The organism is Streptococcus sp. 1621, from assembly GCF_013276615.1.
Classification (GTDB): domain Bacteria; phylum Bacillota; class Bacilli; order Lactobacillales; family Streptococcaceae; genus Streptococcus.
Window position 1 is genome coordinate 2,024 of record NZ_VMLJ01000004.1, and the last position, 45,062, is coordinate 47,085.

Sequence of the window (45,062 nt, forward strand, 5' to 3'; positions counted from 1 at the left end):
CTGACGAAGTCAGTAACATCTATACGGTAAGGTGAAGCTGACGTGGTTTGAAGAGATTTTCGAAGAGTATTAGCGACTAGTTAGCTAGGAAAGGAAGACATTTGTGACAAATAATAAACTGTACTCGTTGGTAGAATTTAGAAATAAAATATATGAAGAATTAGAACTCTCCAGAAGTGATTTAGCGATTTTGCTATGTGCCATGCTTATCGCCTCTATCGGATTAAATATGGATTCGACTCCCGTGATTATTGGAGCCATGTTAATCTCTCCTTTGATGACACCTATTCTGGGAGTAGGACTCTCTCTAGCTATATTTGATTTTAAATTGTTAAGAAAATCTTTTAAAATATTAGCTATTCAAATTCTTGCCAGTTTAATAGCTTCAACACTTTATTTTTATCTTTCTCCTATTTCGTATGCTAGTTCGGAGATTGTTGCTAGAACCTCTCCGACTATTTGGGATGTTCTCATTGCTTTTGTAGGAGGGATAGCAGGTATTATTGGTGCTAGGAAAAAAGAGACCAATAATATTGTCCCTGGTGTCGCGATTGCAACCGCCTTGATGCCTCCTCTTTGTACGGTAGGTTATGCTATTGCTTCTGCTAATCTAAAATTTATCATAGGCTCCTCTTACCTATTCCTCATCAATTGTAGCTTTATTGTCATTGCGACTTATATAGGTGTCAGGTTGATGATGGTTAAGAAGCACTATTTTAGAGATAATGAAGAAGACTCTAAAATGCGCAGGATTTTGCTTTTAGTTGCTGTTTTGCTGATGATTCCGAGTTTCATCTCTGCAACGACTTTAGTCAGAGAAACGTTGAAAAAAGAGTCCCTTAATAAATTTATATCAGAGCAGTTTCAGGGGCATAATATTTTGAAAAAAACATATTCTAAAAAGACTCATACCCTAAAGCTAACCATCTCAGGAAATTATTTGACAGAAGAAGAACTCGATATGATTTCAAGTAAGAGGGGGGACTATGGTTTAAGTGATGTTTCTGTTCAAGTTTCCCAATTGTCTGATTCAGAACAACTTAGCAAGGAAGAACTGGTGGAATATTTCTTCCAGTATATCAAGGATAAGGAAGCAAAAGAAAAGGAAAAGGCTAATAAATTTGATACAGAGTCCGAGGAGCAATAATTTCTTGAGAATAGCTGGTTTTTTTCGTGAGTCTTCTATGTATCTCAAAGGAAGATTGTGGTCTTAAGTATAAACTTTTCTTCTATTATAGTAGGTAAGTCTTGACAGGGTTCAAAAAATGGTTTACACTTTATAAAGTTTATTACTTTGAAAAGGTGTGATACTGTGGCTACGGCAACAAAAAAGAAAAAATCAACAGTTAAAAAAAATCTAGTAATCGTGGAGTCACCTGCTAAGGCCAAGACGATTGAAAAATACCTCGGCAGAAACTACAAGGTTTTAGCCAGTGTCGGGCATATCCGTGATTTGAAGAAATCCAGTATGTCAGTCGATATTGAAAATAATTATGAACCGCAATATATCAATATCCGAGGAAAAGGTCCTCTCATCAATGACTTGAAAAAAGAAGCTAAAAAAGCTAATAAAGTTTTTCTGGCGAGTGACCCGGACCGTGAAGGAGAAGCGATTTCTTGGCATTTGGCCCATATTCTCAACTTGGATGAAAATGATGCCAACCGTGTGGTCTTCAATGAAATCACCAAGGATGCTGTCAAAAATGCTTTTAAAGAACCTCGTAAGATTGATATGGACTTGGTTGATGCCCAACAGGCTCGTCGTGTCCTGGATCGCTTGGTAGGCTATTCGATTTCGCCTATTTTGTGGAAGAAGGTTAAGAAGGGCTTGTCAGCAGGGCGCGTACAGTCCATTGCGCTTAAGTTAATCATTGACCGTGAAAATGAAATCAATGCCTTCCAGCCAGAAGAATACTGGACAATTGATGGCGTCTTTAAAAAGGGAACCAAGCAATTTCAGGCTTCCTTCTATGGAGTAGATGGCAAAAAGCTGAAACTGACTAGCAATGATGAGGTTAAGGAAGTCTTGTCTCGTCTGACCAGTAAAGATTTTTCAGTAGATCAGGTGGATAAGAAAGAGCGCAAGCGCAATGCTCCATTACCTTATACCACTTCATCAATGCAGATGGATGCTGCCAATAAAATCAATTTCCGTACTCGAAAGACCATGATGGTTGCTCAACAGCTCTATGAAGGGATCAATATCGGTTCTGGTGTTCAAGGTTTGATTACCTATATGCGTACCGATTCGACCCGTATCAGTCCAGTAGCGCAAAATGAGGCGGCAAGTTTCATTACGGACCGTTTTGGTAGCACGTATTCTAAGCACGGTAGCAAGGTCAAAAATGCATCAGGTGCTCAGGATGCCCATGAGGCTATTCGTCCGTCTAGTGTTTTTAATACACCTGAAAGTATTGCTAAGTATCTGGATAAGGATCAGCTCAAGCTTTATACCCTTATCTGGAATCGTTTTGTGGCCAGCCAGATGACAGCTGCTGTCTTTGATACTATGGCTGTAAAATTATCGCAAAATGGGGTTCAATTTGCTGCTAATGGTAGTCAGGTTAAGTTTGATGGTTATCTGGCCATTTACAATGATTCTGACAAGAATAAGATGTTACCGGATATGGCTGTTGGAGATGTGGTCAAACAGGTCAATAGCAAACCAGAGCAACATTTCACCCAACCGCCTGCTCGTTATTCTGAAGCGACACTGATTAAGACCTTGGAGGAAAATGGGGTTGGACGTCCGTCAACCTACGCGCCAACCATTGAAACCATTCAGAAACGTTATTATGTTCGCCTTGCAGCCAAACGTTTTGAACCGACAGAGTTGGGAGAAATTGTTAACAAGCTCATCGTTGAATATTTCCCAGATATCGTAAACGTGACCTTTACAGCTGAAATGGAAGGCAAACTGGATGACGTCGAAGTCGGAAAAGAGCAGTGGCAACGGGTCATTGATGCCTTTTACAAACCATTCTCTAAAGAGGTTGCCAAGGCTGAAGAAGAAATGGAAAAAATCCAGATTAAGGATGAAGCAGCTGGATTTGACTGTGAAGTGTGTGGCAGTCCAATGGTCATTAAACTTGGTCGTTTTGGTAAGTTCTACGCTTGTAGCAATTTCCCAGATTGCCGTCATACCCAAGCAATCGTGAAAGAGATTGGTGTTGAGTGTCCAAGTTGTCATCAGGGACAAATCATTGAGCGTAAAACCAAACGCAATCGTCTCTTCTATGGTTGCAATCGCTATCCAGAATGTGAATTTACCTCTTGGGACAAGCCTGTTGGTCGTGATTGTCCAAAATGTGGCAACTTCCTCATGGAGAAAAAAGTCCGTGGTGGTGGCAAGCAGGTTGTTTGTAGCAAGGGTGACTACGAGGAAGAAAAGATTAAATAAGAGGAGGAGCCCGAAAGTGAATTTCAGGCTCTTTTTGGTTAGAACTTGACAAAATTCATCATTGTATGCGAAACTAGAAGAAGATTATTTTAATTAGGAGTAGTTATGCGTCTTATCTATCTGATAATTGGTTTTTTATCACTGGCCTTGGCAATTGTTGGGGTTGTTTTACCCTTGTTGCCTACAACGCCTTTTCTTTTGTTGTCTATTGCTTGTTTCTCCAGAAGTTCCAAGCGCTTCGAAGACTGGCTTTATCATACCAAGCTCTATCAAACATATGTAGCTGATTTTCGGGAAACAAAGTCAATTGCGCGTGAACGTAAGAAAAAAATCATCGTTTCTATCTACATCTTGATGGGAATTTCCATTTATTTTGCCCCTCTCTTACCAGTCAAAATCGGTCTGGGAGCCTTGACCACCTTTATCACTTATTATCTCTTCAAGGTCATTCCAGACAAAGAATAGTTAAAATAGTAGTTATTTGCCTTGATAAAAATGAAAGCATATTCACAACAATATGATATAATGAATTTAAAGTAATCTTCAAGGAGAATCAAATGATTTACGAATTTTGTGCTGAAAATGTGACCTTGCTTGAAAAAGCGATGCAGGCTGGAGCTCGTCGAATCGAACTTTGTGATAATCTAGCAGTGGGGGGAACAACACCAAGCTATGGAGTGACCAAGGCAGCGGTTGAATTGGCAGCTAACTACGATACGACCATCATGACTATGATTCGTCCACGTGGTGGCGACTTTGTCTACAATGACCTAGAAATTGCTATTATGCTAGAAGACATTCGCTTGACTGCTCAGGCTGGAAGTCAAGGGGTTGTATTTGGGGCTTTAACTGCTGAGAAGAAGTTGGATAAGCCTAATCTTGAAAAGTTAATTGCTGCATCAAAAGGAATGGAAATTGTCTTCCACATGGCCTTTGATGAATTGAGTGATGAAGAGCAGTTGGAGGCTATTGACTGGCTCAGCCAAGCCGGTGTCACTCGTATCCTAACTCGCGCTGGTGTGTCTGGAGATTCACTAGACAAACGTTTTGCTCACTATCACAGAATTTTGGAGCACGCTAAAGGTAAAATTGAAATTCTACCAGGTGGGGGGATTGACCTTGACAACCGTCAAACCTTTATTGACCAGCTGGGCGTGACACAATTGCACGGAACTAAGGTTGTCTTTTAAAAAATAGAAAGGAACTGCTAGCTTTGGGTAGCAGTTTTCACTTATGTTTGAAATTTTTAAATCCTATCAGTTTAATCACGAAAAGGCTAAAGCTTTTGGTTTTGTAGAAAATGGGGAAGTCTGGAATTATAGCAGCCAGATTTTGCAGGGCGACTTTGTCATGACTGTGTCCATCACTGCTGATAATGTGAGTTTTCAGGTCTTTGATCAGGAAACGGGTGACCTCTATCCTCAAGTTCATATGGAAAGTATGACAGGAAGTTTTGTTGCAAGTGTCCGTGAGGCTTGTCTGGAGATTCTCTACCAGATTCGGAAGGCTTGTTTTGATGTACAAGATTTTATCTGTCCTCAGACTAAGCGTATCATGGCTCAGATTCAGGAAAAGTATGGTAATCAGTTGGAGTATCTGTGGGAAAAATCACCTGATACGGCAGTCTTAAGACATGAAAGTAATAAAAAGTGGTATGCCGTCTTGATGAAAATCTCTTGGGATAAGCTGGAAAAAGGTAGAGAAGGTCTAGTCGAAGCAGTCAATCTCAAACACGACCAAGTAGCAGATTTGCTTTCAAAAAAGGGAATTTATCCAGCCTTTCATATGAACAAACGCTACTGGATTAGTGTGGCTTTTGATGATACGTTGTCAGATGAAATGGTACTGGAATTGATAGAAAAAAGTTGGAATTTAACTTCTAAAAAATGATACATTTCAAGATTTTTCAAGAACTTTCAATTAGCAAAATATTCTCTACTGAAGAAATTTTCAGAAAATATTTGATTTTTTCTTGACAAGTGCTTTTGCCTATGCTAAAATACTAAACAAGATATCAAACGAAGGAGAAAGTCAAACATGAAAACAGCTAAGTTTAATCAATTTGCTTTGTTGTTGAGGTACTCGGGCTAGTGCAAAAAGCATTAGTCCTGTTTGGCTTACCAAGCGGGAGTAAATCAACATCTCGCTTGGGTTTCTGAGCGAGATGTTTTTTTAAAAATCACATTTGGAAAAGGGGAAATCTTATGAGAACAGTTGAATTTCTAGATACCAGCCTTCGGGATGGAGAGCAGACACCCGGTGTTAACTTTTCAATCAAAGAAAAAATTGCCATAGCAAGGCAGCTGGAGAAATGGGGCATTTCAGCCATAGAAGCTGGTTTTCCAGCAGCTAGCCCAGACTCATTTACGGCAGTACAGGAGATTGCTAAGGCTTTGAAGAAAACGGCAGTGACTGGTTTGGCACGGTCTGTCAAGTCTGATATTGATGCTTGTTATGAGGCCCTCAAGGACGCCAAGTATCCACAGGTTCACGTCTTTATCGCTACCAGTCCGATTCACCGCAAGTATAAGCTCAATAAGAGCAAGGAAGAGATTTTGGAAGCTATTAAGGAGCATGTTTCTTATGCCCGTTCTAAGTTTGAAGTGGTCGAATTCTCTCCTGAGGATGCGACTAGAACGGAGTTGGACTTTCTCCTACAAGTCGTTCAAACAGCGGTAGACGCAGGGGCGTCTTATATCAATATTCCTGATACGGTAGGATTTACCACACCAGAGGAATACGGAGCTATCTTCAAATACTTGATTGAGAATGTCAAGGCGGAACGTCAGATTGTCTATTCGCCTCACTGTCATGATGACCTCGGAATGGCAGTAGCTAATAGCCTTGCTGCTGTCAAGAACGGAGCAGGACGTGTCGAAGGAACCATCAATGGTATCGGGGAGCGAGCTGGTAATGCTGCTTTGGAAGAAATTGCAGTTGCCCTCAATATTCGTCAAGATTACTATCAAGCAGAAACCAGTATTGTTCTAAATGAGACTATCAATACGTCAGAAATGGTTTCACGCTTCTCAGGAATTCCAGTTCCTAAAAACAAGGCTGTGGTTGGTGGTAATGCCTTTTCTCACGAGTCTGGTATTCACCAAGACGGAGTCCTTAAAAATCCTCTTACCTATGAAATCATTACACCTGAATTGGTTGGTGTCAAGAGTAACAGTCTTCCGCTTGGAAAATTGTCAGGTCGCCATGCCTTTATTGAGAAACTAAGAGAATTGGCCCTAGACTTTACAGAAGAGGACATCAAACCACTCTTCGCTAAGTTCAAGGCTCTGGCAGATAAGAAACAAGAAATCACAGATGCAGATATTCGTGCGCTGGTCGCTGGAACCATGGTTGAAAATCCAGAAGGATTCCATTTTGATGATTTACAACTTCAAACCCATGCAGATAATGATATTGAAGCGCTCGTAAGCCTAGCCAATATGGATGGTGAGAAAGTTGAATTTAATGCGACAGGGCAAGGTTCTGTTGAAGCAATCTTTAATGCTATCGACAAGTTCTTTAATCAATCTACTCGCTTGGTATCCTATACCATTGATGCGGTGACAGATGGAATTGATGCCCAGGCTCGGGTTTTGGTCACTGTTGAAAACAGAGATACAGAAACCATCTTTAATGCAGCAGGGCTTGATTTCGATGTGTTGAAGGCTTCGGCTATTGCCTATATAAACGCTAATACTTTTGTTCAAAAAGAGAATGCTGGTGAGATGGGACGCAGTGTTTCTTACCGCGATATGCCTAGTGTGTAAAGGAGAAGGCTATGACAAAGAAAATAGTAGCTCTAGCAGGGGACGGAATTGGCCCAGAAATCATGGAGGCTGGTTTAGAGATTCTGGAAGCTCTAGCTGAAAAAACAGGCTTTGACTATGAAATAGACAAACGACCTTTTGGAGGTGCAGGTATTGATGCTGCAGGGCATCCTTTACCTGATGAAACCCTCAATGTATGTCGTGAAGCAGATGCCATTCTCCTAGCGGCTATCGGTAGTCCCCAGTATGATGGAGCAGCGGTTCGCCCTGAACAAGGCCTGCTGACTCTCCGTAAGGAACTCAATCTCTATGCCAATATTCGCCCTGTAAAAATCTTTGATAGTCTCAAGCATTTGTCACCACTAAAACCAGAACGAATTTCTGGTGTAGATTTTGTCGTTGTGCGGGAGTTGACAGGCGGGATTTACTTTGGGGATCATATCCTTGAAGAGCGGAAAGCGCGTGATATCAACGACTACAGCTATGAAGAAGTAGAGCGGATTGTTCGTAAGGCATTTGAAATTGCAAGAAATCGCAGAAAAATCGTTACTAGTATCGATAAGCAAAATGTTCTAGCGACTTCAAAACTCTGGCGGAAAGTAGCTGAGAAGGTCTCACAGGATTTCCCAGATGTGACTTTGGAACACCAGTTAGTGGACTCAGCTGCCATGCTCATGATTACCAATCCTGCCAAGTTTGATGTCATCGTGACGGAGAATCTTTTTGGAGATATTCTCTCTGATGAATCAAGCGTCCTATCTGGCACACTTGGAGTTATGCCATCAGCCAGTCATTCTGAAAATGGACCAAGTCTCTATGAACCTATTCACGGTTCAGCACCTGATATTGCTGGTCAAGGAATTGCCAATCCTATCTCCATGATTTTATCAGTGGCCATGATGCTGAGAGACAGCTTTGGACGTTATGAGGATGCAGAGCGTATCGAGCATGCTGTTGAGACAAGTTTGGCAGCTGGTATTTTAACGAGAGATATAGGAGGTCAGGCTTCGACCAAGGAAATGACGGAAGCTATTATTGCAAGGTTATGAAGTTAGATGAAAAAATTACTCTTGCCCTCTTGATTTGGAATGTCATGATTTTCATCATTTATGGCATTGACAAATCTAAGGCAAGAAGAAGAGCGTGGCGCATCCCTGAGAAAATCTTACTCATTTTAGCCTTTACTTGTGGTGGTTTTGGGGCCTGGTTAGCAGGAATCATCTTTCATCACAAGACTCGAAAATGGTATTTTAAAACAGTTTGGTTTCTTGGTATGGTGTCCACACTAGTAGCCTTATATTTTATTTGGAGGTAATGGATGGCAGGAAAATCGATTTTTGATAAATTATGGGACCGTCATGTCATCACAGGAGAAGAGGGGCAACCCCAACTCATGTATGTGGACCAGCACTATATTCATGAAGTGACCAGCCCTCAGGCTTTTCAAGGACTACGAGATGCAGGTCGCAGATTGAGACGGCCAGACTTGACATTTGGAACCTTTGACCACAACGTCCCGACGGTCAATATCTACGATATTAGAGATGTCATTTCCAAGGCTCAAATTGATAAGCTGGCTGAAAATGTTGAGGAGTTTGGGATTGAACATGCGGCCCACGGTTCCGAAAAGCAAGGAATCGTTCATATGGTTGGTCCAGAGACAGGACGGACCCAACCAGGAAAATTCATTGTCTGTGGAGACAGTCACACAGCAACCCACGGAGCTTTCGGAGCAATCGCCTTTGGGATTGGGACCAGTGAAGTCGAGCATGTCTTTGCTACCCAGACACTCTGGCAGGTTAAACCAAAGAAAATGCTGGTGGAATTCACTGGCGTCCCTCAAAAAGGAGTTTATTCCAAGGATTACATTTTAGCCTTGATTGCCAAGTACGGTGTTGCCTGTGGAGTTGGCTATGTGGTGGAATATCGTGGGCAAGCGATTGATGCACTGAGTATGGAAGAGCGAATGACTATCTGCAATATGTCCATCGAGTTTGGATCCAAGATGGGAATCATGAATCCAGATCAAACCACCTATGATTATCTCAGGGGACGCGAGTGTGTTCCAAAGGACTTCGAAGAGGCTGTGGCGGATTGGAAAACAATTGTCAGTGATGAGGATGCCGTTTATGATAAGGTTATCCAGATGGATGTCTCAGGATTGGCTCCCATGGTGACTTGGGGCACCAATCCTGCTATGGGTGTTGACTTTGACAGTAGCTTCCCAGAAATTAAGGATATGAATGATGAGCGAGCCTACAATTACATGGACTTGGAGCCTGGTCAAAAGCCAGCTGATATTGAACTAGGCTATATCTTTATCGGTTCTTGTACCAATGCTCGTCTCAGTGACTTGCAACTGGCTGCGCGATTTGTCAAAGGAAAGAAAATAGCCCCCAACTTAACGGCTATCGTAGTCCCAGGTTCTCGTCCTGTCAAACGAGCTGCTGAGAAGTTGGGCTTGGACAAGGTATTTCTAGATGCTGGCTTTGAGTGGAGAGACCCTGGTTGCTCCATGTGTCTGGGGATGAATCCTGACAAGGTTCCAGATGGCGTTCACTGTGCCTCAACCAGCAACCGCAACTTTGAAGACAGACAGGGATTTGGTGCTAAGACTCACCTCTGCAGTCCAGCCATGGCAGCTGCAGCAGCTATCGCAGGGCGCTTTGTAGATGTTCGGAAAATGCCAGAAGCCCAGTAAGGAGAGGATATGGAGAAATTTACAGTTTATACGGGAACGACCGTTCCTCTCATGAATGATAACATCGACACCGACCAAATCCTTCCCAAGCAGTTTCTCAAGTTAATTGATAAAAAAGGCTTTGGTAAGTACCTCATGTATGCTTGGCGTTATTTGGATGACAAGTATACTGAGGACCCAGACTTTGTCTTTAACCGACCTGAATATCGTAAAGCTAGTATTCTCATTTCAGGGGATAACTTTGGGGCAGGGTCTTCGAGGGAACACGCAGCTTGGGCTCTAGCGGACTATGGTTTCAAGGTCGTAATTGCAGGATCTTTTGGTGATATTCATTACAATAATGAACTCAATAATGGCATGTTGCCTATTGTACAGCCCAGAGAGGTTAGAGAGAAACTAGCACAGCTAAAACCAAGTGACCAGATAACTGTGGACTTGGAACAACAAAAAATCATCTCACCAATTGGAGAATTCACTTTTGAAATCGATAGTGAGTGGAAACACAAACTCTTAAATGGTTTGGATGATATCGGTATTACCTTGCAGTATGAAGATTTGATTGCTGCTTATGAAAAACAACGACCAGCCTACTGGCAGGATTAGAAGAAAAATAGAAAAGGAAATAGAACTATGACAAAACACATTCAATGGAACGGAACACTTTCACAAGAAGGCTATGACATTTTAAAAGGTGAGGGCGGATGTATCGTTTGCCCTACAAAAGTTGGTTACATTATTATGACTAGTGACAAGGCAGGTCTTGAACGCAAGTTCGCAGCCAAAGAGCGTAATCGTAACAAACCAGGTGTTGTTCTCTGCGGTAGCATGGATGAGCTTCGTGCTTTAGCACAACTCAATCCAGAAATTGAAGCCTTCTACCAAAAACATTGGGATGAAGATATTCTTCTTGGTTGTATCCTTCCTTGGAAACCAGAAGCCTTTGAGAAATTGAAAGCTTATGGGGATGGCCGTGAAGAACTGATGACTGACGTTCGTGGTACTAGCTGTTTCGTTATCAAGTTTGGGAAAGCTGGTGAACAATTGGCTGCCAAACTTTGGGAAGAAGGCAAGATGGTCTATGCCTCATCTGCAAACCCATCTGGAAAAGGAAACCGTGGTAAGGTAGAAGGTATCGGAGAACGCATCGAAGGAGCAGTGGACCTTGTCATTGAAGCAGATGACTATGTGGCATCTATCCAACCTGACAAAACGATTGAAACACGCTACGAGCAAGGTGTGATGGTCTCTATGGTCGATAAAGACGGCAAACTCATTCCAGAACAAGGAGGAGCTCGCTCAACTTCACCAGCTCCAGTTGTAATCCGCAAAGGGCTTGACATTGATAAAATCATGATGCACCTGTCAGATACCTTTAACTCATGGGACTACCGCCAGGGAGAGTATTATTAGGATAGAGAAGAAGTCTAGCGTTAAGAGACATTAAAGCTCCTAACACTGGGCTTTTTGTTTAGAAATTCTTTTCATTTTTTGATAGATATGATATGCTAGAGGTGAACTATATATTAATAGAACTTACTTGTAAAAGTTAATTAAAGGAGTATTCAAATGAACAGTAAACAAAATAATTACTTTTTTGTTGGTACAAGATTTGGTGATGATGATTATCTTGAATATTTCAGGAAAGAAGGAAAGTGGGAATTAGGATGGCATAACAACGAGGAAAATAAACAGTATCAAAAAATGTTAAAGTTGTTTAATAAAATTAAACCAGGTGACATTTTATTTGCTAAATCCACATATGTCAAAAAGAAGAATTTACCTTGTGTAAAGAAAGATGATTTAAAGGTTTCTGTGATGAAAATTCGTGGAATGGCGACTGTTAAAGAGATTTTAGATGATGGGCATACCATTATTGTTGATTGGAATAAAGAGTATATAGAGAGGGAGTGGTTTTTCTTTACGGGGCAAGAAACAATATGGTTTCCATCAGATATTAAGTATCGAACTAAAGAGACTAACCAGTTAATAAAATTTGCTGCAAGTGATGAAATTATAATTCAAGACTATGACTATTTTTTGAATCATCCTAATTGGAAAAAGTATAAAAAATTAGAAAGCGAAACTATGTTAAGGAATGATTTTTTATTTGATTATAGTGGTATATTAAAAAAATCCAAAAACCTCATCCTTCGAGGTGCACCAGGTACGGGAAAAACTTATCTTGCTAAAGAAATTGCTAAAGAGTTAACGGAAGGCAACGAAGATCAAATCGGCTTTGTACAGTTTCATCCATCTTATGATTATACGGATTTTGTTGAGGGTTTAAGACCGGATTCAAATGAGGATGGCAGTATATTTTTTAAATTAAAAGAAGGTATTTTTAAGAAGTTTTGTCAGAATGCTATAGATTCTAAGAAGATTGGAGGTCAAGATAATTTTGAAGAAACGTGGGCTAAGCTAACGGATGCTATCAATGAAAAGCAAGGACAATACTTCTTCCCTCGTAGTTCGGTTCCAGCCAGTTTAAATAGTCAAGGGAATGTGAAGTTTGATTCTCCTGTTGCTACCAAAGAAAAAGTGTATCTTTTGTACAAGGGTGAGGAGACTAAGTTAAAGTACGAAACTTATCAAAAAATCGTTTTAGATCACATGAAAGAAAGTTATGGCTTATGTGATTATGTTTCTCCAACAGAGGTTGACACTGACAAAAAATTCGTCTTCATCATCGATGAAATTAACCGTGGGGAGATTTCTAAGATTTTTGGGGAACTCTTTTTCTCTATCGACCCTGGTTATCGTGGTGAAAAGGGGAGTGTTTCTACTCAGTATGCTAATTTACATGAGACTGATGAGAAATTTTATATCCCTGAGAATGTCTACATCATCGGAACCATGAATGATATTGACCGTTCAGTGGACACCTTTGATTTTGCTATGCGTCGTCGTTTCCGTTTTATTGAAGTTACTGCTGAAAGCCAATTAGGTATGCTCGATACTGCTCTTGGTGATAAAGCTGAAGAAGCGAAAAAACGTTTAAGAAACTTGAATGTTGCTATCGAAAACGTTCAGGAATTAAATAGTCATTATCATATCGGACCAAGTTATTTCCTTAAGTTGCAGGATGTAGACTTTGACTATGAATTACTCTGGTCTGATTATCTCAAACCACTTTTGGAAGATTATCTACGTGGTTCCTATGAGGAAGTTGAAAAACTAAAAATATTGAAAAAAGCGTTTGATTTAAAAGAAAATGAGCAAACTATTCAGAAACATACAGGTGACGAAGAAAACGATGAAAATAAAGATGAGGATAACTGATAATCATCATGAAATTGCTAAAGAAGACTTTGTCGCAGAATATCCCAAACTAAGTCAAGCACTTCTTGATAGAACACTGGATAACCTTTCTAAAGAGGACAATATCTTTATTTTTCCAAATGACCTACAATATTCTCCAGATTTGGATAAGAAACAAAAGATTTTGGAAACGGTCAATCAGGAAATCAAGACAGGAAATGTGATTGGTTTTCTGGGCTATGGTCAGGAGAGATTAACAATCTCCTCTCGTTTTTCGATTAAAGGTAATGACCATTTTTTGCATTATCTTTTACAAAAGGTTCTTCATATCAATCTCACTAGTTTAGATGTAGCTTTGTCACGTGAAGATAAGCTCTATCAACTTTTGATGTATCTCTTCCCCAAGTATCTACAAGCTGCTATTCGAAAAGGTCTTTATAAGGAATACCATCGATTTTCTCATAACGACAGTAATGTTAAGGGAGTGATTGATGTAAGAAAGCATCTCAAGAAAAACCTTCCTTTCACGGGAAATATTGCCTACACAACGAGAGAGTTCACCTATGATAATCCCCTCATGCAGTTGGTCCGTCACACTATTGAATACATTAAGAACCAGAAAAGCATTGGTCAAGGGGTACTAGATAATCTCTCAACTAGTCGTGAAAACGTAGCTGAAATCGTGCGTGTAACGCCTTCTTATAAACTAGCTGATCGTGCTAAGATTATTCGGGTAAATCAATCTAAACCTATACGTCATGCATACTTTCACGAGTACAGAAAGTTACAAGAACTTTGTCTGATGATCCTAAACCAAGAAAAGCACGGTTTGGGGTATCAAGATCAAAAAATTCATGGTATTCTTTTTGATGTTGCCTGGCTTTGGGAAGAGTATGTTCATACTTTGTTGCCAAAAGATTTCATCCATCCACGAAATAAAGATAAGACGGACGGAATTTCAGTATTTTCTAGTCGAGAACGAAAAGTTTATCCAGATTTTTATCATCAAGAGTTAAAAATCGTTTTAGATGCTAAGTATAAAAAACTGGAATTGACTGAAAAAGGAATAAACCGTGAGGACTTGTTCCAACTGATTTCCTATTCTTATATTTTAAAAGCTGAGAAGGCTGGTCTTGTTTTTCCGAGCGAGGACAAGGTTGTTGATAATGAGATAGGAAAGCTAGCAGGTTATGGAGCTTTGTTGAAGAAATGGTCTATCCAAATTCCTCAGAAGTCTTCATCCTATAGTGAATTTTGTGAAATGATGGAAAACTCCGAAGAAACTTTTAAAAGTAATATTACTAAAAAAGTGGGGAGAAAATAATTTCCCCTCTTTCTTTTATTTTTAACATAACTAAAACCCGAACGATATGTTTTTATTTATAAAAATATTTGACAAAAACTGTACTTTGGTTTATAATTAATTAAGGAAACGTCGGAAAAGGCGTAGTGATGCGAGAGCATAGGTAGGTCATTACAAAAGAAACGAGACATCGATATGTTAAATGAATTTCCAATTTTTGATTACGAAGATATTCAATTGATTCCAAATAAATGTGTGATTAAAAGCCGAGCAGAAGCGGATACAAGTGTCACTTTAGGAAATCACACCTTTAAACTACCTGTTGTGCCAGCTAATATGCAGACGATTTTGGATGAAAGTGTAGCAGAGCAATTGGCTAAAGGTGGGTACTTCTACATTATGCACCGTTTTGATGAGGCAGGACGTATTCCTTTTATTAAGCGCATGCATGAGCAAGGGCTCATTGCTTCTATCTCTGTCGGTGTTAAGGATTATGAGTATGATTTTGTCAGACAGCTCAAGGCTGATGCTCCTGAGTACATCACGATTGATATTGCCCATGGTCATGCGGATAGCGTGATTTCTATGATTCAACACATCAAGAAAGAATTGCCAGATACTTTTGTTATTGCTGGGAATGTGGGAACACCAGAAGCTGTGCGTGAATTGGAAAATGCTGGTGCGGATGCTACTAAGGTCGGAATTGGTCCTGGTAAGGTTTGTATCACCAAGGTTAAGACTGGTTTTGGTACAGGTGGTTGGCAGTTGGCTGCTCTACGCTGGTGTGCTAAGGCTGCACGTAAACCGATTATTGCTGATGGCGGAATTCGTACTCACGGCGATATTGCCAAGTCTATCCGATTCGGTGCCAGCATGGTTATGATTGGTTCCCTCTTTGCAGGACATATTGAAAGTCCAGGGAAAACGATTGAAGTCGATGGTGAACAGTTCAAAGAATATTATGGTTCAGCCTCACAATATCAAAAAGGTGCTTACAAAAATGTGGAAGGCAAACGCATCTTGCTTCCTGCCAAAGGTCATCTGCAAGACACTTTAACTGAGATGGAACAAGACCTTCAAAGTGCTATTTCATATGCAGGTGGACGTCAGGTTGCTGACCTTAAACACGTTGATTATGTTATCGTGAAAAACTCCATCTGGAATGGGGATGCTTCCCACTAAAACGGCCTATCTCACTAGAAAAAAACTTGTTATTAGAGCAAATTTCTGTTATAATAAAACAAGTTTCCACCCTTAGTGTAATGGATATCACGTAAGATTCCGGTTCTTGAGATGGGGGTTCGATTCCCTCAGGGTGGATGTAAATAGCTCAGGAGTCTGAGTACAAATAGAACAAATCATAAAACACATCATATCATGTCTAGTAAAAACCTTGATATGATGTGTTTTATTTTTTTATAATGCACAGATTTTCTAAATTCTTAACAATGCGATAAATGATTTAACAATCCTCTTTCTGATATTAGAAGTTAGTGGAAGTAATATACAGAAGAGATAAAATATTTTGTACGTCAAAGTTGTCTAATTATGAACAAAATGATATACTAAAATCAACAATTTAGATTTCTTTCTCAATAAGTTACTAGGTTGATATATATATATATATATATATGGAGGCTTGATATTTTGTCAAATAAAAAGGAAATTTTTTCCATTCGTAAATTAAAAAATGGTCGTTCAGACTCAGTAAAAATAGGTACTCTCGGACTCATTATGGGTGCTGCTATCGCTTTGTCTGTCAACACTCAGTCTGTAGAAGCTGCTATTATCGATAACGGAGATGGAACTACTACTATATCAAATAGTAAGGGTTCTATCACAGTAGATACAGCACATGTGAAATTTGAGAATACTGATTATGAGTATGATTATCCTTCAAAAGATTTTGATCCTAATCCAAAACCGAATGAAACAGGTATAGATAACATTACTAAAATAGGTAAGGTAGACTACAAATATGTATCAACTGATGGGACTGTTTTAGAAGAAGATAAAAATCAAGATGCAGGCTTTGAAAAACAAATTTCGGTAGATTATGAAGTATACGGACCATATGGAAAAGTCTTCAAATCATTAACAGGTAACGAAATTACCGATACTGATTTAACCAAGGCAAAAGAGCACGGTGCCGCAGGAAAAGATACTATTGAAAAAAATAATACTACCTATCATAAGATCGGGGATCCAGCTGTAGAAATTACAGGTGATGGAGGAGGGGTATACTCTGACTCTACTCTTGGAAATGTGACTGCAAAACTAACTTCTGAAGGTCTTGTTCAAAATGATGGGAAAATTAACCACAGTGGAGTTAAACCAGGAGGTCGTAGCTGGATTGTCGAAGAAACTGGCAAGGGGACTTACGGTAAATATGTATTAGCCGATACACCAGCCACTACATCTGATAAATGGCTAGAAGATACATTCAAGGCGGGAGAAGCCACAGCAAAAGATTATACTTCTACGAATATCGCTACAGATGGTGGTGTCAAGGAAGGTGATTATGTTTTCGTATTAGAAAAAAATACCTTTGTAACAGGTGAACGTAACAAACTGGGTTTTACCTATGTCGTGAATTTTCCTACAGCAAATAATATATCTACTCTTCATGAATTTTATGAGGCAATCAATGCTCACAAAGACAATCCCGATGACCTTAGTCATGAAGGAACTAGAACTTTTTTAAAAGGGTATTTAGCTTACATCAAAGAAAAAGGTTTGCAAAATACAGAAGGGAATATGAAAAGATACCTTGCGTTTTCATATCTCGGTCAACCTGGAGTCGAAGACTCAGACAAGGAAGATATCCTGGATTCCGAAAAGAGACCAGCTACTGCTACAATATTTGATCCCGATAAAGACATCATAGTTGGTAATGAATCTGGAGGTGACGAAGAAGATGGGTATGGACTCTACTTCAATCTAACCGTTAATGGCCCTGCTACTGAGAAGTATAACTATCGTACAGCCTATACACCCCTTCGTGCTTATCGTTTAGGTAGTGGTCATACTACTATCACCTACACCTATAGTCCTGAAGTAACGAGTAGATCTGAAAAGAAAGGCTCGGTTACCGTACATTATCAAACAGAAGATGGAACAACTCTTAAATCTTCATATAATGATACTGTTGATGCTGTAGTAGAAGTTGAAACAAAAACTTACTATCTTGATGCGAATAATCAAGAAGTAGTTGTCAGCACAAACAAAACTGCAGAGAACGTTCAATACAATACAAAAGAAAGCGATGCAGAAAAACCTCAAAGATTAGAAGCAAATGGTTCTGTTTATTATATAAAAGAGAGTGGAACAAAAACTACAGTAAATGGTGTAGCTACAACTTCAGCAATAGAAGAAGGAACTGTTGTAGAAGGAACAACAGAGGTCACTTATGTCTATGAAAAAGCAGGTTCAGTCATCGTTAACTACAAAACAGAAGATGGAACTCCACTTACAGGTACAGTAGTAGACGAAGATGGAGCTGGTAAAACTGTAGTTTCAGGTACGAAAGATGTTGATAATGGTAAACCAGGAGATCCGTACAACACTGCAGATAACGGAATGAAACCAACCCGTGTTAAAACTGCAGAAGGGAAAGTATACAAATTGGTTGAAGGTTCAACTGAAGGTGAAGAAACAGGTACAGTAGTAGCTGGAGAAACGAAAGAAGTAACATACGTTTATAAAGAAGTTACTGGCGACGTAGTCGTTCACTATGTTGACACAGAAGGTCACACAATCGCGGCTGATAAAGATGATCTTAAAGGTGCTTCTCTAAACGCTAAATACGACACAACTGACAACAAACCAGAAAAAATCACTGGAGAAGACGGAACTGTTTACTACATTACAAAAGCTGGTCTTAAAGACGGTTCTAAACCAGAAACTGGAGATATTGTTGAAGGTACAACAGAAGTCACTTATGTTTACGAAAAAGCTGGATCAGTCATCGTTAACTACGTTGATACAGAAGGCACTCCACTCCAAGGAACTAACGAAAATCAACAACCAGTGACTCAAACGGTTACGGATACTGATAATGCCAAAGCCGGTTCAGACTATGATACACAAGATCATAAACCAGCAAGCATTACTACAGCAGATGGTAAAGTTTATAAACTGGTTCCTCAACGTACGACAGGAAATGAAACAGGCAAGGTTGTTGCAGGGCAAACTCTTGAAGTAACTTATGTATATCAAGAAGCTAAAGGGAATGTAGTTGTTAAGTATGAAGATACTGAGGGTAATGTAATCGCTGCTGACGAACAAGATGAAACAGATGCTTCTCTAAACGTTAAATACGATACAGCTGACCACAAAAAAGATGAAATCACTAAAGATGGTGTTAAATATTACCTAACAGCTAAAGAATTGAAAGACGGTTCTAAACCAGCTACTGGAGACGTAGTAGAAGGAACAACTACAGTAACTTACGTTTACGAAAAAGCTGGATCAGTAATAGTTCATTATACAGATCAAGAAGGTAATCCAATATCAGGAACAGATCCAGAAGGAAATAATGTCCCTGAAACTAATAATGATACAACAGATGGCAGACCAGGAACTGACTATAACACTGCAGATAACGGAATGAAACCAGACCGTATTAAAACTGCAGAAGGAAAAGTATACGAACTAGTGCCTGATTCTACAATCGGAAATGAAACTGGTAAAGTAGTAGCCGGAGATACTGTAGAAGTAACATACGTTTATAAAGAAGTTAAAGGTAATGTTGTTGTTAAGTATGAAGATACTGAAGGTAACGTAATCGCTGAAAACGAAAAAGACGAAACAGATGCTTCTCTAAACGTTAAATACGATACAACTGACCACAAAAAAGCCGAAATCACTAAAGATGGTGTTAAATACTACCTAACAGCTAAAGCACTTAAAGACGGTTCTAAAGAAACTGGAGATGTTGTTGAAGGTACAACAGAAGTAACTTACGTTTACGAAAAAGCTGGATCAGTTCTTGTTCATTACGTTGATACAGAAGGCAATCCACTCCAAGGAACCAATGAAAATCAACAACCAGTGACTCAAACGGTTACGGATACTGATAGTGCCAAAGCAGGTTCAGACTATGATACACAAGATCATAAACCAACAAGTATTACTACAGCAGAAGGTAAAGTTTATAAACTGGTTCCTCAAAGTACTAGAGGAAATGAAACAGGCAAGGTTGTCGCAGGGCAAACTCTTGAAGTAACTTATGTATATCAAGAAGCTAAAGGAAATGTCATCGTTAAATTCCAAGATACAGAAGGCAATCCTATTGCGGATGATGAAAATGATGAAACAAACGCTTCTCTTAATACAAACTACAACACGTCAGAACATAAGAAAGCGACTATCGTAAAAGATGGTATCACTTACTATCTAACTGATAAAGCCCTAAAAGACGGCTCTAAACCAGAAGAAGGACCTGTTGTAGAAGGAACTACAGAAGTCACTTATGTTTATGAAAAAGCTGGATCAGTAATAGTTCATTACGTTGATACAGAAGGCAATCCACTCCAAGGAACCAATGAAAATCAACAACCAGTAACTCAAACAGTTACGGATACTGATAATGCCAAAGCCGGTTCAGACTACGATACACAAGATCATAAACCAACAAGTATTACTACAGCAGAAGGTAAAGTTTATAAACTGGTTCCTCAAAGTACTAGAGGAAATGAAACAGGCAAGGTTGTTGCAGGGCAAACTCTTGAAGTAACTTATGTATACATTCTGGAAAACGCCGTACCAGAGCCTAAGTCAGAGCCTAAACCAGAGCCTAAGCCGGAACCTAAGCCAGAGCCTAAGCCGGAACCTAAACCAGAGCCTAAGCCAGAACCTAATCCAGAGCCTAATCCAGAAAAATCAAATAGTATCCAGCCGGAATCAAAGAAATCAGAAGAAAAACTACCGAATACTGGTACAGAAAAAAATACGAACGTATCAACTATGGGATTACTAGCTATGGTAACAGGATTGGCATTAGGGTTATTTAAGAAAAAAGAAGAATCAGAATAACTCAATCTTTTGATTAGTTATTAGCTGAACTTATAATAACTAAATAGTGACTTCAATCAAATGTCTTAATTATTAAATTAAAATTGATGATTCTGAGCACTTCAAAAAACGCAATGTTAAAATTGAAAACATTGATTTACCAATCTTTTCCGGCTATGTATTTTGATGAACAGGTCGTTTTCAGAGGTGCTTTTGAATTATTGATTGATAAAAACTATTTTAGTGTCATTCTAGCTTCCACGATATGAGATGGAAAATCTTTTCTCCTTTTTGTGAGAGGAGATTTTTCAATTTTTATACTGAAAATAAGAGAGGGAAATATGTCAAGAATTATTACACTGCATTCTTTTACAAAAATACAGCGATATGGTTTTGAAAGTACCCAGTTTTATCGAGCGCGTATCGCAAGATATCTGGGAGTAGATTATCTCCATATTCTGACAAACCCACAAGTTAGACCTGACTGGAAGGTGGTTTTAAAAAAGCTAGGATTTTTAGAAAAAGAACTAATCTGTGTTCCTCATAGTTTTTCTGATATAGGACATGATTCCTTATCGGTTAAGCCTGAAACTCTCAATTTATCAGATAGTGATACGGTTGAACTCACTGCAGATGGTTTTGTCTCTTCTCTTACGTTAGGAGATGGCTCGGGTCGTTACTATTATACAAGTGGCCCTTTCCTTTTTGAAGATTTTAAGGCAAAAGAATTACGCTGGTTTCATAAAGATGGAAATCTAGCACTTGAAGGGCGTTTTATCAATCCATTCAAAGAACCTTCTCCTGTTTCTTTATTTTATCCTGAATATATTTTTCGAAAAGATGGAGTTATTTACTCTGAAGAAGATTTACTTGTCAAATTTTTGGTTGATATAGCTCAGGATACAGACTTAATTATTCGCGATCAACAAAGTATACCAAAGCCTAGTCTATGGAGATATATGGAAAACACGGGTAAGAATTACTATGAAGTGATTCATTCAAATGTTTTAATGAATATGTCACATGCTAATTTAAGGAAAAAAAATAAGTATCTTGTGGCTAGTGAGAAATTAACAGAATCATTACAAACAAAGGGCTATCATTCCACATTCTTAGCTCCTATGTTTTCAGAAAAGTTAGGAGAATTAAGACATATAGGCCCAATACGAGACTATTGCTTGGTGGGGCATATGGGGGAAATAAAAAATGTTGGACTAGTTATTGAAGCATTTATTGAGTTGTATAAAAAGGGTTCAAATGTTGAGATTACATTTTATGGTGGATCGGAAACAAGAATACAAGAACTTCGTAATCAGTATGATATCCCTCCCACAATTCATCTAAGAGGAGTGGTAGATAATGTTCCTTATAATCTACATCAATGCTATCTATCAGCCAGTTACACTGAATTGTTTGCAAATGCCTGTGTAGAAGCTTTGAGTCATGGCTTGCTAGCTTTGTTATCAGATGTGGACATTGCTCATCGTTTCTATGCAGAACAATCCAGTGCAATCACCTTATTTAGAACAAAGGAAGAGTTAATAGAAAAGATAGAAGAAATGGAACAAGTGGATTTTTGTAAATCAAATGCAGAAAATATCGCCCTAGCATCTCACTATTCACTAGAGACAGTAGCTCAAATATACCGAAAATTACTAGATAGGAATTTCTAGGATGTTGGGAATTCTAGCTATCCTATTGCTCTATTTCTGCTTGATTTCCTGGATTGCCTATCGGCAAAAAGGGAGTGAGGGGGACTATTATCAGGTTAAGAAAGCTGTTCCAGTGACAGTTTTGGGCTTCTCAGTCTTTGCCACCTTGCTCAGCCCCATTTCCTTTCTGACTCTGGTGGGGAATGCCTATACAGGTAGATCCTATCTCTGGTTTGCCCAGTGCGGGATTTTTCTAGCCATTCCACTAGCTCATCGCTATTTTCTGCCCCTCTATCAAAAGGGAAACTACGAGACAGCTTATCATCTTTTAGAGGACAAGTTTCAATCTCCTAGCATTCGTTCACTGGCTTCAGGACTCTTCATCCTCTATCAGTTGGGGCGAATAGCAGTGGTGACCTACTTGTTGTCTCAGGCCTTAGCGCCCTTTATCCCTCTCAATCAGCTGGTCTTGTCAGGTCTACTCCTTCTTTTGACGGTCTATTATCTGGCAAGGGGTGGTCTCTTGGTTGTGCTGTGGACGGACTTCTTTCAGGGCTTGGTCCTGCTGGCTATATTAGCTCTCTTTCTACCAAGAATTGCCCAATCTGGTTTAGTCATGAATAGCAGTCAACAGATATTTCACTTTGCAGAGACGCTGGATGGGAAGACGGTCTTGATCTTAGTTGTAGGAGCAGGTTTTAGTAGCTTGTTTTCCTACGTTTCCTCACAGGATATTGTCCAACGTTTTAATAGCAAAATGGGGCGCCAAAAGATTGGAAAAATCTTATGGCTACAGGGACTCTTGTCCTTTGGGATTGCCAGTTTACTGTATCTGATTGGTCGCTTGATTCGTCAGGAAAATTTTGCCACCACATCGCCCAATCCTGTTCTCATTGCCTATGTTCAGGAATGTCTATCACCTTGGTTTGGCAGTTTCATCATGCTAGCTCTCTTGACAGCAGGCCAATCCACAGTTTCATCCAGTATGAATGCAATTGTGACCTGCTTGAAGTTGGATTTTGCTTGGTCAAAGATTCGCTGGTCGCCAAGTATCCTATCCTTTGCCTTAGCAGGTTTGTCTTGGTTCCTCTGCCTCTTACTCATGAATGCAGAAATCTACTCCATCTACGAATGGATTAACGGCTTTATGGGGCTGACACTAGGCGTGATAGGTGGTTTGTATCTCTTGGTTTTACTCCTCAAAAGACCGAGTTTACAACTAGCCAAAATCTATCTGTTCTTTAGTTTAGGAGCCTTGTTTCTCTATTATTACAGTGGTTTATTTGCCAACCCCAATCCTTGGTTAAATAGCATCATCACTACCCTATCTGCCCTGTTTATCTCAATTCTAGGAAGACTATATGAAAGCACAATCTAAACCCATAGCCGTCATTTTGATCCGTTCGGGTTCACGCGGCTTAGTGGATAAAAATATCAAACCACTTGTAGGAAAACCTTTGGTTTTCTACACCATAGAAGTCGCTCTAGCCTCCAAGCTATTTAGTGATATCTGGGTTTCTTCAGACTCACTAGCCTATCTGGAACTTTGTCGTCAAGCCTATCCAGAGATTCGTTGTGTCCACAGACCAAAAGAATTGGCCTTGTCAACAACCTCTAGCTTAGAAAGCTTGCGAGACTTTTTACAGCCCTTTGAGGAAGAGCAGATCTTTGTGAATCTACAGGTGACCTCACCCTTGAGAGAGGTGGAGCACCTCGTCGAGTCCTATCACCTCTACTGTCAGTCTGGCGCCGACCATTTGATTTCCTGTGTTAAGGCGGACAAGAGTCGTAGTCTTTTCTTGCAGTTAGAGGAGTCACCTTTTATCCGTCCGCCTCAGGTGTCCAAGCACTATGCTCGGCAGAAAGAGCCTGTCTATTACTATCCCAACGGTAGTATCTGGATTTCTCGCAAGGATCGTTACCTACGAGATGAGACCTTTTACACAGATAAGACAGTAGCCTATGAAATGTCTAAACTCTATTCTTATGATATCGACGATGCCTTGGATTTTGAAGTCGTTGAGACCTTGCTACAACATCACCACCTAGGAGAATCAAAGAGATGAAACACCTCATCATTGCTACAACGCCCTTACAGGCTAAAATTGCCCATCATATCAAGGGATTTTATCCTGATCAGGACTTTGTCAGTCTTTATGTCAGTTCTGTCAAAAATGCCCGTCAGGAGCATTATGCTAAGGATTTTGACCATGTTTACTATCCTCAGAACGTAGAGGACTTGACTCAGATTTGTCAGGAACTGGCGGGAGACTATGACACTATCTTTTATGCTAGTTTTGACAATAGCTTGATTCTGGACTTGGTTGCTAGTTCCTCCTACCAGCATCTCATGAGTTTTGATGATGGCTATGCGGATATTTACCCCTTGGGCATGTATGCTTGCCCTCTCCATCCTAGTCAGGTAGGCTCTTTGGACTTGACCAGAGATGACTTGATTGAGCGGACGGAAAAGCACTATACCCTCTATCGCAGTGACTACCATATCGTAGCTAGAGAAAAGCTTGTTTATCTGGAGCATTTTTTTGACCTGCCACAAGCACCCGTCTCAAATGGTAAGACGGTCAAGGTCCTGCTGGGACAAAAGTTCTCTGAGGAGGATGACCAAATCTCCATCCGTTTTATCAGTACCTATGCTAAGGCTTTGGCAATTGACCTCTATCTCCCCCATCCCAAGGAAACCTTCCATATTCCAGATGTAACTTACTTGGCTACAGATTTAATCTTTGAAGATGTCCTAGCCCATCTTTTTCAAGAATACGAGTTTGTTCAGGTCTACCATTTTACTTCATCAGTCAGTCTCCACTTACAAGACCTGCCTCATGTGACTATCATAGGCATTTCCCTCCCCTACTATGAGGCCCGTCAAAATGAATTACGCCGATTGGGTTGTCAGTTTGAAACGATTCCACTTGGCTGGTAACTTAAAGTAAATAACTTGCACCCCTTATTCTAATATTTTCCCATTTTAATAGTAGTCGATAAGTTCCCTTGGGTCACTTGTTTTCTCCCGTTTTAGAGTGACTCAGGAGGCTTTTTTTGATATAATAAAAAGGACTGTTATCAGTTAGAAAGAGGTTGGTATGAAAGAATTACAAACTGTACTAAAGAACCATTTTGCAATCGAATTTGCAGACAAAAATTTACTGGAGACTGCCTTTACTCATACGAGTTATGCCAATGAGCACCGCCTCTTAAAAATTTCACACAATGAACGCTTGGAATTTTTAGGAGACGCTGTTCTACAGTTATTGATTTCAGAATATTTGTATAAAAAATATCCTAAAAAGCCTGAGGGGGATTTGTCCAAACTTCGTGCTATGATTGTCCGCGAGGAAAGTTTGGCTGGTTTTGCGCGTGATTGCCAGTTTGATCAGTTTATCAAACTTGGTAAAGGGGAAGAAAAGTCTGGTGGACGCAATCGTGACACCATTCTTGGTGATGCCTTCGAAGCCTTTCTTGGTGCTCTCCTTTTGGACAAGGATGTGGCCAAGGTCAAGGAATTTATCTACCAAGTCATGATTCCTAAGGTTGAAGCAGGCGAATTTGAGATGATTACAGATTACAAAACCCATCTCCAAGAGTTACTTCAGGTCAATGGCGATGTGGCTATTCGTTATCAGGTGATTTCTGAAACGGGTCCTGCCCACGATAAGGTCTTTGATGTAGAAGTTCTGGTTGAAGGTAAGAGTATTGGTCAAGGTCAAGGTCGTTCTAAGAAACTAGCAGAGCAGGAAGCTGCCAAAAATGCCGTTGAGAAAGGGCTGGATTCATGTATTTAAAGGAAATTGAAATTCAGGGATTCAAGTCTTTTGCTGACAAGACCAAGGTCGTCTTTGACCAAGGTGTGACGGCAGTCGTTGGACCCAATGGATCTGGAAAGTCCAATATTACAGAAAGTCTGCGTTGGGCCTTGGGGGAGTCTAGTGTCAAGAGTCTCCGTGGTGGCAAGATGCCAGATGTCATCTTTGCTGGTACCGAAAGTCGCAAACCGCTCAATTATGCTTCTGTAGTTGTGACTCTGGATAATCATGACGGATTTATCAAGGACGCAGGTCAAGAAATTAGGGTGGAACGCCATATCTATCGTAGTGGAGATAGCGAATACAAGATTGACGGCAAGAAAGTCCGTCTGCGTGATATTCATGACCTTTTCTTGGATACTGGTTTGGGACGAGATTCCTTCTCTATCATTTCCCAAGGGAAGGTTGAGGAGATTTTTAATTCCAAGCCTGAGGAACGTCGTGCCATTTTCGAAGAAGCTGCTGGAGTTTTGAAATACAAGACTCGCAGAAAAGAAACGGAGAGTAAACTGCAACAAACTCAGGATAATTTAGACCGCTTAGAGGACATTATCTACGAGTTGGATAATCAAATCAAACCTCTTGAGAAGCAAGCTGAAAATGCCCGTAAGTTTTTAAACTTGGAAGGCCAACGCAAGGCTATTTATTTAGACGTGCTGGTTGCTCAAATCAAGGAAAATAAGGCTGAACTAGATTCGACAGAAGAAGAGTTGACTCAGGTTCAGGAACTTTTGACAAGCTACTACCAAAAGCGTGAAAAATTAGAAGAAGAAAATCAGAATCTCAAGAAGCAACGCCAAGATTTACAGGCTGAAATGGCTAAAGACCAAGGCAGTTTGATGGATTTGACCAGTCTGATTAGTGATTTAGAGAGAAAATTAGCCCTATCGAAATTAGAATCTGAGCAAGTAGCCCTGAATCAACAGGAGGCACAAGCCCGTTTGGCTACTTTGGAGGAGAAGAAAAGTTCACTCAGCCAAGAAAAATCTGATAAAGAAAGCTCTTTAACTCTGTTAGAGGAAAATCTAGTCCAAAATAATCAAAAACTCAATCGTTTAGAAGCTGAATTGCTAGCTTTTTCAGATGATCCTGATCAAATGATTGAGCTCTTACGCGAACGCTTTGTAGCTCTTTTACAAGAAGAAGCAGATGTCTCAAACCAGCTGACCCGTATCGAAAACGAGTTGGAAAATAGTCGTCAGCTTTCTCAAAAACAAGCAGATCAACTACAAAAGCTGAAAGAACAACTGGCTACAGCTAAAGAGAAGGCTAGTCAGCAAAAGGCTGAGCTTGAAACTGCCAAGGAGCAGGTTCAAAAATTATTGGCCGACTACCAAGCTATTGCCAAGGAGCAAGAGGAGCAGAAAACTTCCTATCAAGCTCAACAAAGTCAACTCTTTGACCGTCTGGACAGTCTTAAAAACAAGCAGGCTAGAGCTCAAAGTTTGGAAAACATCCTGAGAAATCATAGTAACTTTTATGCAGGTGTCAAGAGTGTTCTCCAAGAAAAAGCTCGCCTTGGTGGAATTATTGGTGCTGTTAGTGAGCATCTGACCTTTGATGTGCATTATCAAACTGCCCTGGAGATTGCGCTTGGAGCCAGCAGTCAGCATATCATCGTAGAAGATGAGAACGCAGCTACTAAGGCTATTGATTTCCTCAAACGGAACAGAGCCGGCCGTGCAACCTTCCTTCCTTTGACAACGATCAAGGCGCGTACGATTTCTAGTCAGAACCAAGATACTATCGCATCAAGTTCAGGCTTCCTTGGTATGGCTGATGAGTTAGTTACTTTCGATACTAGACTGGAAGCTATTTTCAAGAACTTGCTAGCTACGACAGCCATCTTTGATACCGTAGAACATGCGCGTGCAGCAGCTCGCCAAGTTCGTTACCAGGTTCGTATGGTGACACTGGACGGGACAGAGTTGCGCACAGGTGGTTCCTATGCAGGTGGAGCTAATCGCCAGAATAACAGCATTTTCATCAAGCCAGAACTGGAGCAATTACAAAAAGAAATTGCTGAAGAAGAAGCAAGTCTTCGTTCAGAAGAGGCGACTTTGAAGACCTTGCAAGACAAGATGGCTAGATTGACCGAATCATTAGAAGCCATCAAATCTCAAGGAGAACAGGCACGTATTCAGGAGCAGGGCTTGTCCCTTGCTTATCAGCAAACTAGTCAGCAAGTTGAAGAACTGGAAACTCTTTGGAAACTCCAAGAAGAGGAATTAAATCGTCTTTCTGAGGGAGATTGGAAAGCGGATAAGGAAAAATGCCAAGCACGCCTTGCTACTATCGCCAGTGATAAGCAAAATCTGGAAGCTGAGATTGAAGAAATTAAGTCTAACAAAAACGCCATTCAAGAACGTTATCAAAACTTGCAGGAAGAGGTAGCGCAAGCACGCTTGCTTAAGACAGAACTGCAAGGACAAAAACGTTATGAAGTAGCTGATATTGAGCGTTTAGGCAAGGAATTGGACAATCTGAATATCGAACAAGAGGAAATTCAGCGCCTTCTACAAGAAAAAGTTGACAATCTTGAGAAAGTTGATACAGAGCTTCTAGCTCAGCAGGCTGAAGAAGCCAAAACTCAGAAAACAAATCTCCAACAAGGTTTGATTCGCAAGCAGTTTGAGTTGGATGATATAGAAGGTCAACTGGATGATATTGCCAGTCATTTGGATCAGGCTCGCCAGCAGAATGAGGAGTGGATTCGCAAGCAAACACGTGCTGAAGCCAAGAAAGAAAAGGTCAGCGAGCGCTTACGCCATTTACAAAGCCAATTAACAGACCAGTATCAGATTAGCTATACTGAAGCACTAGAAAAGGCACATGAATTGGAAAACCTCAATATGGCAGAGCAAGAGGTGCAGGATTTAGAGAAGGCTATTCGCTCACTGGGTCCTGTCAATTTGGAAGCTATTGACCAGTACGAAGAAGTTCACAGCCGTCTGGATTTCCTCAATAGCCAGCGAGATGACATTTTGTCAGCGAAAAATCTGCTCCTTGAGACAATTACAGAGATGAATGATGAGGTCAAAGACCGCTTTAAATCAACCTTTGAGGCTATTCGTGAGTCCTTTAAAGTGACCTTCAAGCAGATGTTTGGTGGAGGTCAGGCAGACTTAATCTTGACTGAAGGAGATCTGCTGACAGCTGGGGTTGAGATTTCTGTTCAACCTCCAGGTAAGAAAATCCAGTCGCTTAATCTGATGAGTGGTGGTGAAAAAGCATTATCAGCTCTTGCTTTGCTTTTTTCTATCATTCGAGTTAAGACTATCCCATTTGTCATCTTGGATGAGGTGGAAGCTGCGCTGGATGAAGCTAATGTAAAACGTTTTGGGGATTACCTCAATCGATTTGACAAGGATAGCCAGTTTATCGTCGTAACCCACCGTAAGGGAACTATGGCAGCGGCTGATTCCATCTATGGAGTGACCATGCAAGAATCAGGTGTTTCAAAAATTGTTTCGGTGAAGTTAAAAGATTTAGAAAGTATTGAAGGATGACAATTAAACTAGTAGCAACAGATATGGATGGAACCTTCCTAGATGGGAATGGGCGCTTTGATATGGATCGCCTCAAGTCTCTCTTGGTTTCCTACAAGGAAAAAGGGATTTACTTTGCAGTAGCTTCAGGGCGCGGATTTCTGTCTCTAGAAAAATTATTTGCTGATGTTCGCGATGACATTATTTTCATCGCGGAAAATGGCAGTTTAGTAGAGTATCAAGGTCAGGACTTGTATGAAGCGACTATGTCTCGTGACTTTTATCTATCAACTTTTGAAAGGCTGAAAACGTCACCTTATGTAGATATCAATAAACTGCTCTTGACGGGAAAAAAGGGAGCTTATGTTCTAGATACGGTTGATGAGACCTATTTAAAAGTGAGTCAGCACTATAATGAAAATATTCAAAAAGTAGCGAATTTGGAAGCTATCACAGATGACATTTTCAAATTTACAACCAACTTCACAGAAGAAACGCTAGAAGCTGGGGAAGCTTGGGTCAATGAACATGTCCCTGGTGTCAAGGCTATGACAACTGGCTTTGAATCCATTGATATTGTTCTGGACTATGTCGATAAGGGAGTGGCTATTGTTGAATTAGCTAAAAAACTTGGTATCACGATGGATCAGGTTATGGCTTTTGGAGACAATCTAAATGATTTGCATATGATGCAGGTTGTGGGACATCCTGTAGCTCCTGAAAATGCACGACCTGAAATTTTAGAATTAGCAAAGACTGTGATTGGTCACCATAAGGACCGGTCGGTTATAGCTTATATGGAGGGCTTATAATGGCAGATATAAAATTGATTGCATTGGATTTGGACGGGACCTTGCTGACTACTGATAAAAGGCTGACGGATCGCACCAAGGCAACCTTGAAAGCTGCGCGTGATCGTGGTATCAAGGTCGTATTGACAACTGGTCGTCCCTTAAAAGCCATGGACTTCTTTCTCCATGAGTTAGGGACTGACGGCCACGAAGATGAATATACGATTACTTTTAATGGTGGATTAGTTCAGAAAAATACAGGTGAAATCCTTGATAAAACAGTCTTTTCATATGATGATGTGGCACGCTTGTATGAGGAAACAGAGAAATTATCACTGCCTCTTGATGCCATCTCAGAAGGAACTGTTTATCAAATCCAATCGGACCAAGAAAGTCTGTATGCCAAATTCAATCCAGCATTGACCTTTGTTCCAGTTGACTTTGAAGATCTGTCTAGTCAAATGACTTACAATAAATGCGTGACTGCCTTTGCTCAAGAACCCTTGGATGCAGCCATTCAGAAGATTTCTCCAGAATTGTTTGACCAATATGAAATCTTTAAATCACGTGAAATGTTGCTAGAGTGGTCACCAAAGAATGTTCATAAAGCAACAGGCTTGGCAAAACTAATCAGCCATCTTGGAATCGACCAAAGCCAAGTGATGGCTTGTGGTGACGAGGCCAATGACCTTTCTATGATTGAATGGGCAGGGCTCGGTGTTGCCATGCAAAACGCTGTTCCTGAAGTAAAGGCAGCCGCAAATGTAGTGACGCCGATGACCAACGATGAGGAAGCTGTCGCCTGGGCTATCGAAGAATATGTGCTAAAGGAGAACTAAGATATGGGATTGTTTGACCGTCTATTCGGAAAAAAAGAAGAACCTAAAATCGAAGAAGTTGTAAAAGAAGCTCTGGAAAATCTTGATTTGTCTGAAGATGTTGAGTCTTCTCTTACAGAAGCTGAGGAACTTCCTCAAGAAGAAGCAGAGGTTGAAAGTTCTGAAGAATCTTTGCTCGAAGAAGAGGATAATCAAGAGACAGTTGAAGAGAGTCAGAATTCAGAGCCAGTTGTAGAAGTTTCTCAAGAAGAAGTCGAAGAATTGCTAAACTCAGAAGAAGTCCCAGAGGAAGAGAATACTGAGCTCCTAGAAACTGTAGAAGAAAATAATTCTGAAATTCTTGAAGCAGAAACGCCTCAAGCAGAAGAAACTGTTCAGGAAAAATATGACCGCAGTCTTAAGAAAACTCGTACAGGCTTCGGAGCTCGCTTGAACGCCTTCTTTGCTAATTTCCGCTCTGTTGACGAAGAATTTTTCGAGGAACTGGAAGAATTACTGATCATGAGTGACGTTGGTGTACAGGTGGCTTCCAACTTAACTGAGGAGCTACGCTACGAAGCCAAGCTTGAAAACGCCAAGAAACCTGATGCACTGCGCCGTGTCATCATTGAGAAATTGGTTGAGCTTTATGAAAAGGATGGCAACTACGATGAAAATATCCACTTCCAAGATGGCTTGACAGTCATGCTCTTTGTTGGTGTTAATGGTGTTGGGAAAACAACCTCTATCGGAAAACTAGCCCACCGCTACAAACAAGCAGGTAAGAAGGTTATGCTAGTTGCGGCAGATACTTTCCGTGCAGGTGCAGTTGCACAGCTAGCTGAATGGGGCCGTCGTGTTGACGTTCCAGTTGTAACTGGACCTGAAAAAGCTGACCCAGCCAGTGTGGTCTTTGATGGCATGGAACGTGCCGTGGCTGAAGGTATCGATATTCTCATGATTGATACAGCAGGTCGTCTGCAAAACAAGGACAACCTCATGGCTGAGTTGGAGAAGATTGGTCGTATCATCAAACGTGTTGTGCCAGAAGCTCCGCATGAAACCTTCTTGGCACTTGATGCATCAACAGGTCAAAACGCTCTTGTACAGGCCAAAGAATTTTCAAAAATCACGCCATTAACTGGAATTGTCTTGACTAAGATTGATGGAACTGCTCGAGGTGGTGTGGTTCTAGCCATCCGTGAAGAACTCAATATTCCTGTAAAATTGATTGGTTTTGGTGAAAAAATCGATGATATTGGAGAGTTTAACTCAGAAAACTTTATGAAGGGTCTCTTGGAAGGCTTAATCTAATCAGAAGCAAAAATCCTGCAAGGTACAAACTTGCAGGATTTTTTTTATTCTAAACGACCATCTTGACGATAAGCGATATCTGGTTGCCAAGTCCATTTGGCACCGAATTTTTCAAGTAGGTCAAAGCTGGCTTGAGGTCCCATGCTTCCAGCTTTATAGTCATGAAGTGGGGCACCATTTTCAGCCCAGAGCTCTTCGATACGGTCAATCAATTTCCATGATGCACCAACCTCATCCCAGTGGCTAAAGTTAGTTGAGTTGTTATTTAGGACATCATAAATCAATTTTTCGTATGGTTCTGGAGAAGCACCAGTTGCGGTCGCATCTGTACGGTAATCCAGTGAGTTAGGAGCCAAGTTAAATTCTTCTCCTACTTGCTTCCCATTTAGACTGAGAGAGAAGCCTTCTGTGGGTTGGATATAGATGGTCAAAATGTTTGGAGCAAGTGGCTCACCAAAGATAGAATCCATTTGTTTAAAGACGATGTTGACATGAGTGCCTTTTTCAGTCAGACGTTTACCAGTACGGAAGAAGAAAGGAACACCACGGAATCGATCGCTGTCTACAAAGAAAGCACCAGATGCAAAGGTTTCAGTTGTTGATTCTGGATTCACATTTGGCTCGCTACGATAAGAGATGTATTTCATGCCATCAATCTTACCAGAACGGTATTGACCACGGATAAAGTGTTCTTTAAGCTCTTCATCCGTTGGATGATAGAGGTTTTTAAAGACCTTAATCTTCTCAGCACGAATCTCGTCTTTTGTGAAGCTGGCTGGTTTGTCCATAGCAAGGAGCGAAAGAAGTTGTAGAGTATGGTTTTGTACCATGTCGCGGAGGGCACCAGATTGGTCATAGTAGCCACCACGTTCTTCTACACCCAAGCGCTCCGCAAAGGTAATTTGAACATTGTCGATAAAGTCCTTGTTCCAAACGTTTTCAAAAATCAAGTTTGCAAAGCGGACTGCAAAGATGCTTTGGATCATTTCCTTACCAAGATAATGGTCAATACGGAAAATTTGTTCTTCGTCAAATGTTGCTAGGAGCTCGTCATTCAACTTGCTTGCAGTTGCGTAATCTGTACCAAATGGTTTTTCAACGATTAAACGTTCAAAACCTTTTCCATCTACGATATTTTCAGACTTGAGGTGCTTAGCAATGGTTCCAAAGAATTGAGGAGCCATAGACAAGAAGAAGAGCTTGTTGTGTTCAGCTTGGTACTTGTCATTTAGTTCAGCCTGCAATTGACGTAGAGCAATATAGTGTTCTGTATCATTGACATCATGGCTTTGATAGTAGAAGTGACTAGCGAACTCCTGAGCTTGTTCGGTACTATCTGCCAAATCAAGGATCGATTCGACTACAACAGATTCAAAATATTCCTTGCTCCAAGGACGACGGGCAGTTCCAATAACGGCAAAATGTTTGGAAAGATTACCGGATTTATATAGTCTAAAAAGGGAAGGGTAGAGCTTGCGTTTAGCCAGGTCTCCACTCGCACCGAAAATTGTAACAATAACCTTAGATGACATCTAGCTACCTAATTTCTATTTTTATTCCTAGTTTTGCTAGGTATGAGGAAACCTCATTTCATAAACTTAATTCTAACATAATTTTCCGAAAAATCAAAAATTCCAATACGAGATAGAAAAAAACTGCAAGGAAATCCTTACAGTTTGCGTTTAGACGTTTAAGACCTTGTCCAAGAAATCTTTCAGACGAGGGTGCTGAGGGTTATCAAAGATTTGGTCAGGTGTCCCATCTTCTAGGAACTCACCATCTGCAGTAAAGATAACACGGTTGGCAACCTGACGGGCAAATCCCATCTCATGGGTTACGATAATCATGGTCATACCTTGTTTAGCCAATTCCTTCATAACGTTTAGTACGTCTCCGACCATCTCAGGGTCAAGGGCAGAAGTTGGTTCATCAAAGAGCATGATGTCTGGATTCATTGCAAGTCCACGAGCGATGGCTACACGTTGTTTTTGACCACCTGACAGGCTATCTGGACAGGCCTTAGCCTTATCTGCTAGTCCAACCTTTTCAAGCAACTCCATTCCCAATTTTTCAGCTTCTTCCTTAGTCATCAACTTGTGCTCAATAGGAGCAAAGGTAATGTTGTCCAATACAGACATATGTGGGAAGAGGTTGAAGTGTTGGAAAACCATTCCGATATTTTCACGGACGTGGTCAACGTTGGTTGTTTTTTCAGTTAAGTCATAACCGTTCACAGTGATGTGACCGCTCGTAACTTCTTCCAAAAGATTTAGGCTACGAAGGAAAGTTGACTTACCAGAACCCGAAGGACCAATGATACAAACAACATCTCCTTCATAGAACTTGGTCGTAATTCCTTTTAAAACTTCATTTTTTCCGTAGCTTTTGTGTAAATCATTTACATCAATTTTTAATTTTGCCATTAACGAATCCTCTTTTCTAAGCGTTTCGCTAGTTTAGTCAAAAGCGTGATAATTACAAGATAGAAGATAGCAAGGATTGCATACATCTTGAAACTTTGGTAGTTACGGGCAATGATAATCTTACCAGTTTGGAAGAGTTCCACCAAACCGATAGCAGATACGATGGTTGTATCTTTAAGTGCGATAACGAATTGGTTAACAAAGTTTGGCAACATCAATTTAGTTGCTTGTGGCAAGATAATCTTACGCATGGTTTTTCCATAAGAGATCCCCAAGCTTCGGCTGGCTTCCATTTGACCAACCGGAACAGCCTGAATACCACCACGAACAATTTCAGCGATATAAGCAGCTGCATTGAGGGATAGGGCAATAGTACCAGCTACGAAATCGTTAATTGGACTTTGTTGACCTGTGATAGACTCGATGAAGTTTGGAATTCCCCAGAAGATGAAGGCTGCAAGAATCATCAATGGAATACCACGGATAACGTCAACGAAAATCTCAGAAATCACACGAAGAGATTTGTATGGGCTGACACTGAACATACCGAAGATAATCCCGATAACAATAGCAATAGCAAATGAGATAAGAGCTAGAGCAAGAGTGATACCAAGACCGCTAAGGAGTTGTTTGTAGTTGTTTTGAAGCAAGCCCCAGATAGTTGTCTCATCAACAGTGCTTGTTGATGTAGTTGATGATTCGCTAGCTAAGTATTTGTCAAGAATCTTTTGGAATTCTCCGTTTGCTTTAAGGTTTGCAAGTCCGTTGTTGAACATTTCAATCAATTCTGGATTTGCTCCTTTTTTAACGGCAAAGGCTGTTTCACCGATTGGAGTTCCAGCGATTGGTGTTTTCAATTTTTGGCCTTGGCTGATAGAATATTTGAGAACAGGCTCATCATCCATAACGGCATCGATGGCACCAGTGTTTAAACTGTCATACATTGACGAACCATCAGCGAAGGTTTTGATTTTGTAGCCGTATTTGCTTTGATTTTCTGTTAGGAAGGTTTGAGAAGCAGTTCCGTTTTTAACACCAACTGTCTTCCCTTTCAAATCTTCATAAGAAGCAATGGTACTTGATTCTTTGACACCAAGGATAGTATTGGCAGTGTAGTATGATTCTGAGAAGTCAAAAGTTGCCTTACGAGCATCAGTGACAGACATACCAGCAATGATACCATCTGCTTGTCCAGCTTGAACAGCGCTGATAGCAGCATCGAAACCAGGGTTGGTGATTTCAATTTCAAAACCTTGGTCTTTAGCGATTGCCTTAATCAATTCCATATCAATACCAGTGTATTGGTTGCTTGAATTTTGGAAAACAAAAGGTGCAAAAGAAGAATCGCTGGCAATAATGTATTTAGCTTTAACAGGAATAGCTTTTAAGCCTGCTAGAGTAGTTGTGGTTGGCACTGCTGAAGATGATGAAGCAGTCCATTTCTTGATGATTTTATCAAGACTACCATCTTTTTTCATTTCAGCCAAGGCTTGGTTAAATTCAGTAACCAGATGCTCGTATTTGCTTCCTTTTTTCACACCGAAAGCAAAGCTACCTACAGCTTCACCATCCATTTCAATATGAAGGTCTTGGCCTTGGTTGATGGCATATTCGATAACAGGTTTGTCATCCATCATAGCATCAATTGCACCAGCACTCAAGCTGTTGTTCATCAAATCACTAGTGTCAAATGTTTTAATAGTAAAGCCGTATTTATCTTTGATTGTTTCAAGAAAACGTTGAGCAGCAGTTCCGTTTTTAACACCAACGGTTTTGCCAGTTAATTGGTCGTACTTGCTAATCTTGTGTGCCTTTGTAGTTGCAATGACAACTTTTGTATCATAGTAGGTATCAGACATGGTGAAAACTTTTTCACGTTCTTTAGTCTTTGTCATCCCTGCCATGATAGCGTCAGCTTGACCAGCTTGAACCGCATTGACCGCTGCGTCAAATCCAGGATAGGACATCTGAATGTTCCATCCTTTAATCTCAGCGACTTTGTTAATAATGTCAACATCAATTCCTTTATAAGTTTGATCTGAATCTTTAAACTCAAAAGGTGCATAGGCGGTATCAGAAACAATCTTAATCGTTTCAGCTTTGGCAATACCTAATGAGAAAATTGGGAATAAAATTAGCAAAAATGCTAGAAATTTTTTCTTCATTTTTAGTCTCCTTTTCCGAATATTCTCTCATTATATCAGAAAAAGTAAAAAAAGGCAAATTTTTATATTTTTTGTGTCAGAAAATATAACATTGATTTTTTCTTTTCTTTCTTGAATTGTTATCACAAAGTGCTATAATAATAGTATATAATAGAAGAAAAGAGGACGAGGATATGAAGAACAAAAGAATATTTAAAGACTTCCAAACTTCAAAAATGAGTTTAAACATTTACACAAGCCCCTTGTTAGCTCTATTTTTCGTCTATATATCTGAGTTCATATCCTCTCTATTTTTTGGCCTTAGTTTTTTAGCATTGATCGGGCTATTTAGCAATCTTGGTATGGGTGGTCAAAGAATTGCAGATTTCCTTCAAATGTTATTTCAGAATTTATCTGATAAAACAAGTGACATCCATTTAATATTTGAATTATTGTCCTTTGGTTTTATCATCTTAACTGTGTTTAGATGGACTAGAAAAGTAGAGAAAAGACCGATTCGAACCTTGGGATTCTATAAAGAAAATTTTTTAAGTGCCTTATTTAAAGGATACGGTCTTGGTCTATCCCTCTTTATACTTGCTTTGGCTGGACTAGTAGTGTTGGGGCAGTATCAATTTGACTCCATTCACTTGGATACTTATTCGCTAGCTTTTACTTTATTTACAATACCTTTTTGGATTTTACAAGGAACGGCAGAAGAATTGGTTACTCGTGCTTGGTTGATTCCACAATTGGCTAAGAGAACCAATCTTAAAGTCGCTATTATCATATCTAGTAGTCTCTTTACCTTACTTCATTTAGGAAATCCAGGCATAACTTTCTTATCTGCAATTGATCTCTTTTTATTTGGGGTTGCCATGTCCCTATATCTTCTTAAAACAGATACTATATGGGGTATAGGTGGTATTCATGGAGCTTGGAATTTCGCACAGGGAAACCTCTTTGGAGTATTAGTTAGTGGTCAGTCTTCAGGAACATCAATCATGAAATTTACTCCACAAGGCAATCAAGACTGGCTATCTGGTGGGTCTTTTGGTATTGAGGGTTCCATCGTGTCCAGTATTATTTTGTTTCTGCTGATTCTTTATCTCGCTTACCAATTAAAGAAAGAAAATGAAAGGATGTGACTTCGGTCTGTCCTTTTCTTCGTGAAAATGCTATAAGTATGCTAAAATAGGAATAGCACATCGAGAGAGGATTCTTATGATTAACCGCATTACAGATAATCAATTTAAACTAGTATCAAAATATCAACCTTCAGGAGACCAACCTCAGGCTATTGAGCAGTTGGTTGATAATATCGAGGGGGGAGAAAAAGCTCAGATTCTGATGGGGGCGACTGGTACAGGGAAGACCTATACCATGAGTCAGGTCATTTCCAAAGTCAATAAACCCACTCTGGTCATCGCCCACAATAAAACTCTGGCTGGTCAGCTCTATGGGGAGTTCAAGGAATTTTTCCCTGAAAATGCAGTTGAGTACTTTGTGTCTTACTATGATTATTACCAACCTGAGGCCTATGTCCCTTCTAGCGATACATATATTGAGAAGGATAGTTCTGTCAATGACGAGATTGACAAGCTTCGCCACTCAGCTACCTCAGCCCTTTTGGAGCGTAATGATGTTATTGTCGTGGCCTCAGTCTCTTGTATCTATGGTCTGGGTTCGCCCAAGGAATACGCTGATAGTGTCGTTAGTCTCCGTCCAGGTCTTGAAATTTCCCGTGATAAACTCTTGAATGACTTGGTGGATATCCAATTTGAGCGAAATGATATTGATTTCCAACGGGGAAGATTTCGCGTTCGTGGGGATGTGGTGGAGATTTTCCCAGCTTCCCGTGATGAACACGCCTTTCGAGTAGAATTTTTTGGAGACGAAATTGACCGTATCCGTGAGGTTGAGGCTCTGACAGGTCAGGTGTTGGGAGAAGTGGATCATTTGGCGATTTTCCCAGCTACTCACTTTGTGACCAATGACGACCATATGGAAGTTGCCATTGCCAAGATTCAGGCCGAGTTGGAAGAACAATTAGCTGTCTTTGAAAAGGAAGGTAAACTGCTTGAAGCCCAGCGTTTGAAACAGCGGACAGAGTATGATATCGAAATGTTGCGTGAGATGGGCTATACCAATGGGGTTGAAAATTATTCTCGCCACATGGATGGACGGAGCGAAGGAGAGCCTCCTTATACGCTTCTCGACTTCTTCCCAGATGATTTCTTAATCATGATTGACGAGAGCCATATGACTATGGGACAAATCAAAGGCATGTACAATGGAGACCGTTCGCGTAAGGAAATGCTGGTTAATTATGGTTTCCGTTTGCCGTCTGCTCTGGACAATCGTCCTCTCCGTCGTGAAGAGTTTGAAAGTCATGTGCATCAGATTGTTTACGTTTCAGCGACACCTGGTGACTATGAAAATGAACAAACCGAGACAGTGATTGAGCAAATCATTCGTCCGACAGGGCTATTGGATCCTGAGGTGGAAGTACGTCCGACAATGGGACAGATTGATGACCTCTTAGGTGAAATCAATGCCCGTGTTGAAAAGAATGAACGAACATTTATAACCACTTTGACCAAGAAAATGGCAGAGGACTTGACCGACTACTTTAAGGAAATGGGCATCAAGGTCAAGTACATGCACTCGGATATTAAGACCTTGGAACGGACGGAGATTATCCGTGATCTGCGCTTGGGTGTCTTTGATGTCTTGGTCGGAATCAACCTCCTTCGTGAAGGAATTGACGTTCCTGAAGTGAGCCTCGTAGCCATTCTCGATGCTGACAAGGAAGGTTTCCTTCGTAACGAACGTGGGCTCATCCAGACCATTGGCCGTGCTGCTCGTAACAGCGAAGGGCATGTCATCATGTATGCGGACACGATGACTCAGTCTATGCAACGTGCCATCGATGAAACGGCCCGCCGTCGCAAAATCCAGATGGCCTATAATGAAGAACATGGTATCGTGCCACAAACCATTAAGAAAGAAATTCGTGACTTGATTGCCGTGACTAAGGCAGTTGCCAAGGAAGAGGACAAGGAAGTCGACATCAACAGCCTCAACAAACAAGAGCGCAAAGAACTAGTCAAGAAACTAGAAAAACAAATGCAAGAAGCCGTCGAAGTGCTTGACTTTGAACTAGCAGCACAGATTCGTGATATGATGCTAGAAGTCAAGGCGTTGGGGTAGGAGAAGAAAATAAATGACGGTTATTATCAAATCAATGGAAACTCCTGAAGAAATAGAAGGTAAATCCTTCGTTCACTGGCAAACGTGGAGAGAGGCTTATGATGACCTTTTACCTGCAGAATTTCAGGAGACGATGACATTAGAAAGATGTCGATTCTTTAGTCAAAAATATCCAGAAAATACATTGATTGCGATGGATGGTATGAAGGTAGTTGGCTTTATAAGTTATGGCAACTTTCGTGATGAGACTATTCAAGCTGGTGAAATTATTGCTTTATATGTTTTAAAAGACTATTATGGAAAAGGAATCGCACAAAAGTTAGTGAAAGCAGCTTTGACTGCTCTGGATCATTTTTCTGAAATTTTCTTATGGGTATTGAAAGATAATAAGCGAGCCATTGCTTTCTATCAAAAAATGGGTTTTACTTTTGATGGTCAAGAAAAAATACTTGAACTTGGAAAGCCTATAAAGGAAAAACGAATGGTATTTCAATACTAAACAATTTTAAAAAGTAAAAGCTAATGTCTCTGGTAGTAAGTCTGAAAATTTAATAAATTAGAAAGCGAGTAAATTTATGTCCCGTTCCCAATTAACGATTTTAACAAATATTTGTCTGATTGAAGATCTAGAAACCCAGCGCGTGGTGATGCAGTATCGCTCTCCTGAAACCAATCGCTGGTCTGGTTATGCATTTCCTGGAGGTCATATTGAAAATGGTGAGGCTTTTGCGGAGTCTGTCATTCGTGAAATATATGAAGAAACAGGGTTGACTATCCAAAATCCTCAACTTGTCGGCATTAAAAATTGGCCACTGGATACAGGTGGGCGCTACATTGTCATTTGTTATAAGGCGACTGAGTTCTCTGGTACCCTTCAATCCTCAGAAGAGGGAGAAGTTTCTTGGGTGCAAAAAGACCAGATTACAAACTTGGATCTGGCCTATGATATGTTACCCTTGATGGAGATGATGGAAGCTCCGAACAAGTCAGAGTTTTTCTACCGTCATCGTACAGAAGATGGCTGGGAGAAAGAAACTTTTTAGTTCTATGATTAGTCTATAGGTGTTATCTTTTAAAGTAAGGTACTGAAATATAGGCTAAGTATGGTGGTGTAAGTCAACTGAATATCTCTAAATTTCTTATTATTCTTTTCGACCTATATTTTGAACAATCTCCACCTTCAATTTTGAAATCGGAGATTGTTTTATTTTATGGTATAATAAGCATTGTATTTATTGTATATGAATCTGGAGAAAAAATCAAAGATATTTTTGAAGGATAATATGAGAACAAGGGAGAATATATGACCTTAGAATGGGAAGAATTTCTAGATCCTTACATTCAAGCTGTTGGTGAGTTAAAGATTAAACTTCGTGGTATTCGTAAGCAATATCGTAAGCAAAATAAGCATTCTCCGATTGAGTTTGTGACTGGTCGAGTTAAGCCAATTGAGAGTATCAAAGAAAAAATGGCTCGTCGTGGCATTACTTATGCGACCTTGGAACACGATTTGCAGGATATTGCTGGTTTGCGTGTGATGGTTCAGTTTGTAGATGACGTTAAGGAAGTAGTGGAGATTTTGCGCAAACGTCAGGATATGCAGATCATACAGGAGCGAGATTACATTACTCATCGAAAAGCATCAGGCTACCGTTCCTATCACGTGGTAGTAGAATATACGGTTGATACCATCAATGGAGCCAAGACCATTTTGGCGGAAATTCAAATTCGTACCTTGGCCATGAATTTTTGGGCAACGATAGAACATTCTCTCAACTACAAGTACCAAGGGGATTTCCCAGATGAGATTAAGAAGCGACTGGAAATTACAGCTAGAATCGCCCATCAGTTGGATGAAGAAATGGGTGAAATTCGTGATGACATCCAGGAAGCCCAGGCTCTTTTTGATCCCTTGAGTAGAAAATTAAATGACGGTGTAGGAAATAGTGACGATACAGATGAAGAATACAGGTAAACGAATTGACTTGATAGCCAATAGAAAACCGCAGAGTCAAAGGGTTTTGTATGAATTGCGAGATCGTTTGAAGAGAAATCAGTTTATACTCAATGATAGCAGTCCGGACATTGTCATTTCCATTGGTGGAGATGGCATGCTCTTGTCGGCCTTTCATAAGTATGAAGACCAACTTGATAAGGTACGCTTCATCGGTCTTCATACAGGACATCTGGGCTTTTATACCGATTATCGTGATTTTGAGTTGGATAAGTTAATGACCAATTTGCAGCTAGATACCGGAGCAAGGGTTTCTTACCCTGTTCTAAATGTGAAGGTTTTTCTTGGAAATGGAGAGGTCAAGATTTTTCGTGCCCTCAACGAAGCCAGCATCCGCAGGTCTGATCGAACCATGGTGGCAGATATTGTCATCAATGGTGTTCCCTTTGAACGTTTTCGCGGAGATGGCTTAACAGTTTCGACACCGACTGGTAGCACTGCCTATAACAAGTCTCTTGGTGGTGCTGTTTTACACCCTACCATTGAAGCTTTGCAATTAACGGAAATTGCCAGCCTTAATAATCGTGTCTATCGAACTCTGGGCTCTTCCATTATTGTGCCTAAGAAGGATAAGATTGAACTCATTCCAACAAGAAATGATTACCACACCATTTCGGTTGACAATAGTGTCTATTCTTTTCGTAGTATCGAGCGAATCGAGTATCAAATTGATCATCATAAGATTCACTTTGTCGCGACTCCTAGCCATACCAGCTTCTGGAACCGCGTTAAAGATGCCTTTATCGGCGAGGTGGACGAATGAGGTTTGAATTTATCGCAGATGAGCATGTCAAGGTTAAGACCTTCTTAAAAAAGCACGAGGTTTCTAAGGGACTTTTGGCCAAGATTAAGTTTCGAGGTGGAGCTATTCTAGTCAATGACCAACCGCAAAATGCAACTTATCTATTGGACATTGGAGACCGCGTTACCATTGATATTCCTGCTGAGGAAGGTTTTGAAACTCTAGAAGCTATCGAGCGCCCACTGGATATTCTCTATGAGGATGACCATTTTCTAGTCTTGAATAAATCCTATGGAGTTGCTTCTATTCCTAGTGTTAACCACTCCAATACCATTGCCAATTTTATCAAGGGTTACTACGTCAAGCAAAATTATGAAAATCAGCAGGTTCACATTGTAACCAGGCTTGATAGAGATACTTCTGGCTTGATGCTCTTTGCCAAGCACGGCTATGCCCATGCACGATTAGACAAGCAGTTGCAGAAGAAGTCCATTGAAAAACGCTACTTTGCTCTGGTTAAAGGAGATGGATATTTAGAGCCTGAAGGAGAAATTATTGCTCCGATTGCGCGTGATGAAGACTCTATTATCACTAGAAGAGTAGCTAAAGGTGGGAAGTACGCCCATACTTCCTACAAGATTGTCGCTTCTTATGGAAATATCCACTTGGTCGACATTCGCCTGCATACTGGACGTACCCACCAAATCCGAGTCCATTTTTCTCATATTGGTTTCCCTTTGTTGGGCGATGATTTGTACGGAGGTAGTCTGGACGACGGCATTCAACGTCAGGCCCTGCATTGCCATTACCTATCCTTTTATCATCCATTTTTAGAGCAAGACTTGCAGGTATCAAGTCTCTTGCCGGATGATTTCAGTAACCTTATTAAACAGTTATCAACTAATACTCAATAAAATATATTAGAGTATAATTTATTATTTTAAAGGAGAAAACTCATGGAAGTTTTTGAAAGTCTAAGAGCCAACCTAGTTGGTAAAAATGTCCGCATCGTTCTACCTGAAGGAAAAGAACCTCGTATTCTTCAAGCTACGAAACGCTTGGTAAAAGAAACAGATGTTATTCCAGTCTTGCTTGGTAAACCAGAAAAAATTAAAATTTACCTTGAAATTGAAGGGATTCACGAGGGTTATGAAGTCATCGATCCTGACCACTACGCTAAGTTTGACGAAATGGTTGCTGCGCTCGTTGAACGTCGAAACGGTAAGATATCAGAAGAAGAAGCTACTAGACTCTTACGTGAAGACGTTAACTACTTTGGTGTAATGCTAGTATATATGGGCTTGGTTGACGGTATGGTTTCAGGTGCACTTCACTCAACTGCTGCAACAGTTCGTCCAGCCCTTCAAATCATTAAAACTCGTCCTAATGTTACTCGTACTTCAGGTGCCTTCCTAATGACTCGTGGTTCAGAACGTTACCTATTTGGTGACTGTGCTATCAATATCAATCCTGATGCAGATGCCTTGGCTGAAATTGCAATTAACTCAGCAATCACTGCGAAAATGTTTGGTATAGAACCAAAAATTGCTATGTTGAGCTATTCAAGTAAAGGTTCTGGTTTTGGTGAGAACGTTGATAAGGTAGTAGCAGCTACACAACGTGCGCACGAACTACGCCCAGACCTTGAAATAGATGGGGAATTGCAATTTGACGCTGCCTTCCACCCTGAAACAGCAGCTTTAAAAGCTCCAGGAAGTAAAGTTGCTGGACAAGCAACTGTATTTATTTTCCCAAGTATCGAAGCTGGAAATATCGGTTACAAGATTGCAGAACGTCTCGGTGGTTTCTCAGCTGTGGGACCTGTTTTACAAGGTTTGAATAAGCCAGTTAATGACCTTTCACGTGGATGTAGTGCAGAAGATGTTTACAATTTGACTCTCATCACAGCAGCTCAAGCTGTTCATCAATAAGATTTAGTCCTCTTTCCCTTGGGAAGAGGCTTTTTATACTCAATGAAAATCAAAGAGCAAACTAGGAAACTAGCCGCAGGTTGCTCAAAGCACTGCTTTGAGGTTGCAGATAAGACTGACGAAGTCAGGAACCATACCTACGACAAGCCGACGCTGATATGGTTTGAATTTGATTTTTGAAGAGTATTAAATGAGTATGAAAAGAGAATTTTTTCATTAGAAAACGCATAATATTGAGTGTTTTGACACCTGCTATTATGCGTTTTT

At 40.3% G+C, this 45,062-nt stretch carries 35 protein-coding genes and 1 tRNA gene; 33 read left to right on the forward strand and 3 right to left on the reverse strand.

Annotated elements, in window-relative coordinates; translation table 11 throughout:
* Positions 1-103 precede the first annotated feature (103 nt).
* From HT697_RS00645 to ftsY, 25 genes are all read left to right on the forward strand, one after another.
* Complete coding sequence (locus HT697_RS00645) at positions 104-1,147, forward strand: TIGR00341 family protein (protein WP_050083959.1); 1,044 nt, start codon at positions 104-106, stop codon at positions 1,145-1,147.
* A gap of 165 nt (positions 1,148-1,312) precedes the next feature.
* Positions 1,313-3,400 (forward strand): type I DNA topoisomerase, encoded by a 2,088-nt coding sequence (gene topA / locus HT697_RS00650; RefSeq protein WP_173261713.1) that lies wholly within the window; start codon positions 1,313-1,315, stop codon positions 3,398-3,400.
* Between the two features lie 105 nt (positions 3,401-3,505).
* The gene (locus HT697_RS00655) at positions 3,506-3,865 is read left to right on the forward strand and encodes a YbaN family protein (RefSeq protein ID WP_173261716.1); all 360 of its coding nucleotides are present in this window, start codon (positions 3,506-3,508) and stop codon (positions 3,863-3,865) included.
* A gap of 92 nt (positions 3,866-3,957) precedes the next feature.
* Positions 3,958-4,590 (forward strand): copper homeostasis protein CutC, encoded by a 633-nt coding sequence (locus HT697_RS00660; protein ID WP_173261719.1) that lies wholly within the window; start codon positions 3,958-3,960, stop codon positions 4,588-4,590.
* 43 nt (positions 4,591-4,633) lie between these two features.
* Entirely contained in the window at positions 4,634-5,290 is a 657-nt protein-coding gene (locus HT697_RS00665) for an MmcQ/YjbR family DNA-binding protein (protein ID WP_173261722.1), read from the forward strand.
* Positions 5,291-5,604: 314 nt separating this feature from the next.
* Positions 5,605-7,167 (forward strand): 2-isopropylmalate synthase, encoded by a 1,563-nt coding sequence (locus tag HT697_RS00670; protein WP_173261725.1) that lies wholly within the window; start codon positions 5,605-5,607, stop codon positions 7,165-7,167.
* Positions 7,168-7,178: 11 nt separating this feature from the next.
* Positions 7,179-8,216: a 3-isopropylmalate dehydrogenase gene (gene leuB / locus HT697_RS00675; RefSeq protein WP_173261728.1), complete on the forward strand. Its 1,038-nt coding sequence runs from the start codon at positions 7,179-7,181 to the stop codon at positions 8,214-8,216.
* On the forward strand, positions 8,213-8,482 hold the full coding sequence (locus HT697_RS00680; RefSeq protein WP_000762420.1) for a DUF1294 domain-containing protein: 270 nt from the start codon (positions 8,213-8,215) through the stop codon (positions 8,480-8,482). The genes leuB and HT697_RS00680 overlap by 4 nt, the downstream gene beginning before the upstream one ends.
* A gap of 3 nt (positions 8,483-8,485) precedes the next feature.
* Positions 8,486-9,868, forward strand: a complete 1,383-nt coding sequence (gene leuC, locus HT697_RS00685; RefSeq protein ID WP_164226206.1) for a 3-isopropylmalate dehydratase large subunit — start codon at positions 8,486-8,488, stop codon at positions 9,866-9,868.
* 9 nt (positions 9,869-9,877) lie between these two features.
* Positions 9,878-10,471 carry a 3-isopropylmalate dehydratase small subunit gene (gene leuD, locus HT697_RS00690; protein ID WP_000410620.1) on the forward strand — a complete coding sequence of 198 codons (594 nt, stop codon included), beginning with the start codon at positions 9,878-9,880 and terminating at the stop codon, positions 10,469-10,471.
* A gap of 27 nt (positions 10,472-10,498) precedes the next feature.
* A complete protein-coding gene (locus tag HT697_RS00695) occupies positions 10,499-11,278 on the forward strand; it encodes a Sua5/YciO/YrdC/YwlC family protein (RefSeq protein WP_000160498.1) in 780 nt (259 codons plus the stop codon).
* A gap of 156 nt (positions 11,279-11,434) precedes the next feature.
* Positions 11,435-13,147: an AAA family ATPase gene (locus tag HT697_RS00700; protein WP_173261731.1), complete on the forward strand. Its 1,713-nt coding sequence runs from the start codon at positions 11,435-11,437 to the stop codon at positions 13,145-13,147.
* Positions 13,134-14,450, forward strand: coding sequence for an McrC family protein (locus HT697_RS00705; RefSeq protein ID WP_173217808.1), 1,317 nt, complete (start codon positions 13,134-13,136; stop codon positions 14,448-14,450). The genes HT697_RS00700 and HT697_RS00705 overlap by 14 nt, the downstream gene beginning before the upstream one ends.
* Before the next feature lie 174 nt (positions 14,451-14,624).
* Positions 14,625-15,611 carry a GMP reductase gene (locus tag HT697_RS00710; RefSeq protein WP_173217810.1) on the forward strand — a complete coding sequence of 329 codons (987 nt, stop codon included), beginning with the start codon at positions 14,625-14,627 and terminating at the stop codon, positions 15,609-15,611.
* 66 nt (positions 15,612-15,677) lie between these two features.
* Positions 15,678-15,749: transfer RNA gene (locus HT697_RS00715), tRNA-Arg, on the forward strand.
* 327 nt (positions 15,750-16,076) lie between these two features.
* Positions 16,077-20,465, forward strand: a complete 4,389-nt coding sequence (locus tag HT697_RS00720) for an LPXTG cell wall anchor domain-containing protein (RefSeq protein ID WP_205402775.1) — start codon at positions 16,077-16,079, stop codon at positions 20,463-20,465.
* A 320-nt stretch (positions 20,466-20,785) separates the two neighbouring features.
* Positions 20,786-22,117 carry a glycosyltransferase gene (locus HT697_RS00725; protein WP_112443765.1) on the forward strand — a complete coding sequence of 444 codons (1,332 nt, stop codon included), beginning with the start codon at positions 20,786-20,788 and terminating at the stop codon, positions 22,115-22,117.
* A gap of 1 nt (position 22,118) precedes the next feature.
* Entirely contained in the window at positions 22,119-23,474 is a 1,356-nt protein-coding gene (locus HT697_RS00730; RefSeq protein ID WP_112443764.1) for a sodium:solute symporter, read from the forward strand.
* Positions 23,458-24,162 carry an acylneuraminate cytidylyltransferase family protein gene (locus HT697_RS00735; protein WP_173261734.1) on the forward strand — a complete coding sequence of 235 codons (705 nt, stop codon included), beginning with the start codon at positions 23,458-23,460 and terminating at the stop codon, positions 24,160-24,162. The genes HT697_RS00730 and HT697_RS00735 overlap by 17 nt, the downstream gene beginning before the upstream one ends.
* Positions 24,159-25,037 (forward strand): glycosyltransferase family 52, encoded by an 879-nt coding sequence (locus tag HT697_RS00740; RefSeq protein WP_173261737.1) that lies wholly within the window; start codon positions 24,159-24,161, stop codon positions 25,035-25,037. Before HT697_RS00735 ends, HT697_RS00740 begins: the two co-directional genes overlap by 4 nt.
* A 160-nt stretch (positions 25,038-25,197) precedes the next feature.
* Complete coding sequence (rnc, locus tag HT697_RS00745) at positions 25,198-25,896, forward strand: ribonuclease III (RefSeq protein WP_000661487.1); 699 nt, start codon at positions 25,198-25,200, stop codon at positions 25,894-25,896.
* Positions 25,887-29,426 carry a chromosome segregation protein SMC gene (gene smc / locus HT697_RS00750; RefSeq protein ID WP_173217820.1) on the forward strand — a complete coding sequence of 1,180 codons (3,540 nt, stop codon included), beginning with the start codon at positions 25,887-25,889 and terminating at the stop codon, positions 29,424-29,426. Before rnc ends, smc begins: the two co-directional genes overlap by 10 nt.
* Positions 29,423-30,217, forward strand: coding sequence for an HAD family hydrolase (locus HT697_RS00755; RefSeq protein WP_173217822.1), 795 nt, complete (start codon positions 29,423-29,425; stop codon positions 30,215-30,217). The genes smc and HT697_RS00755 overlap by 4 nt, the downstream gene beginning before the upstream one ends.
* Complete coding sequence (locus HT697_RS00760; protein WP_050102488.1) at positions 30,217-31,035, forward strand: Cof-type HAD-IIB family hydrolase; 819 nt, start codon at positions 30,217-30,219, stop codon at positions 31,033-31,035. The genes HT697_RS00755 and HT697_RS00760 overlap by 1 nt, the downstream gene beginning before the upstream one ends.
* Before the next feature lie 3 nt (positions 31,036-31,038).
* Positions 31,039-32,328, forward strand: a complete 1,290-nt coding sequence (gene ftsY / locus HT697_RS00765; RefSeq protein ID WP_173217824.1) for a signal recognition particle-docking protein FtsY — start codon at positions 31,039-31,041, stop codon at positions 32,326-32,328.
* A 44-nt stretch (positions 32,329-32,372) separates the two neighbouring features.
* Here ftsY and zwf read toward each other — a convergent pair whose 3' ends face one another.
* The 3 genes from zwf to HT697_RS00780 form a co-directional block, all read right to left on the reverse strand.
* Positions 32,373-33,860, reverse strand: coding sequence for a glucose-6-phosphate dehydrogenase (zwf, locus tag HT697_RS00770; RefSeq protein WP_000096150.1), 1,488 nt, complete (start codon positions 33,858-33,860; stop codon positions 32,373-32,375).
* A gap of 150 nt (positions 33,861-34,010) precedes the next feature.
* The gene (locus HT697_RS00775) at positions 34,011-34,751 is read right to left on the reverse strand and encodes an amino acid ABC transporter ATP-binding protein (RefSeq protein WP_172923525.1); all 741 of its coding nucleotides are present in this window, start codon (positions 34,749-34,751) and stop codon (positions 34,011-34,013) included.
* On the reverse strand, positions 34,751-36,916 hold the full coding sequence (locus tag HT697_RS00780; RefSeq protein WP_173261740.1) for an ABC transporter substrate-binding protein/permease: 2,166 nt from the start codon (positions 36,914-36,916) through the stop codon (positions 34,751-34,753). The genes HT697_RS00775 and HT697_RS00780 overlap by 1 nt, the downstream gene beginning before the upstream one ends.
* Before the next feature lie 173 nt (positions 36,917-37,089).
* Between HT697_RS00780 and HT697_RS00785 the strand changes: the two genes are divergently transcribed.
* The 8 genes from HT697_RS00785 (at position 37,090) to pta (ending at position 44,795) form a co-directional block, all read left to right on the forward strand.
* Positions 37,090-38,043 (forward strand): CPBP family intramembrane glutamic endopeptidase, encoded by a 954-nt coding sequence (locus HT697_RS00785; RefSeq protein ID WP_173261743.1) that lies wholly within the window; start codon positions 37,090-37,092, stop codon positions 38,041-38,043.
* Positions 38,044-38,119: 76 nt separating this feature from the next.
* The gene (gene uvrB / locus HT697_RS00790) at positions 38,120-40,108 is read left to right on the forward strand and encodes an excinuclease ABC subunit UvrB (RefSeq protein WP_050971372.1); all 1,989 of its coding nucleotides are present in this window, start codon (positions 38,120-38,122) and stop codon (positions 40,106-40,108) included.
* Positions 40,109-40,121: 13 nt separating this feature from the next.
* The gene (locus tag HT697_RS00795; RefSeq protein ID WP_050971371.1) at positions 40,122-40,607 is read left to right on the forward strand and encodes a GNAT family N-acetyltransferase; all 486 of its coding nucleotides are present in this window, start codon (positions 40,122-40,124) and stop codon (positions 40,605-40,607) included.
* A gap of 76 nt (positions 40,608-40,683) precedes the next feature.
* Positions 40,684-41,151: an 8-oxo-dGTP diphosphatase gene (locus HT697_RS00800; protein WP_173217830.1), complete on the forward strand. Its 468-nt coding sequence runs from the start codon at positions 40,684-40,686 to the stop codon at positions 41,149-41,151.
* Between the two features lie 260 nt (positions 41,152-41,411).
* The gene (locus HT697_RS00805; RefSeq protein ID WP_173261746.1) at positions 41,412-42,083 is read left to right on the forward strand and encodes a GTP pyrophosphokinase family protein; all 672 of its coding nucleotides are present in this window, start codon (positions 41,412-41,414) and stop codon (positions 42,081-42,083) included.
* Positions 42,067-42,885, forward strand: a complete 819-nt coding sequence (locus HT697_RS00810; protein WP_000799049.1) for an NAD kinase — start codon at positions 42,067-42,069, stop codon at positions 42,883-42,885. Before HT697_RS00805 ends, HT697_RS00810 begins: the two co-directional genes overlap by 17 nt.
* On the forward strand, positions 42,882-43,778 hold the full coding sequence (locus tag HT697_RS00815; protein WP_173234045.1) for an RluA family pseudouridine synthase: 897 nt from the start codon (positions 42,882-42,884) through the stop codon (positions 43,776-43,778). Before HT697_RS00810 ends, HT697_RS00815 begins: the two co-directional genes overlap by 4 nt.
* 42 nt (positions 43,779-43,820) lie before the next feature.
* Positions 43,821-44,795 carry a phosphate acetyltransferase gene (gene pta, locus HT697_RS00820; RefSeq protein WP_173261749.1) on the forward strand — a complete coding sequence of 325 codons (975 nt, stop codon included), beginning with the start codon at positions 43,821-43,823 and terminating at the stop codon, positions 44,793-44,795.
* Positions 44,796-45,062: the final 267 nt, after the last annotated feature.

Bases quoted from the DNA above. Each gene is read 5' to 3' on its own strand.
- HT697_RS00665 (WP_173261722.1), top strand. From the start codon at position 4,634: ATGTTTGAAATTTTTAAATCCTATCAGTTTAATCACGAAAAGGCTAAA.
- HT697_RS00780 (WP_173261740.1), bottom strand. From the start codon at position 36,916: ATGAAGAAAAAATTTCTAGCATTTTTGCTAATTTTATTCCCAATTTTC.
- HT697_RS00740 (WP_173261737.1), top strand. From the start codon at position 24,159: ATGAAACACCTCATCATTGCTACAACGCCCTTACAGGCTAAAATTGCC.
- HT697_RS00655 (WP_173261716.1), top strand. From the start codon at position 3,506: ATGCGTCTTATCTATCTGATAATTGGTTTTTTATCACTGGCCTTGGCA.
- HT697_RS00800 (WP_173217830.1), top strand. From the start codon at position 40,684: ATGTCCCGTTCCCAATTAACGATTTTAACAAATATTTGTCTGATTGAA.
- HT697_RS00795 (WP_050971371.1), top strand. From the start codon at position 40,122: ATGACGGTTATTATCAAATCAATGGAAACTCCTGAAGAAATAGAAGGT.
- HT697_RS00710 (WP_173217810.1), top strand. From the start codon at position 14,625: ATGTTAAATGAATTTCCAATTTTTGATTACGAAGATATTCAATTGATT.
- HT697_RS00805 (WP_173261746.1), top strand. From the start codon at position 41,412: ATGACCTTAGAATGGGAAGAATTTCTAGATCCTTACATTCAAGCTGTT.
- leuB (WP_173261728.1), top strand. From the start codon at position 7,179: ATGACAAAGAAAATAGTAGCTCTAGCAGGGGACGGAATTGGCCCAGAA.
- HT697_RS00730 (WP_112443764.1), top strand. From the start codon at position 22,119: ATGTTGGGAATTCTAGCTATCCTATTGCTCTATTTCTGCTTGATTTCC.
- uvrB (WP_050971372.1), top strand. From the start codon at position 38,120: ATGATTAACCGCATTACAGATAATCAATTTAAACTAGTATCAAAATAT.
- HT697_RS00755 (WP_173217822.1), top strand. From the start codon at position 29,423: ATGACAATTAAACTAGTAGCAACAGATATGGATGGAACCTTCCTAGAT.
- HT697_RS00725 (WP_112443765.1), top strand. From the start codon at position 20,786: ATGTCAAGAATTATTACACTGCATTCTTTTACAAAAATACAGCGATAT.
- leuC (WP_164226206.1), top strand. From the start codon at position 8,486: ATGGCAGGAAAATCGATTTTTGATAAATTATGGGACCGTCATGTCATC.
- HT697_RS00785 (WP_173261743.1), top strand. From the start codon at position 37,090: ATGAAGAACAAAAGAATATTTAAAGACTTCCAAACTTCAAAAATGAGT.
- ftsY (WP_173217824.1), top strand. From the start codon at position 31,039: ATGGGATTGTTTGACCGTCTATTCGGAAAAAAAGAAGAACCTAAAATC.
- HT697_RS00670 (WP_173261725.1), top strand. From the start codon at position 5,605: ATGAGAACAGTTGAATTTCTAGATACCAGCCTTCGGGATGGAGAGCAG.
- HT697_RS00760 (WP_050102488.1), top strand. From the start codon at position 30,217: ATGGCAGATATAAAATTGATTGCATTGGATTTGGACGGGACCTTGCTG.
- smc (WP_173217820.1), top strand. From the start codon at position 25,887: ATGTATTTAAAGGAAATTGAAATTCAGGGATTCAAGTCTTTTGCTGAC.
- HT697_RS00660 (WP_173261719.1), top strand. From the start codon at position 3,958: ATGATTTACGAATTTTGTGCTGAAAATGTGACCTTGCTTGAAAAAGCG.
- HT697_RS00735 (WP_173261734.1), top strand. From the start codon at position 23,458: ATGAAAGCACAATCTAAACCCATAGCCGTCATTTTGATCCGTTCGGGT.
- HT697_RS00705 (WP_173217808.1), top strand. From the start codon at position 13,134: ATGAGGATAACTGATAATCATCATGAAATTGCTAAAGAAGACTTTGTC.
- HT697_RS00775 (WP_172923525.1), bottom strand. From the start codon at position 34,751: ATGGCAAAATTAAAAATTGATGTAAATGATTTACACAAAAGCTACGGA.
- HT697_RS00680 (WP_000762420.1), top strand. From the start codon at position 8,213: ATGAAGTTAGATGAAAAAATTACTCTTGCCCTCTTGATTTGGAATGTC.
- pta (WP_173261749.1), top strand. From the start codon at position 43,821: ATGGAAGTTTTTGAAAGTCTAAGAGCCAACCTAGTTGGTAAAAATGTC.
- HT697_RS00700 (WP_173261731.1), top strand. From the start codon at position 11,435: ATGAACAGTAAACAAAATAATTACTTTTTTGTTGGTACAAGATTTGGT.
- rnc (WP_000661487.1), top strand. From the start codon at position 25,198: ATGAAAGAATTACAAACTGTACTAAAGAACCATTTTGCAATCGAATTT.
- HT697_RS00695 (WP_000160498.1), top strand. From the start codon at position 10,499: ATGACAAAACACATTCAATGGAACGGAACACTTTCACAAGAAGGCTAT.
- zwf (WP_000096150.1), bottom strand. From the start codon at position 33,860: ATGTCATCTAAGGTTATTGTTACAATTTTCGGTGCGAGTGGAGACCTG.
- HT697_RS00815 (WP_173234045.1), top strand. From the start codon at position 42,882: ATGAGGTTTGAATTTATCGCAGATGAGCATGTCAAGGTTAAGACCTTC.
- leuD (WP_000410620.1), top strand. From the start codon at position 9,878: ATGGAGAAATTTACAGTTTATACGGGAACGACCGTTCCTCTCATGAAT.
- HT697_RS00810 (WP_000799049.1), top strand. From the start codon at position 42,067: ATGAAGAATACAGGTAAACGAATTGACTTGATAGCCAATAGAAAACCG.